Source organism: Spirosoma sp. KCTC 42546 (genome assembly GCF_006965485.1).
Classification (GTDB): Bacteria; Bacteroidota; Bacteroidia; order Cytophagales; family Spirosomataceae; genus Spirosoma.
On record NZ_CP041360.1, the window covers coordinates 8,532,501 to 8,590,171 of the forward strand.

Below are 57,671 nucleotides of genomic sequence, written 5' to 3' on the forward strand. Positions count from 1 at the left end.
AAAGTTAATCTCGATGTTTATAGCCTTAATAGTGCTAACCTATTAATGTCAATACGTCAAAGAACTGTCTCTCTTTCGAGATGGTGGCCAACCGTTGTTGGCCTTCCTTATATTTGGGAGTGCAAAGGTACAACACTCTATTTGCTTTGTCAAGAAAAAGTTGAAAAATAATTTAAACAACTTTTCACGTTCCCCTTGGTTAACTTATTGATAAAAAGACAATTACGTTATCACGTTCTGTTCTTTCTCCTGATTTGGGAGTGCAAAATTATACTTTTTTATTTCTTTACACAAGCCTTACCTCAAACTTTTTTTAAAAATTATTCAGCCTCCAGAAATGGGTATTCATAGCGTTTCGGTGAAACAAATGTTTCCTTGATGGTTCTAGCTGAAACCCAGCGATATAGGTTCAAAGCCGATCCTGCTTTATCATTTGTTCCAGAAGCACGTGCTCCCCCAAAAGGTTGTTGACCAACTACAGCTCCAGTAGGTTTATCATTAATATAAAAGTTACCAGCAGCGTTTTGAAGTTGTTTGGAAACTTGTTCAATTACATATCGGTCCTTTGCAAAAATGGATCCGGTGAGAGCATAAGGTGAGGTAGAATTGATGACTTCAACCATGGAGTCAAATTCCCCAGGCTCGTAAATATATACAGACAGCACTGGACCAAAGATTTCTTCGCACATGGTTCTGTACCTTGGATCATTGACTTTTAATACGGTTGGCTCAATAAAATACCCTTTTGAACTATCGTAATTTCCCCCAGCAATTAGTTGGACCTGGTCATTCAGTATAGCTTCAGCGATGTAAGCGGTTATTTTTTTAAAGGCTCGTTCGTCGATTACAGCATTAATGAAGTTAGAGAAATCCTCTGTTCCTCCCATTTTTAGTTCAGACAAAAACTGTTTCATCATTGCCTCAACTGCTGGCCAGAGGGTTGAAGGTATATAAGCCCTGGATGCAGCCGAACATTTTTGCCCTTGATATTCAAAAGCTCCTCTAACCAATCCAGTTGCTACTTCTTCCGCACTGGCAGATTCATGAACCAATACAAAGTCTTTTCCCCCTGTTTCTCCAACAATTCGTGGATAACTTTTGTATTTGTGGATATTCGCTCCTATTGTACCCCAAATTTGTTGAAATACCCCTGTACTACCAGTGAAGTGTATGCCTGCAAAATCTGAATGGTTAAAAATAATATCGCCCGCAACCGGTCCATCTACATAAATCAGGTTGATTACACCTGCCGGTAAACCCGCTTCATTTAACACATCCATGATCACTTTTGCCGAAAGCACTTGTGAATAGGCGGGTTTCCAAATTACGGTATTTCCCATTAGTGCAGCAGATGTAGGTAAGTTACCAGCAATAGCCGTGAAATTGAATGGTGTTAATGCAAAAACGAAACCTTCGAGCGGCCTATACTCTAATCGGTTCCAAACACCAGGCGATGAATTTGGCTGCTGTTGATAGATTTCGGTTGCATAATGAACATTAAATCGAAGGAAGTCGATAAGCTCGCAAGCGGAATCAATTTCAGCCTGATAGGCATTCTTTGATTGCCCAAGCATTGTAGCTGCATTTAGTATAGCTCGATACGGCCCGGCTATCAAATCTGCTGCTTTTAGAAAAATACTAGCCCGTTGCTCCCATGGCAGGTTTGCCCAAGCTTCTTTTGCTGCTAAACACGACTCAATGGCCTGTTCCACATGCTTTGCATCACCTTCATAAAAGTATCCGAGGGTATGATGATGATCATGAGGGGGAGCAACCCGAAATTTACGGTCTGTACGTATTTCTTTGCCCCCAATATACATGGGTATATCAGTTTCCTGGGCCCGAAATTCTGCTAATGCGTTTTTGAGCGACCCACGTTCAGGCGAGTTAGGTCGGTATTCTTTGACCGGCTCATTCGCCGGAGTGGGTGCATTGAATAATCCAAAGGACATAATGAAGTGTCAAGTTTTTACAAATTTACGTATTGCCCTACTTATCCACTAATCCACATTAGTTTTCCACATTTAAAGTCCTTTGTTTCGATTCATTGGTCTGATTTACCGTACTTTGTAGCCTTATTTTGACTTTTTGCTTATGCGTTTTTACAGCACGAATAATCCAGACTTAACTGTTTCAACTAAGGAAGCTCTTTTCCATAGTATGCCCGCTGATAAGGGTTTATATATGCCTATCCCCTTACCTCGGTTGGGCGCTCACTTTTTTGAGACTATCGCTGGCCAATCGTTAGCAGACATTGGTTTTGAAATCAGTAAGGCATTATTTAGTGAAGAAATTAGTAAGTCTGATCTGGAAGAGCTTACACATCGTGCCTTTCCATTCGATACGCCTGTAGTTAATCTTGAAGCGGGAAGAACATCTGTTCTGGAATTATTTCATGGGCCATCTCTTGCGTTTAAAGATGTTGGAGCCCGTTACATGGCTGCTCTGATGTCCTATTATTCGAAGAAAAGTGATCAGGAGATTAATATCCTAGTTGCTACATCGGGTGATACAGGTGGAGCTGTAGCAATGGGATTTCATAATGTCCCTGGTGTTCGAGTTTCGATTTTGTATCCTAGCGGGCGAGTAAGTGATTTGCAGGAAAAACAGCTAACCACTCTTGGCGGAAATGTACAGGCTTTTGAAGTTGATGGTTCTTTCGATGATTGCCAAGCAATTGTCAAACAGGCCTTTACGGATTCTGAACTGACTACCCATCTTTCTCTTTCTTCTGCTAATTCGATCAACATTTTCCGATTGATTCCACAGGGATTTTATTACGTCCGAGCTTATGGCCAAGTTCGTCATATCGGTAAACCCGTCGTTTTTTCTACGCCCAGCGGCAATTTCGGTAACCTAAGCGCGGGTGCTATGGTTCAGCAGATGGGTTTACCTGTTGCTCATTTTGTCGCTGCTACCAATCTTAATCACGTTGTTCCATCTTATCTGAAGACAGGTATTTATTCGCCAGCAGCTTCTGTCGCCACTATATCAAATGCCATGGATGTTGGTAGCCCAAGCAATTTTGTCCGATTAGCTCATTTGTATCGAGATGATTATGAAACGTTTAACGCAAATGTTTCTGGTTACTTCTTTGATGATACTGAAACAAGAGCTGGTATGCTAAAAATTTATGAGCAATTTGGTTACGTTGCTTGTCCTCACACGGCCATTGGTATACTGGGTCTACAATCGTATTTGGCTGATTCGAATAAAGACGTTGTTGGTGTGGCATTAGCGACTGCTCATCCTTCAAAGTTTAAACCGTTAGTTGAAGAAGTACTTAACCAGTCTATAGATGTTCCCGAGCGGTTAGCTGTAATGGCTAACCTAACTAAGCAAAGCATTCATATTCCAGCTCAATACGAAGTGTTTAAAGAATTATTGTTACAAACTGTATCTTAACCAGTTATCCACAAAAAAGCCCGAAATCTGTGGATTTCGGGCTTTTTTGTGGATAACTGGTTATTTATTAATTCAATGTATCTCCTCGTAAAGCGCGGAATCGTTTACGAGCTTCAGCTCCATAAATGCTTCCTGGATATTGAGTAAGCACTTTTTGGTATGCTTCCATAGCTGCAGCTTTATCTTTTAGTCGCTCATCATAGATTTTCCCCTGTGTAAACAGGGCATCATCTCCCAATATATCAGTTGGATACGCACTTACGATTTTTTTCAAGTCCTCCAGTGCTTCTGCATTCTTTCCTTGTTTCATATACGTATTAGCCCGAAGCCAGAGTACTTCATCAGCAATACTATGGTCACCATACTTTGCCAACATTTTATTCAGGTTATCCACAGCTTCATCGGTTTTGTTTTGTAACAGAAGTAATTCTGTATCAGCGTACCAGCGCATGGCTGCTTCTGTACTATCCATACCTGTGTTATCCACAATCAATAAACTTAATTGCTCTGCATCGTTGGCAATTTCACGGGAGGTCGCCAGTTTCAACACATCCAGCAAATCCTTTGCTACTGAAAAGTTGCCTTTATAATAATGTAGCTTGGCATTTTTCAATTTGGCTTCATACCCTAACAATTCTTCTTTTTGAGACTTCTCTACTTGGGAATATAATAAGGTAGATTCCCAGGGCTCACCTTTAAGAAGGTAGATATCCCCTTTGTCAAGCTTACAACGGTCAACGAAATTCTTGTCTGTTTTCCCAAGATCAATAGCCAAATCAAGGACGGTTAACGCTGTGTCTTTACTATCAAGGTAATTACCATACAGGTTAGCGGTACTCCGAAGAGCTTCTAATGTTTTGACATTTGTACCTATTTCCTGAAGCATACGCTGGTAATCAGCGATTAGTTTTCGAATTTCAAGTTTATCAATCGGATATGTATTTTTCACCTGCTCTTCACGAGCATTGATAACTAGTCGTCGAGCAAACGGGTATAGTTGACCCTGTGGATATGTTGTTGTCACATACTCAAAAGCATCGGCAGCTGCTTTGTACTCTTTATTATTTAACGCCAGCATGCCAAGGTCATATACCCGACTCCCATTTAGTTTCAGGCGTTTATCAGTTGCTTTTTCTTGAAGTAAAGCTCTGCTAAACTTTTGTTTTTGAACGAAATACCAGATCAATAATTCGTTATACGCTAGTTCGTTTGGCTCCTGTTGGATCTTTGTATATAGTGCTTTTTCCACAAGTGGCTCATCTTTTGTGTTGATAAATCCTTGTAAAGCTGCTAATACTGTTTCTTTCTTATCCGTTTGTTTGCCCGTTATAATGATTTCGTCAATAGCTTTCTCAGTCTGACCTGTTGACCGGTATAGAGCCATTAAATCCTCGCTGTATGAGGTTGGGTCTTTACTAACTTCTCTAGCGGTTTCGAGTGTTCGGACAGCCCAGCGAGCTTCTCCGACCTCATTGAAGGCTGTCGCTAATTTTTCAAGTTTTGCAATCGATGATTTGCTGGATTGTAATGCAGTTGTATACTGCGCTTGCGCCTGAATTGTGTCACCCTGTTGAGCTGCCAGCTGTCCACTCAGCAATTCATAGTAAGCTCGATTAGCATCATCGCTCCTTTGCTGCTTCTTAAGGTATTTTGCGGCTTCCTCTCCTTTATTACTTTTTTGGAGACTGGTTACATAACGCGACACCCTAACCCAGCTAACTTCGGTCTTTAACAGCTTGGCATACTCATTAGCTGCTTTTTCAAATTCGCCCGCTTTGTAGTATTCTTCAGCCAGCGTTGTTCCTCCCTGCCCATATACGAGGCCAGCCGACAACACACACGTTAGTGCAATAATGACTTTTAACCTTATTAACATTTTATAAAAAGGCTTTTTAAAAGAAACGTTATTATAACCATTAGTCATGTGGAAATGTGTATAAATAAGTTGTCCACTTTTATTTTTAAATGGTGTGGACAACGGTGATATGTTATCCACTTATCATTGTTTTGTTATCCACACTTAATTTACTCATATTTAAGTAAATAACATGTTATCCACATTCTGTTTGTTAAATATTTGTGGATTTGTGCATAAAATTTGTGCACAGTTTCAGGTGGGGAAAATTTGTGGAGTTACTTGTGATATGTAGGGCTTTCTCCACATATACCAGCCTTTTGATTTCGATTGTGGATTACTATCTCATCCTTCCACACTTGATTTAACCCTTATAAACAGGTTTTCCACGCATACTGTTTACTTATACACAGTGTTATTCACACAAAAATTTCACTTTTTTAATTTAGAATAGACCTTTGCCGAACAGGCCTTACAAGAGTGGGACTACTTGGACAGTTGCAATTATTATGCCTTAATGAATTGGTAGATTAGGCTTGATGAGTTTCCTGTTCGGCTGGCTTCTGTATTTGATGCTAAACCTATTCGGACACTTTTTAAATAGTCTGTTTTACCACCCTGATAACGTGTACTTAGCATGGCTATATAAAAAGCATCAAATACCATTGGCTTCTTTTCCACCAATTTAAACCCATGTTTTTCGAATAATGGTTTTATAGTTGTAGGTGTAAAATGATATAAATGGCGAGGTACATCATAGGCTGCCCAGAATTCTTTAAAATACTGTGCATCATAGGAGTCCGAATTTGGAACCGCAATTAATAGCGTTCCTTTACGCTCCAGTAATTGATGAAGCTGAGGAATAACTTCATTTAAGTTTGGAATGTGTTCAAGTACATGCCATAGGGTAATAATATCAACAGGTTTCGTACCTGTTAATGCATTCAGGTTTGGTTTTATTTCAGCCTCTAATTTCTTCTGGGCAATAGTACGTGCATCTCTATCTGGTTCCATACCAATTATCTGCCAGCCACCTTTCTTACAACTTTCCAGAAAAGCACCAGTACCACAACCTACATCCAGCACTCGGCCTTGTCTGCCATTTAACTTATTTATAAGTCTTAGTTTTGAGTCTAAGGTATAATTTCGAACGATTCGGTAAGCCATATTGATCACTCCCTTTCCCTCGTCATTGTGCGATACATAGTCTTCCGATTTATAGTACGAGCCAATTGAATTTGCATCAGGTCGTGGATTTGTTAGGCGAAATCCGCATGCCTGGCACTCCTGAATGGTGAAATTCTGCAGGCTTACTAAGTAATCTTTACAGACCAGAAATGGGTTAAAGTGGCTACTGCCACATACTGGGCATTCAGTTATTGTTTCCAAAACAGCTGTTTGAATTGTATAGACACAAAAAAGTTCTGACTTCAATCGCTTGAGATTTAGCCAGAACTTACTTATTAACGGCCCATATAGACCAGTAGAATCGAAACGTCGGATGGACTTACACCACTAATTCTTGATGCTTGACCAATAGTTGATGGCCGTAATCGTTTCAGTTTTTCTTTACCTTCGAAGGATAGGGCTTTAAGCCGATCATAGTCGAATGTAGGATTTATTGATAGGTTTTCCCATTTATCAAGCTTATCGGCATTTTGCTTTTCCCGATTCAAATAATCTTCGTACTTAATTTCTATCACTGTTTGTTCCAAGACCTCCTCCCCTACCCCAGGCATGTCAGGAATCATTTTTAATAGCTCTTTCACATCAGCTTGATCAATTTCTGGGCGTTTTAGTAATGTGTAAAAACTACTTTTTTCACGCAGAAGTGCACTTCCTTTACCTTCGAGCCAGGCATTGACCTCATCTGGTTTTAACTTAGTCCCTCGAATCGCTTCTGTTAGTTTGGCTACGCCATTTCGCTTCACTAGCATATTATCATAGCGTTCCTGGGAGGCTAGACCAATAGCATATCCTTTTTCAGTGAGTCGTAAATCCGCATTATCCTGTCGTAATAAGGTCCTGTATTCGGCCCTAGACGTAAACATTCTATATGGCTCCTCGGTACCTTTTGTTATCAGGTCATCAATTAGCACACCTATATATCCTTCCGATCTTTTTATTGTAAACTCGGCTTCCTCATTTACATTTCGGTGAGCATTTATACCGGCCATTAATCCTTGACATGCTGCTTCTTCATAGCCCGTTGTACCATTAATCTGGCCAGCGAAAAATAAATTTTGCACCAACTGTGTTTCTAAGGTTGGCTTTAATTGTGTTGGTGGGAAGAAATCATACTCTACAGCATAGCCTGGCCGGAACATTCGGACATTTTCGAAACCTTCAATTTTCCTTAAGGCATTGTATTGAACTGTTTCAGGCAATGAAGTGGAAAAGCCATTTACATACACTTCTACTGTGTCCCATCCCTCTGGTTCTACAAAAATCTGATGCCGATCTTTATCCGCAAAGCGGTTTATTTTGTCTTCCACTGACGGACAATAACGAGGTCCTAATCCTTTAATTCGACCCGTAAACATGGGTGATTTTTCAAAGCCAGTTTTTAGTTCATCATGCACTGCCTGATTCGTATATGTTATCCAGCAACTACGTTGTTTGTTCAGAACAGGTGTATTGGTGTAAGAAAATTTGCCAGGATTTTCGTCGCCTAGTTGCTCTTCCATACGGTCAAAATCCAGGCTGCGGCCATCTACTCGTGGAGGAGTGCCAGTTTTCATACGGCCTGCTTCAAAGCCCAAACTCATTAACTGCTCGGTTAAGCCTGTGGCAGAACGCTCGGCTGTTCGTCCACCACCAAACACTTTTTCGCCAATGAACATTTTGCCGTTTAAGAACGTACCGTTTGTTAGTACTACCGCTTTGGCTAAAAATTCTACACCCAAACTTGTTTTTACACCGGCCGTTCGTCCATTTTTTACAATGACTTCCGTAACTGTATCCTGCCAGAAATCAATATTTCTATTTTCTTCTAATGCCTTTCGCCACTCCCATGCAAACAAATTCCGGTCGCTTTGACAGCGAGGACTCCACATGGCAGGGCCTTTTGAGCGGTTTAGCATGCGGAATTGAATCATACTTTTATCGCTGATTATTCCCGATAGTCCGCCCAGCGCGTCAACTTCTCGCACAATTTGACCTTTTGCCACACCACCCATAGCTGGATTACAGGACATTTGTGCAATGGTTTGCATATTCATTGTAATTAATAAAACTTTTGAGCCCATTGTGGCGGCAGCGTTAGCTGCTTCACATCCTGCGTGGCCTGCACCAACTACAATGACATCGTAAGAAGAATACATTTTTAATGATTTTTGAAAAATGTTTCACGTGGAAACTTTTCACAAAATTGTTGAAAGTTGTTGAAAAGATGAAACGTGATAAAAATCTTGTGGTTGTGTAACAAAAAACCGCTCACCTTCGTGCCAAGTGAGCGGTTAAATAGAAAACGATTAAAACTACTTACTTACTTTCTGCAAATACTGATTTGCTTCTTTTTTGTAAAAAAGATTATAATTTGGTGTAACTGAACGAAGGACTTCAACTTGCTTTGTTTTCAGTTGCAAATTTGTCGAATCGAAAAAAGCAGGTGTGCTACGCTTCATTGATTTTGCTGCTTCTGCCTGACGCTTTGGATCTTCTTCCTGTTGTTTCAAGGCTTTCTCAGATTCCAGTAACCGGGTGAGAATCTCATTCTGACGATTGATAAGATTAGGGTTGACTCGCTTGTTCACTAAATCTGTCTCCGATTCATCCATCTTTTCAAGTAAGTCTTTTACTTGTTTTTCCTGTTGCTTTCCGGCCTCTGTTCCTTTCGCATTTTCCTCAAGCTTTTTCAGCATTTGCCGAATCATAGCTTGCTCAGCAGCCATCTGAGATAATTCTTCTGATAATCCCCTACCCGATTTACCGCCTTTCTGAAGCTGTTGCATCTTGGCATTAAGTTGTTTTTGCATCTCTCCCATACCACTGGGATTTTCGCCCTTTTTGCCGCCTTTTCCTTTACCAGGCATGGCCATAGCATTCATTTGCTGTTGCATATTCTTTAACACATCACTCAACATCAAAGCCAAATTATTAATAGATGTCATTGCAAACTGCTGTTTTGATGAAGCCATACTTAGCCGACGGTCACGCAATTGCTGTACACTTTCATCCATATAGGATTTCATATTAGTCAACTCACGTGTTACAAACGACTGAATTTGTACTACTCGGCTAGCTAGAGCATTTAAACTGTCTTCAATTATTTTAGCATCATCCTGTAGTTTTAATTGCTCTTGTGATAGCTTGGTAACCCTGGGGTCCTGAAGGCTCATACCCCGGAAATCTTTCATGACTTTTTCCTGTCCAAACGAGAGCGTAATGAGATTGTCGAGGATATTTCGTAAGTCATCAATGTTTTCCTGCATCTCTTCCATTTCAGCAGATTGCATGGATTCTTTCATGGCCTTACTCATGGCCTTCATAGATTTAGCCGACTTTTTCTGTTTTGAGGAGGCCTGTTTTCCTTGGTCACTCTTCATGTTTTTCGTGGCTTCCTCCATCTCTTTCTCAATTTCCTTTTGCTCTTCTTCGGAAGATTCAGGCTTATTTAGGTCGTCTTTTTCAGCTTGCTTTTCAATTTCCTTTAATTGCTCCTGCGTATTCTTGAAATCTTCCTGAGACTTCTCCTGTTGCTTCTGTTGCTCCTGAGAAGTCTCATTTTTCTTAGCATTCTCTTCAGCTTGCTTCTCAAGATTCTCAGCTTGCTTCTCAAGGTTTTCTGCAATATTATTAACCTTTTGCTCGAGCTGCATTTGTTTGAAAAGCTTCAAAGCACGGTCCAAGTCGCGCTCCATGTTCTTTTCTTTACGGCTGAGTTTATCAAGCATATCCGAGGCTTTTTCATCCTGCTTACGTTCCAATAGTTGTTTCAATTGCTCATACAACTGCTTTGATTCAGGATCAAGAAGTTCATTAAACAACTTCTTTAGCTGCTCCATCTTATCCTGCATAGCCTGATTTTTTTCGGCGAAGCGCTGTTGCGTATCATTCGTTTTCTGGAATTGCTCTTGGAGTTTTTGGATTTCCTTTAGTAACTCCTCTCGCTTTTGCAGGACATCCTGTAACTGTTTTTTATCCTGAAAATCGGAGGATTTTTTGGTTCGCATCCGATCTTCCATTTGATTTAATTCTTTCTTGATCGCTTGCGTTTTGCTTAGAGCATTATCAATTTGTTGCTCGGTTTTCTCGGCTGACTTATCAACCTGCTTCTGAATTTCAGCATTCGAAGGAACTACAAAATTCAACTGATTTGATCGACTTGACTTGGGACCGTTCACTCCATCGTTATCCCAAACCTGCACGAAGTACTCTAATTTGTCTTCTTGGCTTAGTTTTAAGCTATCAAGTGACCAGTTATAAACAAAGTTTTGTGACGTAGTAGAGCGATTTACTGGAATGTCTATAACGTGTGAAGGAGACCCCTTTCCATTACGGTTTATCTTATAATTTAACCGAAGCTTCGAGAACCCATAGTCATCAGAAACTAAACCTGATAGTGCTATATAATTATAGGTAACTGTGTCCTGAATTCGATCTACGGAAATTTGAGGATACCGGTCTGGAATCACCTGAACATTATACTGGATGACCGATGGTGCAGCAATCTGACCATTCTTCAATGACACAGAATAGGTTGCGTTTTGCATTAGCCTTCTATTCAGAGCAAACGTGTTATTATCTATCAAATGGGCTACCACTGGCTTTGCATCTGAATTAAACCGTAGAAGAAGGGAGTCTGTATGATCAGCCGCAAATTCCCAGTTAACCACTGTGCCTTGTGGAACAAGAAGATTCCCAACATTTGAAAGCTGCTCGGTTGGCTTATTTAAATAAGCCGGATAATCCAGTTTAACGTTAAACGAGAGTACTGCAGGTCGGTCAATTAGTGAAACTTTATATTCTGTTGAATTGAAACCAGCAGCCTCTAGATGGAAATCTAAGTCGCGCTGAAGATTATCAAAGTTATAACTAAACTGGTCGCCCAATTGCTCAAGTTTGAAGCGAGTCCCATTCGCAACTACGTACACGGCTTGTGGTAGTGCATCACCAGTAAGCTTCACTTTTAATGGGAAATCTTCGTTCCGAAACGCCTTCAGTGACTTGTTTTGCACCACAAATCGAAAGGGAGCCTCTTCAACAAACTCTTTATTGTAATTCACAAGCCGTGTTGACGACTTTGTGAAAAATGTTGGATTCACGATTAGAATTACAAGGATAAGTGCAAGCGGAGGAATGGCATATTTAAGAAATTCTCGGTTGCGGCTAATCTGAATTGCGTTAGAGAAACGATTTATAAGTAATTGCTGTGACCGCTGATTTAGACTAGCCTGGAGCAAATCGCTCTGATCAGATGTTATACGTTGGAGTTGAAGTGTATTTAACAACTTATCCCCTACCTCTGGAAAAAAGGTTCCTATCTGTCGAGCAGCTTCATCATTTGACAATGGTTTATTTAGCCCATATAAACTCATCAAAGGGCGTATTATAAACAGATACAACCCGACTAAGGTAGTAAGCAAAAAACCGAAAAATAAGGCTCCACGACCAACAGAATTAAATTGGCCAATGAACTCGGCTGTGTTTATGAAGAGATAACCACTTCCAAGGAGAGCTATAAAAAAAAGACTTCCTTTCACAAGTTGATTTTGAAAGTAGCGTTTTTTATACTCGTCTATGCGTTGTAATAGTGTTGTGTAAGCTGTTGAAGATTGCATAGGAATTCAGGTTGAGTAGTTAAACTGAAAGAGTCTCGAAATACTGAATAACGTGTTGTTTTAAAAAGGTTTCCTGCGCCAGCAGGTCGCCATGCGGAATTGGCTTAGCTAGCAACCACCGTGGCCAACCATCTTTATCAAGCCCATCTAATTCATAATAGCCTGACTGACTCAGCACACGACAAACAGCTATATGCATTAGGTCTTGTTTTGCTTCTTTAGAAAAGCGTTTAGGCCCCGTACCTAATTCCTGAACGCCAATTAAAAATAGAACGGCGTTAAGATCGGCAGGACGCTTACCAACCAAAGATTGAATTTGGTCAAGTAACTCTTCCCAGGATTTATCTATACTTTTTTCTTCCACAGTGCTTCCCCGATTATTCTTCTCCCTAAATTACAACGTTTTATACTACAAACGAATACGAACTATGTTTCGGTTTATTCATCTATTAATAGACGATTTTGTCAATCTACTTTTTCCTACTTTGTGCCTAGGTTGTAAACAGTCTTTAATAGCTAATGAGCGTGTTTTGTGTTCAGCTTGTAGAATCAATCTTCCGGAGACAAATCAACATCAGGAACCTTACGATCAAAATCTCCTCAATAAGTTTGCCGGAAAAGTACCTGTGCGCTTTTTAGCTTCTTACCTGCATTTTACAAAGGGTGGTGTTGTACAAAATCTAATACACAGCTTTAAATACAGAGGCCAAAAAGAAGCAGCTAAAGAACTGGCAAGCTGGTACGGAAGTCAACTCAAAATAGAAAGTAAACAGCTTCAGGAAATAGACGTAATTCTAGGTGTTCCGTTGCATTTGAGCCGCTACAAGCAACGAGGGTATAATCAGGCAGATTGGATAGCTCAAGGACTGGCTGAAGCACTTAACATGCCAATGGTAATAGATGTGTTAAATAGAAATGCCTTTAATGAATCGCAAACACACAAGAATCGACTTGAACGATGGGAAAACGTAAATAAAGTATTTAGCATTGTGAAGCCAGATCTCGTTAAGAATAAAAACGTACTCATCGTTGATGATGTGCTGACTACTGGTGCCACAATTGAAGCCTGCGCTATTGAATTAGTTAGAGCTGGCTGCAAGTCTATCAGCGTAATAACTCTAGCTGTTGCTGATCGATAGCCGTTCGGTTTGTTTTTCGAATTCCATAAAAAAAGAGGTCACCCAAATTCGGATGACCTCTTTTTTAGGAAAGGATAGTGCTTGACTTATTTGTTCCGGCCCACTCCAATCATAGCGCAACGGAAACCAATCATTGCTGTAGCCGAATCCTGGTCTAAGAATCGACGTGTACCTGGTGATAGCCAGTAAGCAACGTCGTTCCAGGAGCCGCCTTTGTATACACGAAGTTTATCGTCAATTAATGATTGTTTGTTTTTGCTATCATAATTCTTCGCATCATCAACATATCCATTACGACGTACTGGATTTAAATCGTTAACGTCCTGATAGGAAAGAGGCCGATAAACGTCCATTACCCACTCGTTTACGTTACCAGCCATGTTATACAGACCAAAATCATTTGCTGGATAAGCATAGATTTCAGCCGTTATAATAGCACCATCATTCGAACGGCCAGCAATACCGGCATAGTCACCACGACCACGTTTGAAGTTTGCTAACATCTGACCTTGTTTGCGACCTTTCTTGGGGTTCCGGACTGATGAACCATCCCAAGGGTAGATTCGCTGATTGATTTGATTCTCGTCCATGTATTGAGTCCCAATCAATGCTTTAGCAGCATATTCCCATTCGGCTTCAGTTGGCAGACGATAATCTGGCAGAATTGTACCACTCTCAAGGCTCGGTTTGGCAGGTGCAGCTGTAGTTGCTTCAGCCAAAGCTGCATCATCCGCTTTTTTAGACTTCCGCTTTAGAGAGAAACCTCCCCCCTTCTTTTTCGGTCCCCCTCCTTTTGCCAGCTCATTATTGACAGCATTTGATCGCCAGGTTGCATAATCGGTAGCTTGGACCCACGAAACACCTACAACAGGATAATATCGAAAGGCAGGATAACGAAGATACTGTGTAACGTAAGAGTCGTTAAATGATAATGGATTTGACCAAACGGTTGTATCTGGCAAGGCTGCTTTTACAACTTCCTCCGATGAATCACGCTGAATTGCATTCAGGTATTCCAGATAGTGGACGTTTGCCATTTCGGTTTCATCCATATAAAACGATTGGATCGAGACAGTTCGTTCGCGGTTATCACGCGTATTCATAACGTCCTCTTCCAGGGCGCCCATGGTGAATCGGCCTCCTTCAATGAAAACGAGGTTTGGGCCTGCCTTCTGCCCAGCAAATTTCTTTACCTGAAAACCTTCTTTCTGGTTGTAAGCAATACCCGTCGCCGTACTTTTCTTACCGGGCTGCACACTGGTCGGGTGCTTGGACTTACAGGATGCCAGGGCCGTCATTGCCAGTAGCACATAAGCCGCTCGTTGCAGGTGAAACTTTTGAATCATTGCTCTATTTTGTGTAAAACGTAGGTACAAAAATCGTAATTAATTCGTCAATGCGCCCAATATTTCATCCAATTGCTCAACGGAATACACATTGACATGGGTGATAATTGGTCGTCCCTTCGATTCTTTCAACGAACATTTGGTTGGGTTTCGCTTGAGGTACTCAATTACCTTGCCAAATTGATCGGATTTAAAGAAGTCGTCGTTCCCGTTAGAAACGAAGTATCCTTTCAGGATATTATTCTTAAGCGTCAGTTTTTCAAGGTATAACTGTTCGGCTTTCCAGCGAACGTTGACCATTTTTATCAGGTTTTCGACTTCTTCGGGCATCGGTCCGAAACGATCGAGCACTTCCTGTCTGAATGCCTGTAGCTCTTCGTTATTCTGAAGACTATCCAGGCGTGTATATAACGCTAGTCGTTCCGATATATTTGAGACGTATCGTTCTGGGATAACAACCTGCAAATCAGTCTCGATAACAGTATCAGGTAATGTTAGTTTTAGGTCACCAGGTTTTGTCTCAAATAGTTCTTTAAATTCATTTTCGCGTAATTCCTGGACTGCTTCGTCAAGCACTTTATGGTACATTTCAAAGCCAAGGTCATTAACAAACCCACTCTGTTCTGCACCTAGTAAATTTCCAGCACCTCGAATATCAAGATCACGCATCGCGATCTTAAAACCTTCGCCTAAGTCAGAAAAGTCCTCTAGTGTTTGTAGACGTTTGCGGGCATCGGCCGTCATGACTGAAGGGGGGGGCGTCAATAAATAACAAAATGCTTTCCGGTTCGAACGACCCACGCGACCCCGCATCTGATGAAGATCAGAAAGCCCGAAATAGTGGGCATTGTTAATTAGAATCGTGTTCGCATTTGGAATATCAAGTCCTGATTCGATGATATTTGTAGAGATCAAGACATCATAATCACCCTCGATAAATCGAGTCATAATTCGCTCTAATCTATCCCCTTCCATTTGTCCATGGGCTACACCAACTCGGGCCTCTGGTACAAGTCGCATGATTAGATTACCAATAGATTCGATATCATTCACTCGGTTATGAACGAAAAATACCTGACCACCTCGTCTGATTTCATAGCTCACCGCATCCCGAATCGTTGCTTCGTTGTAGGGATGAACTTCTGTCGTGACGGGTTGCCGATTGGGTGGGGGCGTTGCGATTACGGAGAGGTCACGAGCACCCATCAGTGAGAAATGTAGTGTTCGGGGAATTGGCGTAGCTGTAAGTGTTAATACGTCGACCTCCACACGCATTTCCTTGAGTCTGTCTTTGGTTTTTACGCCAAACTTCTGCTCCTCATCTATCACAAGAAGTCCTAAATCTTTGAATTTTATGTCTTTATTAACTATTCGGTGAGTACCGATCAAAATACCGATTTCACCTGAGGCTACACCTTTTAGAATTTCTTTCGTTTGAGCCGCAGACCGAAATCGGTTGATGTATTCAATCTTGACAGGGAAATCGGCCATGCGCTCGCTAAACGTCTTGAAATGCTGCATGGCCAGGATTGTTGTTGGTACCAGCACGGCAACCTGCTTATTGTCCGTCACTGCCTTAAAGGCCGCCCGAATAGCAATCTCCGTTTTACCGAAACCTACATCTCCACACACCAGCCGGTCCATCGGGTGAGGCCTTTCCATATCATCCTTTACATCATTGGTTGCTTTGGCCTGATCTGGTGTATCCTCATAAATAAATGACGACTCTAGCTCGACCTGAAGGAAACTATCGCGACTGTACGCATATCCTGGTGCTGTTCTACGCTTGGCATACAGCGCAATCAATTCACGGGCAATATCCTTTACCTGCTTGCGAATCCGGGATTTTTTCTGCTCCCATTCCTGAGAACCAAGCTTGCTCATGGTGGGTGGCCCGCCTTCCCTACCACTGTATTTAGCAATCTTATGTAAGCTGTGAATACTAACTAACAGAATATCATTATCGCGATAAATGAGCCTGATTGCTTCTTGTTCATTTCCCGCATGGTCTACTTTTTCTAAACCTGCAAACCGGCCAATACCGTAATCTATGTGCGTAACATAATCGCCAGGCTGTAGTGTTTTTAGTTCACGCAGTGTAAGTGCTTTCGATTTCGAAAACTTGTCCTGAACACGATATTTATAGTAGCGATCAAAAATCTGGTGATCAGTATAACAGGCTATTTTTAATGCTTCATCCACGAAGCCTTCCCGTAAACCGATATTTATCGGCTGAAACTTCACAAATGGGTCAAGTTCCTCAAAAATTGTTCGAAGCCGGTCCAGTTGCTTAAAGGATTCAGCCGAGATAATGTTGGTAAATCCTTTCGATTGATTATCCCCTAGTGTATCAACCAGCCGTTTGAAATCTTTGTTAAACGACGGTTGAGGCTTTGAATTATACTGCTGTTTGCCTTCTGTTTTGAAGTAAAACTTACGTCCGAACTCAACTGTTCTATACCGCTTTAGTTCATTCAGAAATGATCGTCGGGTTTCGAACAAACTTCCGGGATCTGAAACCACTTGGATTCCTCCACTGCCAGCGACCACTGATTCGAAGCTTTGTTCTGCTTTCTCGTAACACTTCTCGATGATTTCTAGTGTAAACTCAATGTCTTTTGCCCAGATAGTTGTTGCTTCAGGTAGAAAGCTGAAAAATGGTTCGCGGGTTTCCTCAACGAGTTTTGTCTGAATGTTCGGAATAATGTTAATAAACGCTACCGAGTCTGTTGATAACTGGGTTTCGGGATTGAATTTGCGAATACTCTCAACTTCGTCATCAAACAAATCAATCCGAAATGGAAACTCACTGGCAAATGAGAAAACGTCGATGATTCCCCCTCGAACAGAAAACTGACCAGCTTCGTAAACGAAATCTGTTTTCTCAAATTCATAGGTTTGAAGTAGTTCTGCTACGAAATGGGTATCTAACTTCTCTCCTACCCGTATGGTCAGTGTATTGGCCTGTAAGGATCGTTTATTAATGACCTTCTCCGATAATGCTTCGGGGTAGGTTACCATTAATAAACCATCTTTTGGAGCTGGGTTAAGTTTATTCAGCACCTCTGCCCGCATCAATATGTTTGCATTTTCTACTTCTTCATATTGATAGGGCTTTTTAAAGGACATTGGAAATAGTAATACTTCCTGGCTAAGCAGATTTTGCAAGTCATTGAAGAAGTAAGCTGCCTCATCGCGGTCGGTCAGAATATAAAGGTGATTTCCACCGACCGATTTAAATATGGAAGAAGCCAACACAGCATCAAGACTCCCAGCTAAACCTTTAATCTGTAGTCGTTGAGGATCGCTTGTAGATACTTTCCGACTGAAAGGCTCAGTCAGTAATTTTATAAAACTATCTTCGGCATATAGGCCGAGCAATTCATCTGGTTTCAAGCTTAGTCAGGTTGTATGTCAAACACGAAAAGCCGCTGGAAGGACATTCCGGCGGCACAATAGGGTAACAGCAGGTTTTGAAAATTTGTTGCGTCAGGCAATTATTTTAAAGCTGATAATAGCGAATACTCAATGGTTTCATTCTCTAATAATTTCCGAATACGTGTGCTATCTTCAAATACCAGGATAATCTCTTTCTTATCGATCTCCTCTTCTTCATCGACCCATTTCCAATCCTCAGCCGTTGCATCCAAAACACTTAATATACTTCCCATTTTAGCTGGATCCCGTTCCTTGCCAACTAGCTCATTTGTATTTGTAAAATAGAGTATGATCCTATCATCTTCAAGCCACTGTAAGTCATTAAGTGAATCGTTCAGCGCTTCCAGTGTAAAACCAAAGTTTGGGATTTCAAGTAAGTCGGCAATGTCTTCATAAAACTGGCGCAATGTTTGTGTATGCTTACCATCGATATGAGCAATGAAATCATTGGCAAAATGAGCTTCAAGTTCGCGCTCCGACTGGCAGATTAGAATGTTGGGCGTCATATGTTTTTTCTAAATTTTGGAGCAAAGTTGGTGATGAGTTAAGTTTCACGTGAAACTTGATTATCAGCTAGTTGTAAGCGTATGTAACCAGTTAAACCCTGGTTACTTAAGTGTTTTTGGTTTTGAAACGCCTGCAAAAGTACAATTTGTATTTATGAAAAAACCCTCCGAGTAAGAGGGTTTTTCGTTTAATTCAGTTCAATGAAAAGAGAGGAATTCGAGCGGCCACCATATTATGAAACATCAACTCAGTAATCAATGGTGTCATATATTTGATGAGGGGAAATTCCGAAATCGACTCCATTACTTCCAACTCCGAATCGGCTTTGAAGATGCACCAGAGTTTCTGACGATCGACCGAAAGAGAATAAGATAACAAAAACCCCTTTTCCATTAATTCCTCCACTTTGAGCCGTTGGGCTGGGATCCGGTTCTCGAAACCTTCATCCATTACAGCTGGAAGGTCAAATTCAACCATGTATTGGCTCATAGGCATTGCTGTTAAGTAAAGACCTGAGTTTATTGGGCTCCGGCTATCAGCAAATTAACAACGTTTAGCTCATCTTCGTTAATCGAATGCGGAAAATTTGGATACAATTTCGCAGTCACGTTCGCACCCATTGTTCGAAATATGCTTTCTGATTCTAAGACGCGTTCTTTGGGAATGTGCGGATCGCGATCACTGCATCCCATAAAAATTGGTGTATTGTCCAAAGAGCCTTCGTAATTACGAACTAAATCAGGTGGGCCAATGAGTCCACCGCTTAAGCCAAATACGCCACCATACTCAACTGCATTTCGGGCAACGAACTCAAGCGTTAAACACGCACCTTGAGAGAAACCCAACCAATAAATCTGAGGTAATTTGAAATTAAAATCAGATTGTAGCCTGGCGCGCAGACTTGCCAGAACTTCTAATGCCGAAGACAAATAAGGTTCGTTCTCGTTAAGTGGCCGGAGAAACGAATAGGGATACCACGTATTTCCTTCGGCTTCAGGGGCAATAAAGGCGAACTCTTTATCCTCAATGTATTTCGATAAGGAAAGAATATCGCTAGCCGATCCTCCCCGTCCATGAACCATTATCATTACTTTGGAGGCTTCTTCCAAAGGCTTTCCAGCTGTGCGAATATTGTTAGGGTTATGTATCATAGTATAAGAGTAAACACAAAGAGAACAAAGGTTGATACAGAGAAAACAGAGTTTTTTGATTCTCAGTTATCCCAGTAAACACTCAGTTCTCTCTGTGTTAAAAAAAATTATTTCAATTCGATTGCTGGTAATTCAGCTTCAATTTTAGTTCGGCGGGATTCGTATTGAGGAGGCAGTTTAAGAGCTGTACCTAATTCAGAAACGGGCTCGTCAACGGCAAAGCCTGGCGGATTAGTAGCCACTTCAAACAGGATTCCACCAGGTTCGCGGAAGTAAATGCTGTTGAAGTAATTACGATCCTGAACGGGTGTAACATGATAGCCTGACTCCGCCAGTTGCTGTTGGATTACCAATTGGGTTTCATCCGTATCCGTTGAAAAGGCAACGTGGTGAACAGAACCTGCTCCCTGCAAGGCATGAACATCTTTTGGTGAATATAAAACATCGACAAAATTTCCGGACCCGCCTTTTCCCGCCTTAAAACGGAAACGGCCTTCCTCCTCCCCTACTAGGGTGTGTTGCATGATATCAGTCAGGAGTTTAATCGTCTTGTCTGGATTAACCTCATTCAGGGTTACTGTATGGAAACCACGCACAGCAAACTCTGCCGGGATTCGGTTGTTATCCCAACCCGTGCGCCGGTCGTCGTCTGTAAAAACGAGTTCAATGCCCATGCCATCAAAATCTTCGAACCGTACAAATGTTTCTGAGAAGCGTTTGTATGGACCAGCATATGGAATGTTTCGTTCATGCAACCGATCCATCCAGAAACGGAGCGACGCTGTTGGAACAGAAAACGCTGTATAGGTTAACTGACCAACACCTTTCCGTCCACGTGGTATACCACCATATGGAAAGAATGTGAGGATCGTACCAGGATCTCCGGTTTCATTACCATAGTATAAGTGATAGACATCCGGCGCATCGAAGTTGACCGTTTTCTTTACTAATCGAAGACCTAGAATATCGGTATAATAATCAACATTACGTTGGGTATCGCCTGCCAGAGTTGTAACGTGATGAAGGCCATTGATGAGGGTTTCCATACAATTGAAACGAGTTAATGGGTGAAAAATCGAGTTACTAAAATTATAATGTTATTACATTTAATGTATATACATTTAAAATAATTAGAAAGTTCAAACAAAAAGGTCCGAGATATTACCTCGGACCTTTTTGTTAATGCAATGGATCATCTGAAACATAGCATATGAAATTAGAAAAGAATTATTCCATCAGGAATGGATAATCCTGTTGCATATAAACATCTTTGAAGGCTTCCTCGGCAGGTGGGTAAGGAGACTCCTCTGCAAACTGAACGGCTGCATCGACAGTGGCTTTTATTTTCTGGTCAATGGCGGCTAATTCTTCTTCTGTAGCAAACTTTTTTTCCAGGATGGCTGCCTTTACCTGCTCGATAGGGTCGCGCATCTTGTATTCTTCTACTTCTTCCTTCTTACGATATTTCTGTGGATCAGACATGGAGTGGCCCCGATAGCGATAAGTGCGGAATTCCAGAAAAGTTGGACCCTCACCAGCACGGGCGCGATCAGCTGCCCGACTAACGGCTTCGTGAACAGCTTCAACACTCATTGCGTCAACAGGTTCAGAAGGCATGTCATAGGCCTCGGCTAAAGTGTACAGGTCAGTTACATTAGATGTACGGGCTACAGAGGTTCCCATAGCATAGCCGTTATTTTCAACGACGAAGATGACAGGGATTTTCCAGAGCATTGCCATGTTAAAGGCTTCGTGCAGGGCACCCTGACGGACGGCTCCATCGCCCATAAACGTGATACAGAGATTTCCGGTCTTGTTATATTTCTCCGAGAACGCAATGCCAGCCCCCATTGGAATCTGTGCACCAACGATACCATGTCCACCTACGAAATTGACTGACTTATCGAAGATGTGCATAGAACCACCTTTGCCTTTTGATGAACCGGTTTGTTTCGCGAACAATTCAGCCATGATCGCTTTAGGATCTGAACCCAGGGCAAGTGGAATGCCATGATCGCGGTAAGCAGTAATCCACTTGTCGTCTTTGGTTAGGGCAGAATAGGAACCTGAGGAGCAAGCTTCCTGACCTATATAAAGATGGCAGAAACCCCGGATTTTTTGTTGACCATACAATTGACCGGCTTTCTCTTCGAACTTCCGCTGCAACTGCATGGATTCATACCAGTACATATACCGCTCTTTGGGATGCTGCGTTTTCGCGGCTGCCGGAGCCTTACCATTTTGTTTGGATTTCTCTTTGACGCTTGCCATGAGGAATGAAGTTCGATAAAATCAATAATCGCTGCCTGGCAACCGGCCACCGAAGCGCTGAGCTGTCAGAGTGGTTCCAACTATATACAGAGGCTGTTTCTACTAACAAACCGACCGTATCTTTGTTGCCAATATCAATTGTTCATTCAAATTGGTAATTGATTGTTGCAATTGACTGCCGCGAAATTACGCATTATCGCGTTACACGCTATACCTATGCACCTCGAAAAACTGAGCCTGACCAATTTTAAAAATTACGAAGATAGCCGGTATGTGTTCGGGCAGCAGGTAAACGTGATTCTTGGGCCGAATGGAAGCGGAAAAACCAATCTTTTGGATGCCATTTATTTTTTGGCTCTCAGCAAAAGCGCTTTCCAAAGTCAGGATGCTCTTAGTATTCAGCATGATGCCGACTATTTCATCATCGACGGGGTTTTTGAAGAAAATGATCGTGCTACTACAACAGGCCGTTTGGTACAGATTACAATAAGCTTACAGCGGGGCCAACGGAAGGTGCTCATGGCTGATAAAAAACCGTACGATCGACTCAGCGACCATATTGGCCGATTCCCGGTCGTTCTAATGGCGCCTAACGATACCGATCTGGTACGAGAGCATAGTGAGGATCGGCGACATTTTTTCGATGGTGTACTTTCTCAACTTGATTCTGATTATTTACGAAATTACCTGATGTACCAGCAGGTTCTAAAGCAGCGGAATAGTTTGCTCAAACTTTTTGCAGAGCGGAGCCAGGTGGATAATGACTTATTGGATACCTACGATGAGCCCCTACTCGACCTTGGTCAGAAAATCCACGATCGACGAAAGCAATTCGTCGAGGAGTTTTTGCCCGATTTTCGCAGCCACTACGCCTACTTGAGCGATGAGCGTGAACGTGTTACAATTGTGTATGAATCAGAAGTGAGCAACCCGAACTTTGCGGATGAGTTTCGGCATTTTCGTCGACGCGACACAGTATTGCAACGAACCACAATGGGTATCCATAAGGATGATTATGCATTTCTGATTGGTGAACGAGAGGCCAGGCCAGATGGCCCCGCACCCGTACTACTGAAGAAATTTGGCTCACAAGGACAGCAAAAAACATTTGTAATAGCCTTAAAGCTGGCACAGTTCGATCAATTGCAGGCCGAAAAAGGAATCAAGCCGATTCTTCTATTAGACGATATTTTTGACAAACTAGATGACCGACGTATTGGTAAGCTCATTCAGCGAATGGATGAGGGCGCATTTGGTCAACTTTTTATCACAGATGCGCGGCCAGAACGCACGCGTGAGTTGCTCGAAAAAGTACAGGCTGATGTGAAATTTTTTGAGATTATCCGTGATTAGATTGACTCTCTAAGCGACTTAACTGCTTATGAGAAAGATCGTACATATAGTTGCACTCTTGCTGGAGGTGTTAAGTGTTTTTGCACAGAGTTCCTTCAAAAATGGGCCTCTGAAGGTTTCAGATAATCACCGTTACCTGGTCCATCAGGATGGAGCCCCGTTCTTTTACATGGGTGATACGGCCTGGGAGTTGTTTCACCGGCTAAATCGCGAAGAAGCGGATCGATACCTCAAACGAAGGGCTGAACAAGGATTTACCGTTATTCAGACGGTAGCCCTGGCTGAATTTGATGGCCTGAATACTCCCAACGCGCTTGGCGACAAACCATTATTGAACAATGACCCAACCACGCCCAACGAAGCGTATTTCAAACACGTCGATTATATCGTAGATAAAGCTGCCGAGAATAATCTTGTTATTGGTTTCCTCCCGACTTGGGGCGATAAACTTTTTAAGAGTTCATGGGGTAATGGCCCTGAAATATTTAACCCAAAAAATGCACGTACCTATGGCCAATGGCTGGGTAACCGCTACAAAAATCGGCAAAATATAATCTGGATTCTGGGCGGAGACCGTACTCCACGCGACGGCTCTGAAGATGTAGCCACCTGGCGAGCAATGGCCGAGGGTATCGAAGCGGGTGTAGGCGGAGCAGATAAAGCACTGATGACATTTCACCCGCAACCCAACTCGATTCAGGATGGTGGTTCGTCAAAGTGGTTTCATCAGGATTCGTGGCTTGATTTCAATATGCACCAGAATGGCCACTGCCGGGATACACCGGTTTATGACAAAATTACAGTCAGCTATAATCGTACCCCTACCAAGCCGACCATGGATGCTGAACCCATTTATGAAGACCATCCGGTTTGCTTTAATGTACTTGTTATTGGTTTCCTCCCGACTTGGGGCGATAAACTTTTTAAGAGTTCATGGGGTAATGGCCCTGAAATATTTAACCCAAAAAATGCACGTACCTATGGCCAATGGCTGGGTAACCGCTACAAAAATCGGCAAAATATAATCTGGATTCTGGGCGGAGACCGTACTCCACGCGACGGCTCTGAAGATGTAGCCACCTGGCGAGCAATGGCCGAGGGTATCGAAGCGGGTGTAGGCGGAGCAGATAAAGCACTGATGACATTTCACCCGCAACCCAACTCGATTCAGGATGGTGGTTCGTCAAAGTGGTTTCATCAGGATTCGTGGCTTGATTTCAATATGCACCAGAATGGCCACTGCCGGGATACACCGGTTTATGACAAAATTACAGTCAGCTATAATCGTACCCCTACCAAGCCGACCATGGATGCTGAACCCATTTATGAAGACCATCCGGTTTGCTTTAATGTAAAAGACCTCGGAACATCCAATGCCTACGACGTTCGACTATATGCGTATCTAGATTTGTTTGCCGGAGCACATGGACATACGTACGGTTGTCATGATATCTGGCAGATGTATAGTGCCAACCGTCCTGCTGTTAATGGTCCACATATATACTGGCAGGAAGCATTGGAACTGCCAGGTGCCAACCAGATGAAGATTGTTCGTCGGCTGATAGAATCCCGCCCGTTGCTTGATCGTGTCCCCGATCAGTCCCTGATTATTGAGAATAACTATGCGCCCGCAGAGCGTATCCAGGCTACTCGGGGTACCGATTATGCGTTTGTGTATAGCGCGGCAGGAAAGCCTTTTACGGTTAACCTGGGTAAGATTTCAGGTCAATCGGTAAAGACACACTGGCTCAATCCCCGAACGGGCGAAGCAAAAGACAGCGGCACCATTCCTAACAAAGGCCAGCAGAAATTTACTCCCCCATCAAGTGGCTATGGCCAGGATTGGGTACTTGTACTGGATGATCTGGCTAAAAATTACCCAGTTCCTTAACGCCTGAATTGTATTCAATCGCTAAACGCTGATAAACTCTGTTTGTAGCGCATAAGCAGGCTAGCCTATCATCAAAAGCCCGACAAACTAGCTAGTTCGTCGGGCTTTTTGGTTGTTTTACTCCGCTATTTAGGCCGTTCATCATATTATCAAAAATTAACAGGAAACTCAGAACTATATTTGAGTTTCCGTAGTTCACCTAGAAAAAGTTCTATTATTAAATGAAAGAACGGATTCTAGCAGAGGCTGAACGCTTGTTTTGGAAGTATGGGGTACGATCCGTAACGATGGAGGATATAGCCCGCCAGCTTGGTATTTCGAAGAAGACAATTTATCAGCATTTTACGGACAAAGAGCAGATTCTATACCAGGTAATACAGGATAAAACCGGTCGAAATCAGTCAGAAATGGACTGTATGGCAATAGAGACCGATAATCCAGTTGAAGAAATTCTAGGCGTCCTAAATATGATGCGAAATCATGCAGATCAGGTAAGTCCGAATCTGATGAACGACATAAAACGGTATTACCCTCAGGCATTTGCGCTGTTCAGACAGTATAAAGAGGGACATATTATGCGGTCAATTCTTGAAAATATCCAAAAAGGTATTTCTCAAGGTATATATCGCCCAGACATAAATCCAACCATTTTAGCCCGGTTACGGGTCGAACAAATCGAGTTAGCATTCAACCATGAACTCTTTCCATCAGACCAGTATTCGATGCACGAAGTGCAGGCTGAACTGATGCACCACTTCGTGCGGGGAATGCTGACAGACAAAGGCTTTACCATTTACAACCAGTACGTTAATCAATACAACCATGAGGTTAAGTAATACCCAAAAAACAGTACTTATCTGGCTTTTCACACTACTGAGTAGCACAGGACCGATACTGGCTCAAACCAAACAGGAATTCTCGCTAAATGAAGCGATTAAGTTTGCTGTCGAGAACAATATTAACGTGAAAAATTCGGGGCTGGATGCACTAAGTGCAGAAGGTCGGATTCAGGAATTACGGGGAGTAGCCCTACCACAAGTAAGTGTAGCCGCATCAGTTACGGATAACCTGATTATTCAACGGGCTTTTTTACCTGCTAAGTTTTTTAACGTGAACGCGGCCGACAGTGATCCTCCAATTGCTGTTCAATTTGGCGTTGCTTATGCAGGCAGTGCAACCGGTACGCTAAATCAACTTTTGTTCGATGCTTCGTATCGGCTGGGGCTACGTGCCGCTGATACCTACCGACAACTGGCTCAAAAAAATGTAACAGCCTCAAAAATTAGTGTAGCTGAGCAGGTTGCAAAGGCGTATTATGGTGTACTGGTAAATGAGCAACAGATCAAATTACTTGACCTAAATATTGCCAGGGTAGATACACTGTTTAGAAACACACAAGCGCTTAATAAGCAGGGGTTTGCCGAAAAGATCGATGTAAGTCGTCTTGAAGTGCAGGTTAATAACTTAAAGGCTGAGCGTCAGAACGTAAAAAACCTGGTTGAGCTAAGCTATTATCTGCTTAAGTTCCAGATGGGCTTGGGAATAAACGATAATATTACGCTGACAGAACAGATTCAGGACATTGACCTTGATGCCGTTGAACGAACGAATATGCAGGCAGCCACTGAGTTTGATTACAATCAACGAATTGAGTTCTCGACCTTACAATCGCAGATTCAACTGGCTGATCTGGATGTTCAGAGTGTTGCAAAACAATATTATCCGAGACTCACCGCGTTTGCCAACTATGGCTACAATACAGGTCGTAATAAATTCAGTGAAGTAATTGGTTCACCCTGGTTTAATTCGTCTGTGATAGGAATTAACCTGTCAGCTCCAATTTTCGATGGTTTTCAGAAGAAATACCAGGCGCAGCAGAAGCGGTTTACATTGCAGAAAGCGCAGAATAATAGTCAGTTGCTGAAAAATTCGATTGATCTGCAAATTCGCCAGTCAACCATTACACTTGGTAATAGCCTGCAAACCTTACGCACTCAAAAACGGAATGTTGAACTAGCACAGGAAGTTGCCCGTGTAACCAAGATCAAATATCAGGAAGGCGTTGGTTCAAACATTGAAGTTTTGGATGCCGAGAATTCATATCGGCAGGCCCAAACAAACTACTTCGCATCCTTATATAACTTCCTGCAAACCAAAGTTGATGCCGACAAAGCGAATGGAAAGCTTTATATAGGGAATTGAAAATAATTCGCTTTTTCGAGCTATACACTATTGATAGTGAGTATTAAAGGAGTTGTCATGTTTGAGTACAACCTGAATTTTAAAATTAAAATCGTAATCAGTTAAGATGAAACCATACTACGCCATTGCCCTCGTGAGCTTATTAGCTGCCTGCTCACAGGAGAAAAAACCGAATGACCTGCAAGGGAAACGAGAGGAACTTGCCCAGTTGAAGTCGCAGCAAACGGAATTGACCACAAAAATCAAAACGCTCGAAGCAGAGGTTGGTAAGCTTGATCCAAAGAAAGAAGAGAATGTCCGGGTTAAAGACGTAACGGTAGCTCCACTGGCAGCCAGTACATTCCGGCATTTTGTGGAATTACAGGGGTCTATCGATGCGAAAAACAACGTGCTGGTCTCGCCAAAATCGGGTGGAGTTGTTACAGCCGTTTACGTAAAAGAAGGTGATCAGGTGCGGGCTGGACAGCCTATTGCCAAAGTAGACGACCAGCTTTTGCGCGAATCGGTGGCTGAACTTAAAACACAGCTTTCGCTTGTAAATACGGTTTATGAAAAACAGGCTTCTTTATGGAAACAGCAAATCGGGACCGAGATACAGTATCTGCAAGCGAAAAATAACAAAGAGTCGCTCGAACGCCGATTATCTACCCTTAATGCACAGTTGAGCCAGTTAACAGTAACGGCTCCTATCTCGGGCGTGGTCGATCAGGTTATTGTAAAGGTTGGCCAATCTGCTGCTCCAGGTATGGGGCTGGTCCGGGTTGTGAACCTGTCGCAACTGAAGGTAGTTGCTAAAGTAGCCGACTCGTATTCAGGAAGTGTTCGAAAAGGTGATCCGTTAACCATTGAGTTTCCAGATTTGAATAAAACGCTGAACTCACGTGTATCGTTTGTGGCAACCATGGTCGATCCTGCCACCCGGACGTTTACAATCGAGGCTCCCCTACCCTCCGATAATGCCCTGAAACCGAATATGCTGGCTCGGATTAAAATTAACGATGCAACGCAGGCAAATGCCATTGTGATTAATCAAAACCTGATCCAAAGTACAGAAAATGGACAACTGGTTTACGTTGCTGTGAATGAAGGAGGCAAAAAGATAGCGAAGGCTAAAACCGTAAAAACGGGTCAGTCGTACGGTGGTAAAATTGCCGTTACGCAAGGATTGAGCGCGGGTGACCAGATTGTTACGGCTGGTTATCAGGATTTAGTTGACGGACAACAAATTAATTATTAGCCCGTAGAGACGCATCCTTGCGTCTTCTTCTAACCGGATGGTCGTTTAACCGGATGGTTCTGACTGATTAGTAGAAACTAAATAAGGCTGACGCATAGGAGACGCAAGGATGCGTCTCTACAAACTACTTCAACATGAAATTTGAACAGTATAAAACCCTCGGATTCACCAACTGGTGCGTTGAGAACCGGACGGCGATTTACATATTCACCTTCCTGATTACGCTTGGCGGGCTGTTCGTGTACAATAACCTGCCCAAGGAGCAGTTTCCCGATATTAAGATACCACAGGTGTACATTAACACTGTGTACGTTGGTACAGCTCCTGCCGATATCGAGAATACGATTAACAAGCAGATCGAGAAGCAGCTAAAGTCTGTTTCTGGCGTTAAACGCATCAAATCTAATGCGTTACAGGACGTATCAGTTATTCTGGTTGAGTTTAACCCAGATGTACAATCTGCCGAAGCCTTGCAACGGGTTCGTGATGCAATTGACAAAGCCAAGCCCGATCTGCCACAAAAGCTAGATGCGGGTCCAACAGCTCAGGATGTTGACTTCTCGGAAATGCCGATCATGAACATCAACATGGCCGGTAACTTCTCACTGAAACAACTGAAAGAATACGCCGAGGATTTACAGGACGTAATTGAAGGTATGCCTGAAATTAGGCGTGTCGACATCATTGGTGCACTGGAACGCGAAATTCAGATCAATGTCAATTTGCCTCGGATGCAATCGGCTGGTCTGGCTTTTTCAGATATTCAGCAGGCCATTCAGGGTGAAAATATCAACGTTTCGGGTGGTGAATTACCAATTGATGGGGTTCGTCGGACGGTACGGGTAAAAGGTGAATTTACCGATGTTACGCAACTTCAGAATTTACAGATTCGGACAGCAACTGGTGCTACCGTTCGGCTCGGCGATATTGCGGAAGTACGTGATAACTTCGAAGAGCAACAGAACTTTGCTCGTTTGAACAATAAGTCGGTTGTAACGCTAAACGTTATTAAACGTGCTGGTGCAAACCTAATTTCAGCCGCCGACCGTATCGAGAAAACGATCGACGAATATAAGGAGTCGCGTTTCCCTGAAGGCTTGGACGTAAAAATTACGGCCGACCAGTCGGAGCGTACTCGCGAAAACGTGAATGACCTGATCAATACCGTTGTACTAGGCTTCATTTTCGTGGTATTGGTGCTTATGTTCTTTATGGGCGTTCGCGATGCCATTTTCGTGGGTTTATCGGTGCCTTTATCTGCGCTGGTTGCTTTTGTTCTGATGCCGGTCCTAGGACCTATGGTAGGCGCAACCTTCACCTTGAATACAATGGTGCTGTTTGCCTTCCTGCTTGGTTTAGGGCTTGTGGTTGATGATGCCATTGTGGTGATTGAAAACTCACACCGACTCTTCAACGAAAACAAAAACTGGAATATCCGGCAGGCTGTGAAGGCTGCTGCGGGCGAGGTATTCGTACCCGTATTGTCGGGAACGCTGACGACTATTGCACCTTTCTTCCCGCTTTTGTTCTGGCCGGGTATTGTGGGTGAGTTTATGAAGTTTCTCCCACTGACGCTTATTCTAACGCTGTTTGCGTCCCTGTTTGTGGCCTACGTGATCAACCCGGTTTTTGCGGTTACGTTCATGAAGCGGCATGAAGACGATAACCATGAAGACAAACAGACATTCGCTGAGATTAAACGGCCACTCATTATTATGACTGTGCTGGCGGGTATTGGCTACGTGATTGATCGGGGTATTGGCAACCTGTTTGTGCTGTTCATTGCGCTGTACGTGTTCAACCACTACGTACTGACACCAAAACTGATTGTGCCTTTTCAGGAACGTATTTTGCCCGCGGTTAAGAATGGCTATCGCCGGTTAATTTCCTGGATATTAACAGGATGGCGCCCAGTTTTTGCAATCGTAGGCGCATTTGGTCTGCTAATTCTGACCTTCTTCATTGTTGGGATTGCAAAACCTAAAGTCCTTTTCTTCCCAAGTGGTGAGCCCGATTACATTTACGTCTATAACGTAATGCCCGTTGGTACCGATGCTCGCGTAACAGATTCTGTGACACGGGTAATTGAGAAGCGTGTGTTTAACGTTCTGGAAGCCAATAAAGCTACCGATATCGTTAACTCCGTGATTTCCAACATTGGTAAAAACGCAGGTGATCCTATGAACCCGGATCGGTCGGCAACTCCACAGAAGTCGAAAGTGACGATTGCGTTCAAACCTAATGAAGAACGGCATGGTATCTCGACGGATTCGCTGTTGAACAAAGTTCGGTTAGCCGTAAGTGGGTTACCGGGTAGCGAAATTTCGGTAGAGCGTGAATCCAATGGTCCACCAACGGGTAAACCAATTGCTATTGAAATTGCGGGTGAGGAATTTGGTGAACTCCAGAAACTGGAAAAACAGGTTCGGCAGAAAATTGCTCAAGCTGGTATTCAGGGCATTGACCAACTAAAGTCGGATCTGATTACTAACAAGCCCGAAATTGTCATTGACATCGACCGCGACAAAGCAGAACGGGAAGGTATTTCGTCGGGACAGGTTGCGCTGGCCATTCGGACAGCCTTGTTCGGTTTGGAAGTATCAAAATTCCGCGATGCCAAAGACGAGTATCCGATTATGGTTCGTTTACAGCAAGATGACCGTAGTCAGATTGACAAGTTGTTGAGTCTGAATGTAGTATATCGCGATATGGTGATGGGCGGCCAATTGCGCCAGGTTCCCATTACATCGGTAGCCAACATTAGTTACTCGACGACGTTCAGCCAGATTAACCGCAAGAATCAGGAACGGATTGTTACATTAAGCTCCGATGTGGTACCGGGCTACAATGCCAACGAGATTGTTGCTCAGATTCAGGAGGTTATAAAGGACATGGATGTGCCAAATGGGTATAAACTCAAAATGGGTGGTGAGCAGGAAGACCAACAGGAGTCGATGAACTTCCTGGTGTCGGCCTTTGGGATTGCCATGTTGCTGATCTATCTAATTATGGCTACGCAATTTAACTCGGTCGTAAAACCACTGATTATTTTTGTAACCATCCTGTTCTCGCTGATTGGCGTACTCCTTGGATTCGTTATTTTCAATAAAGACTTCTCGGTTATCATGTCGGGGGTTGGTATCATCTCGCTGGCGGGTATTGTGGTGAAAAACGGGATTCTGCTGATTGAATTTATTGAAGAGCTACGCGGTCGGGGTGTTCCGTTGCGAAAAGCTATCATTGAAGCAGGCGGCATTCGTCTGACTCCGGTATTGTTGACGGCTTCGGCTGCCGTACTGGGTTTGATTCCGCTGGCATTGGGTATTACTGTTGACTTCGTGGGCCTGTTCCGTGATTTCGATCCACACATAATTGTTGGTGGCGATAGTTCCGTATTCTGGAATATCCTGGCCTGGACAATCATTTTCGGACTGACGTTTTCCACAATCCTGACTCTTGTAATTGTTCCGTGTATGTACTGGATCAATGAACGGATTCGGATGAAATGGTTCGGAAAGAAAGATCCTGCGCTTGAGCCTGTTGAGGAACTGGAAGAGGAAATGGCTTAGTAAGTAAGCTTAAAAATGGAAAAGCCGACAACACAATGCTGTCGGCTTTTCCATTTTTTAAGCTTTTAAGAATGATGTTTAGCCGTCTTCTAGAGATGGATTAGTACTAATCGAAAAAGCGGCTCAACAAGGTTAGGCCGCTTTCTGTATTCCTATCTAATACTTTTATGCCCTAAAGGTAAGATGGCATTCATATGTATAAGAAGCCAATAGACAACTAGGTGCCAAACATAGATAATCAACCTGTTTTAGTCGATAAATGGATTAAACATATCTCATGTTTTATGACAGGATGGGGCAAGCGTTGCTAGCACTCGAATATAATTTGGCTCCACCGACTGGGCTGATGCGTATCATAAATGCCATGTGGACTCATAACCATAGCCGGGTGTGGTTGAACTTCAATGCCAGACACCGTCAATTTCTGAAATCGGCCCAGAAACATTCGCCATTCATCGCCGGGTTGGGGAGGCAGATGTCGACCATTTGCCAGCCAGGTCAGGCTATTCCAGGGAATGGCTATCTCCAGAGTCCAGCCGGAATCAATATCGCTATTGTCATTCAACGTACCATCAACATGAACGGCAGTTTCTAAACCAGGCATATCGTAATTTAGAAAAGCCCAGCGTAAGCCACGCGGGTGGGTACCATGCCAGAATGAGGGCCCTGTACGGTCGGCATCTCCGCCAAAGGTCATTGCCTGTGGATGGTGAACATCAAAGAGTGGTACATCAAACCGGCTACCTCGTTGATACGCATCCTTCCAAATGAAAAATACTTCATAGATTGTATTTCGCGCATTTACCTCCAGCTCATAGTAGCAGTCACCCCCATCTATAAACAGTTCAAGATCGTTTTCGAGAAAAATAATTGAATCACGCTCTGTCAAATGCGCTTCAATAAATGGCTCTTCGGCCTGAAAGGCTACGTATAAATGTGTGTCATTCCACAGAATTGCCGATTTAGTGCCATACATACCCGGCTCTCCCGTTACCATATCCACAAACCGATGGCTCCAGGTGGCATTCTGCCAAACGGATTTTGTTAGGTTTCCATCGATCAAAATAGAGTCTATAATTTTTTTTGCAGTGTACGAATGCATGGTGATCTCTTTCGTTAGCGCTGTAAACCTAAGTGGTAATGAACGATATACGAAAAAATAATTTGGGCTTGACGCCCACCCGGTTGTAGGATTCTTAGCTTAAAGTAAAGTTGATATCTGTCTAGCTTTAACGACTACCATGAAGACAACAAAACTTATCGTAACTAGACTGATTTTAGGGGTCTTAACCTGTTCGCTCCTTGTTGCCTGTTCGGGTAATAGCGAAACCGATACTACTACGCCCAGCTACAAATTAATTCCAGCTAAAAAAGTCCTGTTCAACTCCTTTGTTGACTGTAATATGGCCGAGGCCTGGGTGGGTGATACGTTCCGAATTTTTCCGGGTAAGTACGGTGAAGATCCGTTGTGGGGAAACGCGCGCGATCTCAAATATGCCGATGGTCGACATGCTGAGGAGGCTTTTGCCAGCAAAGCCAGTGATTTTACGGAGCCGAATATGCCAGCAAATGTATCCGTCAACACACCAGGCCTGCATGGAGCCGTCTGGTTCGAAACGGTGTATCAGGATCCTGCTGATAAATCGGGTAAGACGCTGTACGCCGTTTATCATAACGAAAATTATCCGGCTACCCTTCCATACGATGCTGCTACAGAAGAAGGTTACAAAAATGAAAAGTGGCCGCAGGGAATAACGGGTCCAACATCGCCTGCAGCCGTTTGCCGCATTGGTATCATGAAGTCGGTGAATGGGGGAAAATCCTGGGAAAACAAAGGTATTTTTATTGAAGATTTACAGCCCCGAATGATTTTGAAGCCTCATAACACCTCAAAAACATTTGCGGGGGGCGTCGGCGATCCGTCGGCAGTGGCAAGCGGGGCTTATCTATACTTGTTTTATGGCGAATATGGCTATCCTGGTCAATACAGTGAAAAGGAATATAACCCACAAAAAGAGTGGAGTGGCCAATGCATCAGCGTAGCGCGTATCCCCCTGGCCGACCTCGATAATCCGGTTGGCAAAGCCCAGCGCTGGAATGGTAAGGGCTTCAATGCACCGTACAATGGTGTGGGCGCACCCATCACATCCCTGCAAATTCAGCCTGAAGCGGGCGGTGGACCAGCTTCATCGCCAACAGGTAATTTTCATTGGGGGCCATCCGTTAGCTGGAACACTTATCTGAACTGTTGGGTCATGCTAATGGGCAAAGCAACAGGGCCATCCTGGGCAGGTAGCAGTATCCATATATCGTTCAATACCAACCCGGATTTGGGCGAGGCCATGCAATCGCAGGCATGGACTAAACCAAAGTTGTTGCTTGATAAACCTGGCTATTTCCTCTGGTACCCATCACTGCAACCCATGAACACACCCGACGACCTTGCGAACAAACATACGTGTCTGCGGCTGGGTCAACGGGCAAGATTGTTTGTTAAGAATATCCAACCCAAAAAGAGTGAGTACATGTCGGAGTATATGATTGAGTTTGTGAAGCCTAACTAGGAAAATCAGGTTGCTCATCATCAAACTTTACGGATGCTCATTCCGTTAGGCAACTATGTCCTTCATTTGCTAATTCATGAACCGTACTGCCTTATTTTTTATTCTTCCCGCTATTCTACTTCTGATCGACTGGTATGTTTTTCAGGCTGTTAAAACACTCAGCAGATCGGCCTCAGAAAGCACGCAACGAATCATTGCTATTGCCTTTTGGGGCTTTACAGCACTATCGTTACTGTTGTATATAATTATGCAACTGTTGCCACCTGATTCTATTAGCCGCAACACACGTACCTTTCTCTGGGCTGCTATTGCCATCCCCTATTTCTCAAAGATTTTTGCCGTTCTAATTATCCTCATTGATGATATTGGACGGTTCTTTCGCTGGATTGTTTCTCTGTTCTATAAGCCCGAAGTGCGTGAAGCGGTTGAAGATTCAACCCGACAGACAATACCATCATCAACCGATACCATCACCCGTTCGGATTTTCTGATGAAGACCGCGTTGGTGGTTGGTACTGTTCCATTAGTTGGGTTTACATGGGGTATACTCTCTGGCGCACATGATTATCGAATTCGTCGGATTAAACTCCCCCTTAAAAACCTGCCATCTGGCTTTCATGGCATGACCATCGCCCAGATTTCGGATATTCATTCAGGGAGTTTTTTTAATAAAACTGCTGTAAAGGGGGGCGTTGAGATGCTGCTTGGCCAAAAGCCTGATATCGTCTTTTTTACGGGTGATCTGGTGAACAGCCATGCCGAAGAAGTGAACAGCTATATTGATGTATTTGATAAAGTGAAGGCACCTCTGGGGGTCTACTCAACCCTGGGAAATCATGATTACGGTAAGTATGTGCAGTGGCCCAGTGTCCAGGCCGAACGACAGAACGTGATGAATGTGGTAGCCGCTCACAAACAAATGGGCTGGAACATCATGATGGATGAAAACAAGATACTGGAACAGAATGGCGATAAAATTGCGCTCATTGGCGTTCAAAACCTTGGTTTTGGACCGGCGGCTCTTCGGGCTGGTAATCTGGCAAAAGCATATAAAGGAACAGAAGAATACCCGGTTAAACTCCTCCTTTCTCACGATCCTACCCACTGGGATGCTGAAGTCAATAAGCACTATAAAGATATTGATGTGCAGTTTAGCGGCCATACGCACGGTGCCCAATTTGGCGTCGATCTCGGCGATGTAAAATGGAGCCCAGCGCAGTATTTCTATAAACAATGGGCTGGGTTATACCAGCAAGGCGACCAGCGACTCTACGTAAACCGCGGTTATGGTTATATAGGCTACCCTGGGCGGGTGGGTATTTTACCTGAGATTACGATTTTTGAGTTGATAAAAGCTTGATAGGTTAATCAATTGTGTGTATTTACATCAATAGTAGGTAAGTTGTATGTCAATTGACAATAATTCCTCCTTTCGCACTTAACTAATTCCATTTACAAGCAGTTACCCTAATCAATTAACCATCACATACCCTATGAAAATTGTATTCATTACTGGATTATCCTTTTTTATGTCGCTGTTTTCGTATCTGAAACCAGCACAACCTCAGGAAACGGCTATACCCATCTGCCATGCACCTGCTACCGATTCGCCAGGTAACGACATGTCGGCAATGGCTGCTGATCCTGCTTTCCAGCGATTACACGAAGCTCCCCTACCCTTTACGTACACGGGCGTTGGCGAAATGATTAAGTTTTCAACACCCGACGGCCAATCGGCAAACGGGTTTTTGTTGAAAGCTAAAAAGCCATCGAACAAATGGCTTCTGGTGTATCAGGAATGGTGGGGCCTGAATGACAACATCAAACAGCAGTCGGAAACGTTCTATAATGACTTGAAGGACGTTAACGTGCTGGCGGTTGATATGTATGATGGCAAAGTAGCTACCGAACCAGCCGAAGCAGGAAAACTAATGCAAGGGGCTAACAAAGAACGGCTCACTAGTATTCAGAAAGGCGCCATTGCGTACGCTGGTCCTAAAGCTGAATTTGCCAGTGTTGGCTGGTGTTTCGGCGGTATGCTATCCCTTCAATCTGCTATGCTGGAAGGTAAACAGGCAAAAGGTTGCATCATGTACTACGGTCGGCCGGAGCAGGATGTTGAGAAACTTAAAACGCTGGACACGGACGTATTGGGCTTTTTTGGTAGTCAGGATAAAGGGATTACACCCGAATCTGTAAAGGCATTCGAAGAGAATATGGCGAAAGCAGGTGAAAAGGTGACGGTAAAAATGTATGACGCCGGACACGGCTTTGCTAACCCAAGTAATCCGGTCTATAATAAAGAAGCGGCAGCCGATGCTTATAAGCTGGCTTTAGCGTACCTAAAAGATAAATTGAAAGCGTAAATAATAGCGTGTTTCATTCGGTAAAAGGCTGGCTACTGTTTAGTGGTCAGCCTTTTAATTAAACTTTAACCGCTTTCTTCTCGTTTTCATTAAACGCAATGGTATATCGTTTGTCTAACCTACAAATTGAGCAAAAACTCATTAAGGCGATGAAAACGATAAAATGGAGTGGCGTTCTAGCTGGCCTGTTATTAGGGGTGGCTACTGTTAGTTTTGGACAGTACGGACCAGGTAATGGCTATGGTCAGGTTTATCCAAATGGAAGTGGCTGCAATCCATCCTACCCCAATGGGAATGGTTATGGCCAGAATTACCCAAATCAGGGGTATCCAAATGGATATAACAATGGCTACGGTCAGGCCTACCCGAACGGGTATGGTCAGGCTTATCCCAACAACGGTTATAACCAGTACGGGCAAGCCTATCCTGTTCAACCACAGGTTGTAATTGTACCACCACGAGTAGTTATTGCTCCTCCGGTTGTATATGCTCCTCCAGTTGTTGTTCGTCCATATGCAAATTATGGCTATGGTTACGGCGGTGGCCGTGGTGGATACGGCGGAGGTTATGGTGGTCATGGCCGCGGTGGCCATCGCTGGTAAATAAATTGAGTTAGAATAAACGTTTGGATTAACCAGCTCTCAATCAGCTTCGGTTAATCCAAATGGCAGTTAAATGGTTCAACAGTTAATCCTTAAACGAAAAGTCATGAAAACGATAAAACTCATGCCTTTACTAGCGGCTGGCTTACTAGTCGTTATGATGGCAAGTTGTGGACCGGCTTATGTAAATACCGGTGTTGGTTACGGTCCAAGACCTTATTATGGGTATGGTAATCCATATGGGTATGGTTACGCTCGCCCTTACGGCTATTATAGGCCACCTGTAGTGGTTCGGCCCGCTCCTCGTTATTATGCCCCTGCACCTCGTTATTATGGCGGTAGCCCTAACGCCCGCCGTGGGTATGGCGGTGGCGGTTATAGTGGTGGCGGTCGTTCTCGCGGACCACGTTAAGTTATTGAAATAGAAGCCTATAAAAAAATCATCGACTTAGATTAGTCGATGATTTTTTTATGATCAATAAAACTTTATCAGGCAGGCGATTTATAGGGGTCGCCCATGTGTTTCGAATAATCGCCGGATTCGATTAGTGGTTTATCGTCGGTTGAAAGATTGTATAAATAAACCCAGCAGTCGGTTGTCGCATCATTAAACTGAACAGGAACAATTGCCCGGATAAATTCGGTGGGTTGTTCAAAATCCTCACCTACCCCTTCGTAATAATCGAGATAGGTCAGAATTGCTGATTTCTGGTTGCTAATATTGAAAACTGTGCCATGCACCTGGGTAATGCTGGCCTCATTGTAAATCGCACCTGGGTAGCTGCCCATATCGAAAGCCTGCCCTTTAAATAGGCCTTCGCCAACATTACGACCCCGCTGTCGCAGGTATTGGGCAAACGTATTATCGAAAGGAGGGCGAAGTGTGCCGTAAACAATCAGAAAATCAGGGTTGTTCGTCATTAAATAAATATCGCTGGCAGGTGGACGAAAGTAGTTAAATTTGCCGTTAATAGATAAAACAGGGTTCAACAATGAAAAAGACGCAAGTATTTCTGATGATAGTCGCATCGCTGATGCTGATTGATGTGCCCGTCCAAACCCTGGCATCTACTAGTACTGCTAAGACGAACGTTTCGGCTATTGGTCGTAAACGAAAAGGTTATAAACCCCGGCGCGGTGGCCTGTTCAATACCGGTCTCTTCCGAAAGAAAAATCCTTGCGGTTGCCCGAATCATTAAGCAACCAGTAAGAAATTGTATTTATATCAGAGTCAGGCCCTTAGATGGGCCTTTTTTCGTTTAAATAGTTGTAAAAATCTGTGTTTCAGCGTAATTTTTCGTACCTTTGCAGAAAAATTGACCAGGATTTAAGGGATTGATGGATTTAACAGATTTCGTGTTTTACGAAGCCAATAAACAAAATCCAGTATATCCTTTAATCAGCTAAATCCCGGTTCAGAACCTGTATGCAATCAATTCGCAATATAGCAATCATCGCCCACGTTGACCACGGCAAAACGACTCTGGTTGACAAAATTATTCACGCGTCAAAGCTCTTTCGGGATAATCAGGAATTCGGCGACCTGATTTTGGATAACAATGACCTGGAGCGTGAGCGGGGCATTACCATCGTATCGAAAAACGTATCGGTACGTTACAAAGATGTTAAAATCAACATCATTGATACACCAGGCCACAGTGATTTCGGTGGTGAGGTTGAGCGTGTGCTGAAAATGGCCGATGGCGTTTGTTTATTGGTCGATGCCTTTGAAGGCGCAATGCCCCAAACGCGTTTTGTACTAGGCAAAGCACTTCAATTAGGGCTAAAGCCTATTGTAATCGTAAACAAGGTCGATAAAGAAAACTGCCGTCCCGATGAGGTGCATGAGCAGGTTTTCGATCTTATGTTCAACCTGGGCGCTACCGAAGACCAACTGGATTTCCCGACCGTGTATGGCTCGTCGAAACAAGGATGGATGGGACCAGATTGGAAAACTCCAACCGACAATATTACCTACCTTCTCGATACAATCGTTGAGCATATTCAGCCAGCTGCAATGAACGAAGGTATGCCGCAAATGCAGATTACCTCGCTCGACTATTCAACTTTTGTTGGTCGGATTGCCATCGGCCGTGTACACCGGGGAACGCTGAAAGAAGGCGCGAATATGGCACTTATCAAGGCAGATGGTTCGGTGAAAAAAGTGAAAATCAAAGAACTTCAATCGTTTGAAGGTCTTGGTAAAGTGAAAGTAGCCGAAGTTGCCTGTGGTGATATTTGTGCGGTTACAGGTCTGGAAGAGTTTGAAATTGGCGATACGCTGACTGACATTGAAAACCCGGAAGCACTCCCCCGTATTTCGGTGGATGAGCCAACGATGAACATGTTGTTCACGATCAACAACTCGCCGTTTTTTGGCAAAGAAGGTAAGTTCGTAACCTCACGTCACTTACGTGACCGGTTATACAAAGAAATTGAGAAGAACTTGGCTCTCCGTGTTGAAAACACAGATAGCGAAGACCGCTTCCTCGTATATGGCCGTGGTATTCTTCACTTGTCGGTTCTGATTGAAACGATGCGCCGGGAAGGTTATGAATTGCAGGTTGGCCAGCCTCAGGTTCTTTACAAAGAAGATGAGAATGGTCGCAAATTAGAGCCAATCGAAACCCTCGTTGTAGATGTACCGGAAGAGACTGCCGGAAAGGTTATCGAATTAGCGACGCAACGGAAAGGCGAACTGCTGATTATGGAACCTAAAGGTGATTTACAACACCTTGAGTTCGATATCCCTTCGCGTGGATTGATTGGTCTGCGGTCAAATGTTCTGACGGCTACGTTCGGAGAGGCTGTTATGAGCCACCGATTCAAAGAGTATCAAGAGTTTAAAGGCGCAATTCCAGAACGGATTAACGGTTCATTGATCTCGATGACCAGCGGTTCGGCTACGGCTTATTCGATCGATAAACTTCAGGATCGGGGATCGTTCTTTATAGAACCGGGTGATGAAATTTATACGGGCCAGGTAATAGGTGAGCATAACCGTCAGAACGACATTGTTGTCAACGTGATAACAGCGAAGCAGTTGACGAACATGCGGGCTTCTGGTTCAGATAATAACGTGAAGATTGCCCCTAAAATCTCATTCTCTCTCGAAGAGAATATGGAATATATTCAGAAGGATGAGTATCTGGAGGTGACACCAAAGTCGATGCGAATTCGTAAAATCTACCTGGACGAGAACGAGCGCAAGCGGAATCAGAACAAGTTCGTGATGGCTTAATTATCAAGCGCACGAAATATCATAACGTTTCGATACAAAAAATCCCCACTGAGCACTCAGTGGGGATTTTTTGTATCGAGAAATAGAGACGTCATTTACTACTAAGAAGTGAACCATCTAAGCGAAAGGCATAAACCGATTGTGTTTTAAGCGAAAGGGTCATTGGTTTAGCTAAAGAAGCCGGGTTCACCAACGTGGATTTTGACGTCATATATTCTGTTTGTCTACGTGCCTGGTAATATCCAGCAATAAACAGTGTGCCACCTATGACAGCTACAGTGATCTTTTTCATAACTATTGTTTCTCGCCTATCAAGGCTAATTCTGTATTAATGCGGTAGGAGATCGCTAACTTGTTGAAACCTCCTGCCAATTTATGGGTTATATGACCAGTTTCTACTTACCTTTTATTGTGCGGTTCAGTTACATATACACGCACTAGTATTAAGACTATAAAAGGCTACCTCAGGTTACAGGTGTTCACTAATTATTTATGAATCTTAACTAGTGAAGGACGCATAAAGTAAAAGCCTATCAGTGTTTTTAAGCGTAGTGGAGTCAGAAGTCTGATGATGTTTTTCATGTGTTGACGTTGTTAGTTGATTCGATTAAAAACTAAATCCCATTCTAAAAAATAGCCTGTTATACGACCGGGTTTCTATTTGCGATAAAACTTGAACACCGTCAACCGCAGCTACTTGCTTTGCTTCCTGATGTTTGTACCCTGCACTGATCAGAAATCCAGTTCCGTTGCCCTTGTTTATTCGAAGGCCAAGGCCCGGACTCCATAACCAACCTCCTTTCAGCTCACTGCCATGTGGATTGGGACCCGCAATAGCGTAACCGCTTTCTAGAGAATAAAAAGGTGTTAATCGTTTCGTTCTCCCAAAAAGATCACCCTGGATAGCAGCAGCTATTGGCAGAAAAGCTGAGTTGTTATAGTAATCAACACCCAAAGACAATCCCGTAACAAGCTGAGGCCGCAGTGTATAACCCATGAACGCATGAATTGTTAGACCTATACGGTTGCCTTCGCCCCGAATTGGGGAATAATTATAGTAGTTCGGAGAATATATATAATCTCCATAATAAGGGTAAACGTTGGGCTGGTCGGGACGCACCCGGCCTGCCTGAATACCCATCTGTACCGTTGTTCGCCAGGGGCTTGTTTTTGTTGGTTCTGTTTGCGCATGTGCAAACGCAGCGAGCAGACAAAAAAATAGGCAAGTAATTGTTTTCATGGTGATGGAAAGGTTAGTTAGGCCGACTGGCATCAATTTTACTCAATAACCGAAGGTTGGTGGGGTTGGAGTAGTCATACTGATACAGTCCATCTTTGCCAATCGTTAACAATGTTTTCGACATTGGAATGACATCGAACGCATTGACATTGGCAAAGGTTTGCCGGACTTTTAAATCAAGTGGATTCGATGCATCAAAGACACTTAATCCTTTATTCCCTTGGCAGACAAATAGCGTTGGGTAGTCGATACCAAGCCCGTAAGGTGTTTCAATAGGATAAGTTTTAGCAACTCGAGGAGCTGTCAGATTGCTAATGTCAATTACATCGAGTACGTCCTGCGTACCAGCTACTCCACAAGTACTGGTACCTCGTAATGTAACATAGGCATAATTTTCATGCACGACAACCGGATCACAGGAACGAACATGCGAAAATGCCGATAGTTGTTTAGGCTCAGCAGGATTAACGATATCGTAGATATACATGCCCGTAGTCGTGCCGATAAACAGATTAGTCCGGTACGGAAAAATCGTTTCAACATTCCAGTTTAGCGTAACTGTTTTGCCCTTTGCTGGTTTTGCTGGTTCTGTGATATCGAATAATTGTAGTGATGAGTTATTGACTACGTAAAGCTGATTGTTTGTAATGGCAAACCGGGCCATGGAACCACCTGTACCTGTTGTTGGAGCTGTGGGCGCATTTGCACCCTTGTTACTACTGTAAGCTACATCTGCAAACGCAAAGCTTTCATAATATCTCCCAAACCAGGCAATTGGCACTAAATAAGGTAGTACGTTGAATGATCCCTCGCAATCGGTTTTGACCGTTTCGGTTGCTATTTCCTCGCGCTGATCATAAATCTTCATGTTTTGTTTGTCGTACGACCAGTACGTACGGCCTACTGTGCCATTTACAAAGCCCGTTTCGGTTCGGTTGACCTCTTTAATCGCTGTTGGGTTGCTGATGTCCAGGGCAACCAGATCAATGTAACTGTCGGCGTAGAGAATATTGTCCCGAACCGCGATGTCCACATTTCCCGGAATGGTAAGGAATGAAATGGCTCTTGGATTAGCTGGATTGCTGTTGTCAAAAACGTGAATTCCCTTTTTGACTTCCACAATAAATAAATACTGGTCTTTGATGTAGAGCTTTCCGGGTTCGACCAGCGATTGGGGGGTGCCTGATGAAACCGCCTGTCGCAAATCGGAAAGGGGCAGTTGCACGGACGTGTATTTTCGATAGGTTCTTGTCTGTTCGCAGTTGTCGGTGCAACTGGTCAGGTAGAGCAAGGATAGAACAAGGGCTAATAAATTTGCTTTCATATAAGCTCATAGTTATAGGATAAAACAATGAGCCTAAAGCGCTTAGAAACGTTGGAACGGGGCAAAAATAAAATTGCCCGGCTGTCTTCTTACGGCCGGGCAATCCTGATCTTACACAAAAAGGGGCAATTTATTGTCGTTTATATGCATATGTTGACCCGTCGGCAATGACGGCTCCCTGTGGAATGCGTTCCGATAAATAGAGTGTCGTTTCTGCCATCCGAAATGATTGCTGAGTAGTGTCTTTGTGAAAGTAAATAATGCCTTCAGTACTGCCACCGTTTGGAAATGACAATCCATATTGACTGTCCAGAATAGGTAGCCCATTGCGAACCTGCCGGAAATTTCCTCCTTCTACCGCGCCATTAAACGATACCGTTTCCGAATAACCTGCTTCGGCAGCAGTAACCGTCTTCTGCGACAGGCCGTAGGTAATCGTCGTTAACGTCCAGTCGCCAACCAGAGGTGATGGCGGGAAAACACAGCCACAAATCCGTTTTTCGCAGCTGAACACAAGTAAAATCAGAAAAACCGTAAAGGGAATGAGCCGTAAGCCTTTCATGATCAATTAATTCTTTTGAATGTTAGTAAATGAGGTAGGCTGCCTCCATGGTATATAAGAAGCTGGTTTGCAGTCGGCAATTCATAGCGGACAGTGGCTTTCAAGTTTGTGAAGTAGGTTTGCTCAAATTGCATCGCAGTGGGCGATCCTGCTAGTTTCGTACTTCCCAACTGATCCGCCAGCATCATGCCGTCGATAGCGGCAAACAAATTCAGATTGTATTCATTGACAGCTGATTTACCACTCGCTTTAAATGAGGTGATATCGTGCGGTGGATTATCGGTATCCAGGGCAAAAGTTAAGGTCACTGCGTAGGTTGAATCGGGGCCAACGAGCTGCCATGTCCCGATCAGCTGCGCTATTTTGGGCGCTAGTTCGGGTTCAGATTGGCGGCATTGACTCAGTACAAACAGCAGGCAGATGAACACGAAACCTCTCATGAATTACTTGTTTTGGTGGGGTCGGCAATTTTGCCTACAAATAGAATAGTGCCTGTTGTTTTTTCGTGAATGACGAACACAAAAGGACGGTTGCAGAGCGTTGGTATCGGCATCGACGTTACTGAAATACCGCCCGTCGTTACAGCAGCAGCTTCGGTTCCTGTTTCATCCACTGCTACAAAGGTATTTTGTTTTACAAAGCTAAGCGTTAAACCACCTTGCTTGTTGATATTAGTGAAATCTGCGGCATCCGTAAAAGCGGTGGGCATACCAAGAACACTCAGTGCCTTGTTTAGCTTGATATCATAATTCAGCGTAAACTTTGGCAGGCCAATGTCAATCGTACCGGCAGTCATTGCCTGTTGTAACTGTGTCCACTCAGTACTGGTTAAATTATTGATTAAGGCTTCTGTAGTTGAGTTCTCGGCTGGTAGCAGAACCGTCATCGCAAATTTATCAGAGCCATACGGCAGTTCAAAAGCTGTATAGGTTGGTCGGAAAGCACGGTTTAATTCGGTATTGAGCCGCATCATACGCACGGTTGTGGTTGCACCTGATGCCAGTTTGAAGGGAGAATCAATCGTCTGTTCTGCTTTGAACTGGGTTTTCCAATCGCCCTTGAAATACAGAGCGTTCATTAGAAACATGACATTATCGGGCTGAATCTGATCAAGCACTTTCGGAATCTTACCATTGGTTTTCTGGCTGGCCCAACCATTAATTTTGCCCACAGTAGCCGGGTCATTGAAGTCCTGGGCAGATACGTCCGCTTTGAACGACTGTTTTAGTAAATCCTGAAAGGGAGTTTCGACAGAGAACGTGTTTCGATACCAAACGGAGTTAGCCAATGTCAGTGTCACTTCGGGATCTACGCCGGGTAGGTTCTCCATTAGATTCTGATACGTTTTATTCGCTTCTGTCAGTGTTTGGGCATCTAACTTCAGTGTTTTCTGAATCTCCTGAGCTGTTTGCCCATTCGCTCCGTTCAGAATCATGCCTAGTGCGATATGCAGGCTCAGCGGTGAAATAAAGACGTTTTTTGCCTGACCTTCCTCGGCAATTACTTGTTTTGAGATATCAAACGCGAACTGAGATGTTTTATCCGCAAAAGGGGATGATACCCGCAATTCGCTGGCCGTGCTCGGTGGGGTTACCGTTGCATTTTGACAGCTAATCGCCGTGAGGCCAACACCCGTAACAACGGCTAATAAGGTTGAAAAAAGGGTCGTTTTCATAACACAATTCATTAGGAAAGCTAAATGAATTAGATAAACGCCAACTCATTTAGAAAATCACTTACATTCACTAAAAGCGTTTCGTTGGTTGCGCAAACCAGTTACCAGCGACTCGAATCCGGGAATGGTCTCGCCAACTGGAAATGTAACCCGGTGCTTTTGCTCCCCTACCTGTAGTTCTATAAACTCGGCCCCACCATCCGCACAATCTGGGCAGCCCAGTACAGCAGGCTGTTGATTGAACGAGGCCAGATTCACACTTGCTTTCAATGCGATCCAGTCAGCCGCGCTTATAGTTGATTGACAACTTTGGGCCGCAGCTTGTGATCGAGCACCCTTGTGCGTGAGTGTTACATAGGTACCATTGAATACGTACTCACGTATGCAGTACTCACCGGCACACATCCCAAAAACTGTTCCCGTACGAATGGTCAACGTATCGGTAAGATCATCTGCGGTTTGGGGCGTTAGCCGGGTTTGACAGTGGCCAAAACCAATGATAAGCAATATGATAACCGCAATTGACTTCATATCGGAAAGATCAAAAATGATAGTCAACGCCAAAACTCATACCTGCCGAAGTGGGACGGCTAAGTACCTGTGAATCAGATTGAGTGCCTAATCCTAACGATGGCTGATACATACCCGCTAACGAAGCAGACCATTGAGGGGAAGGCCGATAGCGGAACCTTGCCCCCATGGTAGCGGCTAACGACAGAGGCCGATAGACACCATCCTTTGCGGTAACCACCACCTCATTGCCAACCGTATTACGGACGAAAATATTAGTAATCAGTCCACCTAATAAGGCCAAACTGAGCCGTTTACGAGGCCGAAGCTGATACCCAACCTGTAAGGGCACCTGCATATACTGATAATCGTTTGTCAGCACTTGTCGGGTCGATGTATAGGATTGTTGATAGGCGCTGTTGGCAACATTAGTATAGCTTGGCTGAGCAGCAAGCATATCTCCACTGTGCATACTGCTCCGTAACGCATCTCCATAGACAGTGCCCGACGTTGTGCTTCGGGCAACGATGGCCACTAACGAAGCGTTCGGTAAGAGGGCGGGCGTTTCAACCGTAGAACGACCTGACAAATACCCAATACCCGACTCTACTGACCAGTGTTCGGTTAGTTGAACCCCCGCTCCTGCCTGATAGGCCACCGAAAAATTGGCGTGGCTACTAACCGCTGAATTAGTCTGAGTGTTTTTTAGGGCATCCATACTTGCATAACTATTACCAGAAACCGACGTAGTTTGTACGGATACCATTGGATTGAAGGCACCGGGCATCACACTCGCCGACGCCCAGACATCGCGGGGCTGGTGTTTCGATTTAAGTGCTTCTGGTTTCAGAGGTAACTCTTCTGGACGAAACCAGACGATCCGATGAATCTGGCCTAACTTTCGAAAATGCAACGATTTTCCTGTAAGTGGCTCAAATCTAACCGGTTGGATGACCTGAGCGGAGGCTACTGTTGATTCTACTGAACGAGCATAAGAAAACGAACTAGCCGGGATAGAGCTAGTAGCCGAGGTTGACGGCCGAAATTCATTGGTAGTGACTGTTGTTACGGATGCGCGCCCGATGGTCATTGCGGCAAGCTGGTCGCTCAATTCCGTTGGTTTTTGACCGGGCTTCCCTAGTTGCTCTGCCAATGTCTCATCCGTTTGGGTAACTATAGAAGGCGTTAGTGCTAGGTTGCCTGTAGCGGGCTGAGACTTCGCCGAAAGCCCACTCAACTTCTGGGAAGATGCAACCATTGGTGACGATTGGGACTGTGATTTACTTATCTCCGAAGTTACCGGGTTAAGAGATTTTATTCCTCCATCCGTTGCTTGCGGTGGTAACGGTTTTGCCTGTTGTACTACAGAACGTGATAAGTTATGGGTTGCCTGTTGAGTGCCAGCCCACCAGCCAATCAATAACAACGTTACCGCGGCCGCTACACCCATCCCCCAGGCAAGCGGTCGTGACGAAATCAGGCCCATTCCCCAGAGCGGAATTATTTTCGTGTCATTAGACTGATCTAACCGACGCTCAATAGAATCCCACACCCGGAGTGGAGGTGTCTCGGCGGCCTCATCGAATGCCTTCCGCCAAAAATCGTCCGGTCTATTTTTATCTAATTCGTCCATCTTCGTTATCATTCATCATAGGTGGCCTTCGGCAGGATACCCATTGGCAACTCGTTTATCGGCTTGTAGTTTTTGTTGCAACAGACCCCTTGCACGGGCGTATTGTGATTTAGACGTTCCTTCTGCAATGTCAAGCAGTTCGGCAATTTCTGGATGGTTATACCCTTCTATCGCGTATAAGTTAAACACGGTACGGCAACCGGGTGGTAGCTCCTGAATCAGTTGCAGCAAATATTTATAATTGAGTGCTGGCAAACTTTCGTCGGCCTGCGGTAATATCGGAGCCAATTCCTGTACGTCGCTGGTATGCTCCCAGGGCTTTTGTTTTCGTAACGACTTCAGGGCCGTATTGATCACCACGCGCTTTAGCCAGGCCTCTAACGGGCATTCAAATCGGAATGAGTCGATATGCTGATAGATCTTCACAAATGCGTCCTGCAACACGTCTTCGGCCTCGTCTGGGTCTTTTATATACCGTTTGCAAACGACAAAGAGCTTCCCGGCAAACCGCTCATAGAGCTGTCGCTGCACAATTCGGTCCTGCCGTCGGCAACCTTCGACTAATTCGTATTCATCCTGCATAGCAACGTTGACAACCCTATGACCTCAATCACGAACAAACCGTTGGAAGCTCGCGCAAAAATTTCTGTATTCTTACTGCAATTATATACCTTCTACGATTATTAATGCCGTATAATAGAACGCTGATTATTATGATACCGGGTAGCTGGTGCGATTAAGATGAGTAGGATTGCCTTTTCTCTGTCGTAAAGTCATGATCTTATCGTTATATTTTTTCATAATAAAATATGGTTTATGTTGTCAAAACCTGCGTAAATCATAACAATCATAAAAATCCGCGTTCTATTGATAGATACGTACCTTTGATAAAATCCCTTTCCTGATAAAAACGTATGAATCGTCGGAATGCGTTACGGTACTCGCTGGGCGTTGGGCTATCTACTTTAGTGTATCCGGCCTTTGCTCGTTCATTGACTGCTAAAAGTCGGTTCCACATTGGAGCCTGTGATTGGTCCATTGGCCCGGCTGGTGACATAAATTCATTTAAGGTTGCCAAACAGATCGGGTTGGATGGTGTACAGCTTAGCTTAAATACCAAAGCAGACCATGAACTACTTCGCCGAGCCGAAACGCAACGTGCGTTTAAGGAAGCAGCTAAACAGGCAGGAGTGGCCATAGGAGGTCTGGCAATTGGTTTGCTAAATGAAATTCCTTACAAATCCGATGCGCGAACAGAGCAGTGGGTGCAGGATAGTGTTGATGTAGCACATGCGTTGGGGGTAAAAAATGTACTCCTGGCGTTTTTCAGTAATAACGATCTTCGCAATGATCCTAAAGGGACTCAGGTTGTTATTGACCGATTAAAGGCTGTTGCCCCCAAAGCGGAGAAAGCAGGCGTGGTGTTAGGTATCGAATCGTGGCTATCGGCATCTGAGCATATTGCTATTCTAGATGCGGTGGGTTCTTCGGCAGTGCAGGTTTATTACGATGTCTGCAACTCATCTGTGATGGGTTATCCTATTTTTGACGAAATTCGAACGCTGGGCAAATCCCGTATCTGCGAAATTCACCTGAAAGAAAACGATCATTTGCTGGGCCAGGGGATTGTTGATTTACAGAAAGTGCGGCAGGTACTGGATGAAATTGGCTATACGGGCTGGCTACAGATTGAAGGGGCTATTCCTAAAGGCAAGCCAATGCTGGAAAGTTATATCGAAAATAATAAGACTGTTCGATCACTGTTTGGTTGACTATGTATTGCTTGGAGGCCGAAATTGTTGTTTCGGCATCAGAACCTATTGAATCAGGAATCTTGACATAACGAATGAAAACGATTTTTTCGCTGAATCCCTTCGCACTCACAACCGTTGGTTTTCTCTATCTGGCAGGGCAAACGTTCCAACCCAGTTCCCAACTGGGCTTGCTGTCGGGTGTTGATCCAACTCAGCAACACCGTGCTGTGTCCATCGCTGATTCGAATACGCTTTACCTGCCCCAGGATCTTGAAGCCACCCTCTGGGCGGAGGCTCCGATGTTCTACAATCCAACGAATATGGACATCGATGCCAGAGGCCGGGTTTGGATTACGGAAGCCGTTAATTATCGCAAATTCAACAACAAGCCAGAAAGCCGACTCGACCATCCGGAAGGCGAGCGCATCATGATTCTGGAAGATACCAATGGGGATGGTAAAGCCGACGATAGTAAAGTCTTTGTCACAGATCCCGATCTGGTATCGCCACTTGGTATTGCCGTTATTGGCAACCGAGTCATTGTGTCCTGTTCGCCCAATCTGGTCATCTATACCGACGAAAATGGGGATGATAAAGCGGATAAAAAAGAAATTATGCTAACCGGTTTTGGTGGTTTAGACCATGACCATGCGCTTCACGCCGTGGTGGCTGGCCCCGATGGCAAATATTACTTCAATACCGGGAATGCTGGCCCGCATGTAGTAAGCGACACGGATGGCTGGACGCTTCGGTCAGGCAGTTTATACGTAGGCGGAACCCCTTACAATAAAGCGAATCATGGTAGTCAGGTCAGTGATGATGGTCGGATCTGGACAGGTGGTATGGCGTTACGGGTTAATCCTGATGGATCGGGATTGAAAGTAATGGCCCATAATTTTCGGAATAACTACGAAGTTGCGCTGGATTCGTACGGCAATATGTGGCAGAACGATAATGACGATCAGGTAGTTGCGTGCCGGACGAGTTGGTTAATGGAAGGTGCTAATGCGGGTTATTTCAGCGGAGATGGTACTCGATACTGGCAGGCCGATCAACGGCCCGGGCAGACGATTCCGGTAGCACACTGGCATCAGGAAGATCCCGGCGTTATGCCTGTTGGTGATATCTCGGGTGCTGGTTCACCCACAGGGATGGTCGTGTACGAAGGCGATGAACTTGGGCCACAATACCGGGGAATGGTGTTGAGTGCCGAAGCCGGCCGGAATGTAATTTTTGGCTACAAACCAGAGGTTTCCGGAGCCGGCTATCGTATGCCACGCACCGATTTTATTAGCTCTTTCCCCGAAGTAGATCCTAACTACAAATGGGATGCAGTGAGCAACGATAGCCGAAAATGGTTCAGGCCAAGTGATGTTGCTGTTGGGCCAGAGGGAGCCCTGTATATTGCCGATTGGTATGATCCCGTGGTGGGTGGACACCAAATGCAGGATCATAAAGGGTATGGGCGAATTTATCGGATCACGCCCAAAGGTAAAAACCTGAAAATTCCGAGAATAGACCTGCGCTCAACACAGGGACAAATTGCTGCCCTTCTGAATCCAGCGGTTAATGTCAGAATGCTGGGGTTTGAGGCCTTGCGTGAACAGGGTGAAAAGGTTATTGAGCCGGTCATGGCTTTACTCACATCAGCCAATCAATTTCATCGGGCGAGGGCTATCTTTTTGCTGGCTCAACTTGGGGCCGAAGGCCAATTTGAGGTCGAGCGACTCTTAAAAGCGGTTGATGCTCCCGTTCGTATAACTGCCTTGCGAGCGCTACGCAGCATTACTCCCGAAAACTCCAAATCGATTCCTGCGCTTACCGCTTCCCAAAAAGCCTTATTGCCGTTACTTGGTAATCTGGCAACGGATCGGAGTGCGGCTGTTCGGCGGGAGGTGGCGGTTGCCCTCCGTGACGTTCCGTATGAGGACTGCCGATTCATGTTGCTGAATTTAGTAAAAGGGTACGATGGACAGGATCGCTGGTATCTGAACGCACTAGGTGAGGCTGCCGATGGCAAAGAAGAAGCCCTGTTTTTCGACATTCGCCAAACCTTGCCCGAGAACCCCGCCGACTGGGACGCTCGAACGGCCAATCTTATCTGGGAACTGCACCCACCGTCGGCGGTACCGATGCTAAAGAAACGGGCTGAAGCAGCATCCCTTACAGCCGATGCCCGGAAACAGGCTATTGTAGCCTTAGGATTTATCAAAAGTACTCCTGCTGCAAAGGCCATGGTCGAGCTGTCCAGGTCCACAAATAAAGAAGTGGCCGATCAGGCAACATATTGGCTGGGTTTCCGCAGAGGTAACGATTGGGCCAAGCTCCTGAACTGGGAGGAGGTGATGCCTACTAAAGTTTCGGAAGAAGAGCAGAAGATGCTGGCTAGCCGACAAGTGCTGTTGGATGAATACAAAACTGATGCTGAAAAACGGAAAGTTGCCTTAGAAATGGCCCGCGACCCCGAAGGTGGCAAAATTCTGATTGGGTTGGCCGCCGATAAAAAACTGTCGGATAAATTGATAAAAGCCGTAACGCCAACGATTCTGAAAAACCCTGATCAGACGGTTCGGACTATGGCGAAAGAATATTTTTCGACAAAACCAGAGGCTGCCGTCGTAAAAGAAGTTGCTGCTACTGAACCTACGCCAATACAAGCAGCCACATCGACACAAGCTCCTGTTGCTCCGGTTACCCTGGCTACAGCAAACAGTTCAGATCCTGCCATTGCTGAGGTTGCTATGTTAACGGGCAATGAGCAAACAGGCCTGACTGTTTTCAAAACCAACTGTGCTACCTGCCATCGCCATGGGCAACTGGGTGCCGATATTGGGCCGGACCTGAGTCAAATTCATCAAAAATTCGATAAAAACGGCTTGCTGGATGCCATCATTCACCCTAGTGCGGGTATTACGTTCGGCTATGAACCCTGGCTGATTACGACGAAAAAAGGGAACACCTACTATGGCTTCTTAGTGAGTGATAACGATCAGGCTGTGGTTATTAAGGGGATAAAAGGTCCTAAACATACAATTCCAGCGGATGCCGTTTTCTCGCGAAGACAGTATAAAACCAGCCTCATGCCCGACCCCACAGCGATGGGCTTAAACAATCAGCAACTGGCCGATCTAACAGCTTTTTTACTGAAACAGTGATTTTTCAACACAGCGGTACAGAGAATATAGCGTTTTGCCGAGATGTCGGTTATGAGTAACCGACATCTCGAAAACTCTGTGCTGAAACATTATTCCTTAGCTGAATAGCCCAACTTTTTTAGTTCGGTTGCTGTCAGGTTGAGCACATTTACGTCGATCTTGATAGGCGACAGGGGTGTATCGGTAGAATCGGTTTTAACGGCAACGATCGCGTCGACGGCGTCCATACCTTTAAACACCTGTCCAAAGACCGTAAACTTATCGTCCAGACGATGTTCACCTTTCTTGTTTTGCACAATATAGAACTGGCAACCCGCCGACAGTTTTTCCGGGTTATCATCCCGACCTGCACCAACTGCTCCATAAATATGCCGGATGGTTGGTCGGAATTCGGGTTTTAGTAGATAAGGTGAATCCGCAAAGCCAGCGGGTGTATCAGGACAACCACCCTGAGCCACAAAGTTGTTAATAACCCGATTGAACGTTAATGTGTCCCAATAGCCAGCTTTTGCCAGCCTGATAAAGCTCGCTTTGTGAGTCGGCGTTTCATCATATAGCCAGAAAAGTATGTCGCCTTTATCGGTTTTTATCTGACCTATCGGATAAGTTTTCTCCGGCTTTAAAGGTGCACCTAGTGAAAATAAATAGGCTAAAATCAATAGAAAGTTTGGCATCGTGTTGATGTGCAGTATAAAAAGTTAGGACGCCATATGCTCTGTAAAAAATAAGCTCAGGCTTAAATGCAGTTCTTTCAGTAGTTGCGTTCGACGGTTCTCATATTGCTTGAGCGATAAAGCCAATAATGCGTCTGACGGATGTTTTTCCTGCATCTGGCGATGTTTGTCAAGCAAACTATTTAACTCGCTGAGTTCAGCTACTAACGTATCAGGTTGACGAGGTTCTTGCATCTTAGTCAGCATCAATCAGTTCAATAATACCACGAGGATTATCTTGCCTATCCTTCATTAGAAAAGCTTGCCAATAGTTTATTGAGGGCAGTGTAATTGCTTCGTATCGCTCATCAGTTGGTGGATAAATGGCAATCAAATGCCCATCAACATAATACGTATCGCGGGAGCCACCAATTAATAAGTAAGGTATCAACGAGTCAATAGATTCTTCCAGGCTTTCGTTAAATACAATCAAATTTACACAATCTATATCATTGGGGTTTATTTTGGCACTAATAAAACTACCTCCAAGCCATTGATGAATTGATTGATTCAAAAGATGCGTTAAATCGTTAACATAGGATAAGTAATGGTTATGAAGAATTGGCCGTGCTGTTGACTCAGGAAAAGGGGCTACAAAGTATGTGAAAATATCAGATGGATTTAGACTGATGAGCGCATATGGGATTAGATTCCCGTTGTGGTCGAATGAGATCATAACCAAATATATAGTGAAAAGTATACTTAGCCATTCCTGAATTAAACCCTTTCTACCAAATCAGAGTCATAGTGACAAACGTTGTGGAAAAACAGCACTCCATCCATCTATCCCAACGATTGCTTTCTAATATAAACTATGCATTCATTCCTGACACTTTTTATTACGCTATTTACCTTGGCCGCACCCAAACAAACTAAGCCACCGACCGACTATGCCCGCGATTGGAAACGTGCTGACTCATTAGCTGCCAAAGGCTTACCAAAATCGGCCTTAGAAATCGCCAATCGGCTATACAAAGAGGCAAAAGCTCAGAAAAATTATCCTCAAGTGGCTAAAGCCGCTATGGCGCGAATGATTTTCCGGAGCTATTCGGACGAGAATGCCTATGTTGAACTAATTCGATCTTTACAGGACGACATTCGCGAAACACCCGAACCGGCGAAGTCGGTGCTGCAGTCGGTGCTGGGCGATGTGTATTGGCAGTATTTTCAGCAAAACCGCTACAAATTTTATAATCGCGCCACCGTAGGCATAACAAGCCCTGGAAATGCCTCACCCGAGAAGCCAACGTCTTCTTCTGGTTCGACAAACGATTTCACAACCTGGGATGCCCAGCACTTGATGGAAGCAGTCACGTCGGCCTATCTGGCATCTGTTCAGTCGAAAGAGCTATTGCAGAAAATCCCTATAGCGGCCTATGATGCCCTCCTGGAAAAGGGTGATCCTGATGCCCGTTTGCTTCGCCCTACGCTGTATGACCTGCTGGCGCATCGCGCTATCAGTTTCTTTCAGAATACAGAGCCTGATTTGCTGAAGCCGGTTTTTCGGTTCGAGCTGAATCAGCCCGCCTACTTTGCTGGGCCAGATGTATTTACTAAACTGACGATTCAGAGCCGAGATTCGCTATCGGGGCGATATCAGGCCTTGAAACTTTATCAACAACTATTGGCATTTCATCTGCCAGATGCTACCCCAGATGCACTTGTTGACGACGACGTGTTGCGGTTGGCCTTTGTGCATCGATATAGTAGTTTACCTAAGCGCGATTCGCTCTATCGAAAAGCCCTTGAAACACAAATTGCCCGGTTTAAAAATCAGCCCGCCGAAGCGGTCTATACCTATCAATTAGCTGAATTTTTGACTAATTATGGTGTTCCGGTTCGACCATTGGACGATAGCGAAGAGCCAATGTTGGAGCCTGCTAAGCCAAATCCATCCCGCTGGAACCACAAGCAAGCCGCCGATATTTGTCGCGATTTGATCAAACGATTTCCGAAAACAAGGTCCGGCAAGCAAGCTGCCCAACTGCTAAATCGCCTGTTGCTGCCTACTTATTCCGTGCAAGTAGAACAGGTCAATGCCCCTGAGCAGCCGTTCCGAGCGTTGGTGAATTACCAGAATGTTGGAAAGCTAACGTATCGACTAGTTCGGGTGACTGCTTCTGAAGTCCAAACATACCGAGACAACTACCCCAATGATGATCAGAAGAAAAAGTTATTCAGCGTCTGGATAAAGCGCCCTGTTGTGGCAGAAAAGACTGTTACATTGCCTGATGACGGCGATCTGAATAACCATTCGGTTGAGATGCCACTCATGGGTTTACCCATCGGGCATTACCTGCTTCTGGCAACATCGGATGATAAATTTCAGGAAAAAACGGAGTCGGTTCAATACGCGATCTTCACTGTATCGTCGCTTAGCTATCTAATCGCTCCACTTAGTACAGCGCAATCAAGACAGCTTACCACGCTATCCGTGACTAATCGGGTAACGGGAGAACCGGTCAAAACGGCCTCCGTACTCATCGTTGGAAACACCAAACTGTCGTCTATTAATGGAAAGCGGTTTATAACAGATGCTGACGGATGGGCGAAGATCCTGCCAGGAGATATGCCTTCTCAGGCGAACTTTCAGTATCTGATTGCGAAGGGTAATGATACGCTCTTGTCGGATCGGCAATATTTTTACCGATACGACAACGGACAACAGGATGAACAGGAGCAGACGTATGCCAAACTGTTCACCGATCGGGCAATCTACCGCCCTGGCCAGCCCGTTTATGTGAAGGGGCTTTTATATGGAGGTAAGGAGAATGTATTTGCTGCTCGGCCTAATCAAGATGTAACCCTCGATTTTCTGGATCAAAACGGCGAACGGATTGCTACGCAAACCGGTAAGACAAATGAGTTTGGTACGTTTAATGCCAGCTTTACGGCACCCGTTGGTCGACTAACGGGCATGATGACCGTACAGACTCCCTATGGCAGCACCAACATTCGAGTAGAAGAATACAAGCGCCCGACCTTTGAGGTGAAAACGCAGCCGATAAAACAATCATTTAAACTGGGACAAACGGTTTCTTTTTCCGCTGAAGTCAAAACCTTCTCAGGCGCGGTTGTCGATGGAGCAGACGTACGGTATCGGGTTGTTCGAAAGCTTCAATTACGGTGGGATTGGTGGTATCGACCGCGCAACACCAACCAGGCTGAAATTGCCAATGGAACAACTCAAACGGATGCACAAGGTAACGCAAGTGTTTCATTCACAGCTATTCCCGACCTTGATCAGGCGCGAGAAAACAATCCCATTTTTGATTTTGAGGTAACGATCGACGTCACTGACAAAGCGGGCGAAACGCGTAGTACGACCAAAACGTTACGCATCGGCTATTCGGCCCTACAAGTTAGTTTGGCCATTCCGGCGCAGGTAGAAAGCGATACCCCAGAAAGCTTTCCGGTTGGTATTACAAACCAATCGGGTGAGAAAGTATCGGCAACGGGTCAGTTGAAAATATACCGGCTTCAACCACCAACCAGACCGTTGCGGAATCGTTTGTGGAGCCGCCCCGATCGTCAGTTGTTGAGCAAAGCCGAGTTCGAAAAGTTGTTCCCAAACGACTTATACGCTAACGAAAACGACCCACGTTCCTGGCCAAAGGGTGAAGTTGTGCAACAGCAAACGATCTCTAGCCCAGCCGATTCACTCATTAAGCCCGACTTAAGTCGCTACACTCCCGGCGAATATGTAGCCGAGCTAGTCATTACGGATGCAAATGGCGAAACCACAAAAGAACGAGCCTTTTTTGCGGTTGTAAATGATAAACAGCCAACGGCTTCGGCACGTATTGATAACTGGGTGCAGGTTCGGAAAGCTATAGCTGAACCTGGACAGGAAGCCATCTTCTGGGTCGGAAATAGTCAGCCGGGTTGGGTGCTGATGACGGTGGAAGAAAATCAGAAAGTTACCCGGCAGGAGTGGCTGAAAACCGACGGTCGTCCACGGCGAGTGACCTTACCCGTTACCGAAAAGCAACGGGGTGGTTTTGCCGTGCAATTTGCTATGGTGCAAAACGGGCGACTTTACCAGAAATCGCAGGTCATTACGGTGCCATTTACCAACAAAGAACTCAAGATTGAAACGGAAACCTTTCGCAGCAAACTTAAACCCGGTGAGCGTGAAGAGTGGACGTTAAAAATCAGCGGGTTAGATAAAACACCTGCCGAACTA

At 44.3% G+C, this 57,671-nt stretch carries 44 protein-coding genes and 2 pseudogenes (1 of these 46 only partly in view); 19 read left to right on the forward strand and 27 right to left on the reverse strand.

Features of this window, described 5'->3' with window-relative positions:
• Window positions 1-320 precede the first annotated feature (320 nt).
• Window positions 321-1,952 (reverse strand): L-glutamate gamma-semialdehyde dehydrogenase, encoded by a 1,632-nt coding sequence (gene pruA, locus EXU85_RS34715; protein WP_142776465.1) that lies wholly within the window; start codon window positions 1,950-1,952, stop codon window positions 321-323.
• Between the two features lie 142 nt (window positions 1,953-2,094).
• Between pruA and thrC the strand changes: the two genes are divergently transcribed.
• Window positions 2,095-3,405: a threonine synthase gene (gene thrC / locus EXU85_RS34720; protein WP_142776466.1), complete on the forward strand. Its 1,311-nt coding sequence runs from the start codon at window positions 2,095-2,097 to the stop codon at window positions 3,403-3,405.
• Between the two features lie 67 nt (window positions 3,406-3,472).
• Here thrC and EXU85_RS34725 read toward each other — a convergent pair whose 3' ends face one another.
• The 5 genes from EXU85_RS34725 to EXU85_RS34745 all read right to left on the reverse strand — a co-directional run bounded on the left by EXU85_RS34725 (window position 3,473) and on the right by EXU85_RS34745 (window position 12,406).
• Complete coding sequence (locus EXU85_RS34725) at window positions 3,473-5,392, reverse strand: tetratricopeptide repeat protein (RefSeq protein WP_371732057.1); 1,920 nt, start codon at window positions 5,390-5,392, stop codon at window positions 3,473-3,475.
• Window positions 5,393-5,767: 375 nt separating this feature from the next.
• Window positions 5,768-6,694: a class I SAM-dependent methyltransferase gene (locus EXU85_RS34730; RefSeq protein WP_246859371.1), complete on the reverse strand. Its 927-nt coding sequence runs from the start codon at window positions 6,692-6,694 to the stop codon at window positions 5,768-5,770.
• Window positions 6,695-6,723: 29 nt separating this feature from the next.
• Window positions 6,724-8,583, reverse strand: a complete 1,860-nt coding sequence (mnmG, locus tag EXU85_RS34735; RefSeq protein ID WP_142776467.1) for a tRNA uridine-5-carboxymethylaminomethyl(34) synthesis enzyme MnmG — start codon at window positions 8,581-8,583, stop codon at window positions 6,724-6,726.
• Between the two features lie 156 nt (window positions 8,584-8,739).
• Window positions 8,740-12,042 carry a DUF4175 family protein gene (locus EXU85_RS34740; RefSeq protein WP_142776468.1) on the reverse strand — a complete coding sequence of 1,101 codons (3,303 nt, stop codon included), beginning with the start codon at window positions 12,040-12,042 and terminating at the stop codon, window positions 8,740-8,742.
• Window positions 12,043-12,061: 19 nt separating this feature from the next.
• Window positions 12,062-12,406: a hypothetical protein gene (locus EXU85_RS34745; RefSeq protein ID WP_142776469.1), complete on the reverse strand. Its 345-nt coding sequence runs from the start codon at window positions 12,404-12,406 to the stop codon at window positions 12,062-12,064.
• A 64-nt stretch (window positions 12,407-12,470) separates the two neighbouring features.
• Between EXU85_RS34745 and EXU85_RS34750 the strand changes: the two genes are divergently transcribed.
• A complete protein-coding gene (locus EXU85_RS34750; RefSeq protein ID WP_142776470.1) occupies window positions 12,471-13,181 on the forward strand; it encodes a ComF family protein in 711 nt (236 codons plus the stop codon).
• Window positions 13,182-13,267: 86 nt separating this feature from the next.
• On the opposite strand, the gene EXU85_RS34755 is transcribed toward EXU85_RS34750, so the two are convergent.
• The 7 genes from EXU85_RS34755 to pdhA form a co-directional block, all read right to left on the reverse strand.
• On the reverse strand, window positions 13,268-14,527 hold the full coding sequence (locus tag EXU85_RS34755; RefSeq protein WP_142776471.1) for an SUMF1/EgtB/PvdO family nonheme iron enzyme: 1,260 nt from the start codon (window positions 14,525-14,527) through the stop codon (window positions 13,268-13,270).
• 39 nt (window positions 14,528-14,566) lie between these two features.
• Window positions 14,567-17,923, reverse strand: a complete 3,357-nt coding sequence (gene mfd / locus EXU85_RS34760) for a transcription-repair coupling factor (RefSeq protein ID WP_142776472.1) — start codon at window positions 17,921-17,923, stop codon at window positions 14,567-14,569.
• Between the two features lie 101 nt (window positions 17,924-18,024).
• Complete coding sequence (locus EXU85_RS34765) at window positions 18,025-18,471, reverse strand: barstar family protein (RefSeq protein WP_142776473.1); 447 nt, start codon at window positions 18,469-18,471, stop codon at window positions 18,025-18,027.
• A gap of 193 nt (window positions 18,472-18,664) precedes the next feature.
• Window positions 18,665-18,961: a muconolactone Delta-isomerase family protein gene (locus tag EXU85_RS34770; RefSeq protein WP_142776474.1), complete on the reverse strand. Its 297-nt coding sequence runs from the start codon at window positions 18,959-18,961 to the stop codon at window positions 18,665-18,667.
• 29 nt (window positions 18,962-18,990) lie between these two features.
• Entirely contained in the window at window positions 18,991-19,623 is a 633-nt protein-coding gene (locus EXU85_RS34775) for an alpha/beta hydrolase (RefSeq protein WP_142776475.1), read from the reverse strand.
• Between the two features lie 107 nt (window positions 19,624-19,730).
• Window positions 19,731-20,669, reverse strand: coding sequence for a ring-cleaving dioxygenase (locus EXU85_RS34780; RefSeq protein WP_142776476.1), 939 nt, complete (start codon window positions 20,667-20,669; stop codon window positions 19,731-19,733).
• A gap of 181 nt (window positions 20,670-20,850) precedes the next feature.
• Window positions 20,851-21,894 (reverse strand): pyruvate dehydrogenase (acetyl-transferring) E1 component subunit alpha, encoded by a 1,044-nt coding sequence (gene pdhA / locus EXU85_RS34785; RefSeq protein WP_142776477.1) that lies wholly within the window; start codon window positions 21,892-21,894, stop codon window positions 20,851-20,853.
• A 216-nt stretch (window positions 21,895-22,110) separates the two neighbouring features.
• Between pdhA and EXU85_RS34790 the strand changes: the two genes are divergently transcribed.
• The 7 genes and pseudogenes from EXU85_RS34790 (at window position 22,111) to EXU85_RS34815 (ending at window position 32,146) form a co-directional block, all read left to right on the forward strand.
• Window positions 22,111-23,247: a DNA replication/repair protein RecF gene (locus tag EXU85_RS34790; RefSeq protein WP_142776478.1), complete on the forward strand. Its 1,137-nt coding sequence runs from the start codon at window positions 22,111-22,113 to the stop codon at window positions 23,245-23,247.
• 169 nt (window positions 23,248-23,416) lie between these two features.
• A pseudogene (locus EXU85_RS35925) lies at window positions 23,417-23,620 on the forward strand (DUF4038 domain-containing protein); the annotation flags it as partial.
• Window positions 23,621-24,130: 510 nt separating this feature from the next.
• A pseudogene (locus EXU85_RS34795) lies at window positions 24,131-25,138 on the forward strand (glycoside hydrolase family 140 protein); the annotation flags it as partial.
• A gap of 221 nt (window positions 25,139-25,359) precedes the next feature.
• Entirely contained in the window at window positions 25,360-25,974 is a 615-nt protein-coding gene (locus EXU85_RS34800; protein WP_142776480.1) for a TetR/AcrR family transcriptional regulator, read from the forward strand.
• Window positions 25,961-27,340, forward strand: a complete 1,380-nt coding sequence (locus EXU85_RS34805; protein ID WP_142776481.1) for a TolC family protein — start codon at window positions 25,961-25,963, stop codon at window positions 27,338-27,340. Before EXU85_RS34800 ends, EXU85_RS34805 begins: the two co-directional genes overlap by 14 nt.
• Window positions 27,341-27,446: 106 nt before the next feature.
• Window positions 27,447-28,577: an efflux RND transporter periplasmic adaptor subunit gene (locus EXU85_RS34810; protein ID WP_142776482.1), complete on the forward strand. Its 1,131-nt coding sequence runs from the start codon at window positions 27,447-27,449 to the stop codon at window positions 28,575-28,577.
• Window positions 28,578-28,711: 134 nt separating this feature from the next.
• Window positions 28,712-32,146 carry an efflux RND transporter permease subunit gene (locus tag EXU85_RS34815; RefSeq protein ID WP_142776483.1) on the forward strand — a complete coding sequence of 1,145 codons (3,435 nt, stop codon included), beginning with the start codon at window positions 28,712-28,714 and terminating at the stop codon, window positions 32,144-32,146.
• Window positions 32,147-32,453: 307 nt separating this feature from the next.
• Here the strand turns inward: EXU85_RS34815 and EXU85_RS34820 are convergent, their stop codons facing one another.
• Window positions 32,454-33,248: a carbohydrate-binding family 9-like protein gene (locus tag EXU85_RS34820; RefSeq protein WP_142776484.1), complete on the reverse strand. Its 795-nt coding sequence runs from the start codon at window positions 33,246-33,248 to the stop codon at window positions 32,454-32,456.
• Window positions 33,249-33,387: 139 nt separating this feature from the next.
• Between EXU85_RS34820 and EXU85_RS34825 the strand changes: the two genes are divergently transcribed.
• The 5 genes from EXU85_RS34825 (at window position 33,388) to EXU85_RS34845 (ending at window position 38,090) form a co-directional block, all read left to right on the forward strand.
• Window positions 33,388-34,710 (forward strand): hypothetical protein, encoded by a 1,323-nt coding sequence (locus tag EXU85_RS34825; RefSeq protein WP_142776485.1) that lies wholly within the window; start codon window positions 33,388-33,390, stop codon window positions 34,708-34,710.
• 76 nt (window positions 34,711-34,786) lie between these two features.
• A complete protein-coding gene (locus tag EXU85_RS34830; RefSeq protein ID WP_142776486.1) occupies window positions 34,787-36,070 on the forward strand; it encodes a metallophosphoesterase in 1,284 nt (427 codons plus the stop codon).
• A 133-nt stretch (window positions 36,071-36,203) separates the two neighbouring features.
• Window positions 36,204-37,076 (forward strand): dienelactone hydrolase family protein, encoded by an 873-nt coding sequence (locus tag EXU85_RS34835; RefSeq protein ID WP_142776487.1) that lies wholly within the window; start codon window positions 36,204-36,206, stop codon window positions 37,074-37,076.
• A gap of 149 nt (window positions 37,077-37,225) precedes the next feature.
• Entirely contained in the window at window positions 37,226-37,678 is a 453-nt protein-coding gene (locus tag EXU85_RS34840; protein WP_142776488.1) for a hypothetical protein, read from the forward strand.
• Between the two features lie 106 nt (window positions 37,679-37,784).
• Window positions 37,785-38,090: a hypothetical protein gene (locus EXU85_RS34845; RefSeq protein WP_142776489.1), complete on the forward strand. Its 306-nt coding sequence runs from the start codon at window positions 37,785-37,787 to the stop codon at window positions 38,088-38,090.
• Window positions 38,091-38,167: 77 nt separating this feature from the next.
• Here EXU85_RS34845 and EXU85_RS34850 read toward each other — a convergent pair whose 3' ends face one another.
• Entirely contained in the window at window positions 38,168-38,599 is a 432-nt protein-coding gene (locus EXU85_RS34850) for a gamma-glutamylcyclotransferase (protein WP_142776490.1), read from the reverse strand.
• Window positions 38,600-38,670: 71 nt separating this feature from the next.
• Between EXU85_RS34850 and EXU85_RS34855 the strand changes: the two genes are divergently transcribed.
• Window positions 38,671-38,877, forward strand: coding sequence for a hypothetical protein (locus EXU85_RS34855; protein ID WP_142776491.1), 207 nt, complete (start codon window positions 38,671-38,673; stop codon window positions 38,875-38,877).
• A 227-nt stretch (window positions 38,878-39,104) separates the two neighbouring features.
• Complete coding sequence (gene typA / locus EXU85_RS34860; RefSeq protein WP_142776492.1) at window positions 39,105-40,919, forward strand: translational GTPase TypA; 1,815 nt, start codon at window positions 39,105-39,107, stop codon at window positions 40,917-40,919.
• Window positions 40,920-41,010: 91 nt separating this feature from the next.
• On the opposite strand, the gene EXU85_RS34865 is transcribed toward typA, so the two are convergent.
• The 9 genes from EXU85_RS34865 to EXU85_RS34905 form a co-directional block, all read right to left on the reverse strand.
• Window positions 41,011-41,211 carry a hypothetical protein gene (locus tag EXU85_RS34865; RefSeq protein WP_142776493.1) on the reverse strand — a complete coding sequence of 67 codons (201 nt, stop codon included), beginning with the start codon at window positions 41,209-41,211 and terminating at the stop codon, window positions 41,011-41,013.
• Window positions 41,212-41,526: 315 nt separating this feature from the next.
• Window positions 41,527-42,159, reverse strand: a complete 633-nt coding sequence (locus EXU85_RS34870) for a hypothetical protein (protein ID WP_142776494.1) — start codon at window positions 42,157-42,159, stop codon at window positions 41,527-41,529.
• Window positions 42,160-42,172: 13 nt separating this feature from the next.
• Entirely contained in the window at window positions 42,173-43,483 is a 1,311-nt protein-coding gene (locus EXU85_RS34875; RefSeq protein WP_142776495.1) for an LVIVD repeat-containing protein, read from the reverse strand.
• A 130-nt stretch (window positions 43,484-43,613) separates the two neighbouring features.
• Complete coding sequence (locus tag EXU85_RS34880) at window positions 43,614-44,045, reverse strand: hypothetical protein (protein ID WP_142776496.1); 432 nt, start codon at window positions 44,043-44,045, stop codon at window positions 43,614-43,616.
• A gap of 2 nt (window positions 44,046-44,047) precedes the next feature.
• Complete coding sequence (locus tag EXU85_RS34885; RefSeq protein ID WP_142776497.1) at window positions 44,048-44,485, reverse strand: META domain-containing protein; 438 nt, start codon at window positions 44,483-44,485, stop codon at window positions 44,048-44,050.
• Complete coding sequence (locus EXU85_RS34890; RefSeq protein ID WP_142776498.1) at window positions 44,482-45,720, reverse strand: serpin family protein; 1,239 nt, start codon at window positions 45,718-45,720, stop codon at window positions 44,482-44,484. The genes EXU85_RS34885 and EXU85_RS34890 overlap by 4 nt, the downstream gene beginning before the upstream one ends.
• 57 nt (window positions 45,721-45,777) lie before the next feature.
• A complete protein-coding gene (locus tag EXU85_RS34895; protein ID WP_142776499.1) occupies window positions 45,778-46,251 on the reverse strand; it encodes a hypothetical protein in 474 nt (157 codons plus the stop codon).
• A 10-nt stretch (window positions 46,252-46,261) separates the two neighbouring features.
• Complete coding sequence (locus EXU85_RS34900; protein WP_246859372.1) at window positions 46,262-47,875, reverse strand: hypothetical protein; 1,614 nt, start codon at window positions 47,873-47,875, stop codon at window positions 46,262-46,264.
• A gap of 3 nt (window positions 47,876-47,878) precedes the next feature.
• Complete coding sequence (locus EXU85_RS34905; RefSeq protein WP_142776501.1) at window positions 47,879-48,445, reverse strand: RNA polymerase sigma factor; 567 nt, start codon at window positions 48,443-48,445, stop codon at window positions 47,879-47,881.
• A 332-nt stretch (window positions 48,446-48,777) separates the two neighbouring features.
• On the opposite strand from EXU85_RS34905, the gene EXU85_RS34910 reads away from it, so the two are divergent.
• Both EXU85_RS34910 and EXU85_RS34915 read left to right on the forward strand, forming a co-directional pair.
• The gene (locus EXU85_RS34910; RefSeq protein WP_142776502.1) at window positions 48,778-49,635 is read left to right on the forward strand and encodes a sugar phosphate isomerase/epimerase; all 858 of its coding nucleotides are present in this window, start codon (window positions 48,778-48,780) and stop codon (window positions 49,633-49,635) included.
• Window positions 49,636-49,709: 74 nt separating this feature from the next.
• Window positions 49,710-52,772, forward strand: a complete 3,063-nt coding sequence (locus EXU85_RS34915; protein ID WP_142776503.1) for a PVC-type heme-binding CxxCH protein — start codon at window positions 49,710-49,712, stop codon at window positions 52,770-52,772.
• 89 nt (window positions 52,773-52,861) lie between these two features.
• On the opposite strand, the gene EXU85_RS34920 is transcribed toward EXU85_RS34915, so the two are convergent.
• Genes EXU85_RS34920 through EXU85_RS34930 form a run of 3 tightly spaced genes read right to left on the reverse strand, consistent with a single transcriptional unit; the run spans window position 52,862 to window position 54,161 of the window.
• The gene (locus EXU85_RS34920; protein ID WP_142776504.1) at window positions 52,862-53,446 is read right to left on the reverse strand and encodes a peptidylprolyl isomerase; all 585 of its coding nucleotides are present in this window, start codon (window positions 53,444-53,446) and stop codon (window positions 52,862-52,864) included.
• Window positions 53,447-53,470: 24 nt separating this feature from the next.
• Entirely contained in the window at window positions 53,471-53,680 is a 210-nt protein-coding gene (locus EXU85_RS34925; RefSeq protein ID WP_142776505.1) for a hypothetical protein, read from the reverse strand.
• A 1-nt stretch (window position 53,681) separates the two neighbouring features.
• Complete coding sequence (locus tag EXU85_RS34930) at window positions 53,682-54,161, reverse strand: hypothetical protein (RefSeq protein ID WP_371731977.1); 480 nt, start codon at window positions 54,159-54,161, stop codon at window positions 53,682-53,684.
• 138 nt (window positions 54,162-54,299) lie between these two features.
• Here EXU85_RS34930 and EXU85_RS34935 point away from each other — a divergent pair, with 138 nt between their 5' ends.
• On the forward strand, window positions 54,300-57,671 hold the 5' portion of the coding sequence (locus tag EXU85_RS34935; RefSeq protein WP_142776507.1) for an alpha-2-macroglobulin. Its footprint extends 2,724 nt past the window's final position; the window shows 3,372 of its 6,096 coding nt (coding positions 1-3,372); it begins with the start codon at window positions 54,300-54,302; its stop codon lies beyond the right edge, outside the window.

Bases quoted from the DNA above. Each gene is read 5' to 3' on its own strand.
- pruA (WP_142776465.1), bottom strand. From the start codon at position 1,952: ATGTCCTTTGGATTATTCAATGCACCCACTCCGGCGAATGAGCCGGTC.
- thrC (WP_142776466.1), top strand. From the start codon at position 2,095: ATGCGTTTTTACAGCACGAATAATCCAGACTTAACTGTTTCAACTAAG.
- mnmG (WP_142776467.1), bottom strand. From the start codon at position 8,583: ATGTATTCTTCTTACGATGTCATTGTAGTTGGTGCAGGCCACGCAGGA.
- EXU85_RS34740 (WP_142776468.1), bottom strand. From the start codon at position 12,042: ATGCAATCTTCAACAGCTTACACAACACTATTACAACGCATAGACGAG.
- EXU85_RS34750 (WP_142776470.1), top strand. From the start codon at position 12,471: ATGTTTCGGTTTATTCATCTATTAATAGACGATTTTGTCAATCTACTT.
- EXU85_RS34755 (WP_142776471.1), bottom strand. From the start codon at position 14,527: ATGATTCAAAAGTTTCACCTGCAACGAGCGGCTTATGTGCTACTGGCA.
- EXU85_RS34765 (WP_142776473.1), bottom strand. From the start codon at position 18,471: ATGACGCCCAACATTCTAATCTGCCAGTCGGAGCGCGAACTTGAAGCT.
- EXU85_RS34770 (WP_142776474.1), bottom strand. From the start codon at position 18,961: ATGAGCCAATACATGGTTGAATTTGACCTTCCAGCTGTAATGGATGAA.
- EXU85_RS34775 (WP_142776475.1), bottom strand. From the start codon at position 19,623: ATGATACATAACCCTAACAATATTCGCACAGCTGGAAAGCCTTTGGAA.
- EXU85_RS34780 (WP_142776476.1), bottom strand. From the start codon at position 20,669: ATGGAAACCCTCATCAATGGCCTTCATCACGTTACAACTCTGGCAGGC.
- pdhA (WP_142776477.1), bottom strand. From the start codon at position 21,894: ATGGCAAGCGTCAAAGAGAAATCCAAACAAAATGGTAAGGCTCCGGCA.
- EXU85_RS34790 (WP_142776478.1), top strand. From the start codon at position 22,111: ATGCACCTCGAAAAACTGAGCCTGACCAATTTTAAAAATTACGAAGAT.
- EXU85_RS34800 (WP_142776480.1), top strand. From the start codon at position 25,360: ATGAAAGAACGGATTCTAGCAGAGGCTGAACGCTTGTTTTGGAAGTAT.
- EXU85_RS34805 (WP_142776481.1), top strand. From the start codon at position 25,961: ATGAGGTTAAGTAATACCCAAAAAACAGTACTTATCTGGCTTTTCACA.
- EXU85_RS34810 (WP_142776482.1), top strand. From the start codon at position 27,447: ATGAAACCATACTACGCCATTGCCCTCGTGAGCTTATTAGCTGCCTGC.
- EXU85_RS34815 (WP_142776483.1), top strand. From the start codon at position 28,712: ATGAAATTTGAACAGTATAAAACCCTCGGATTCACCAACTGGTGCGTT.
- EXU85_RS34820 (WP_142776484.1), bottom strand. From the start codon at position 33,248: ATGCATTCGTACACTGCAAAAAAAATTATAGACTCTATTTTGATCGAT.
- EXU85_RS34825 (WP_142776485.1), top strand. From the start codon at position 33,388: ATGAAGACAACAAAACTTATCGTAACTAGACTGATTTTAGGGGTCTTA.
- EXU85_RS34830 (WP_142776486.1), top strand. From the start codon at position 34,787: ATGAACCGTACTGCCTTATTTTTTATTCTTCCCGCTATTCTACTTCTG.
- EXU85_RS34835 (WP_142776487.1), top strand. From the start codon at position 36,204: ATGAAAATTGTATTCATTACTGGATTATCCTTTTTTATGTCGCTGTTT.
- EXU85_RS34840 (WP_142776488.1), top strand. From the start codon at position 37,226: ATGAAAACGATAAAATGGAGTGGCGTTCTAGCTGGCCTGTTATTAGGG.
- EXU85_RS34845 (WP_142776489.1), top strand. From the start codon at position 37,785: ATGAAAACGATAAAACTCATGCCTTTACTAGCGGCTGGCTTACTAGTC.
- EXU85_RS34850 (WP_142776490.1), bottom strand. From the start codon at position 38,599: ATGACGAACAACCCTGATTTTCTGATTGTTTACGGCACACTTCGCCCT.
- EXU85_RS34855 (WP_142776491.1), top strand. From the start codon at position 38,671: ATGAAAAAGACGCAAGTATTTCTGATGATAGTCGCATCGCTGATGCTG.
- typA (WP_142776492.1), top strand. From the start codon at position 39,105: ATGCAATCAATTCGCAATATAGCAATCATCGCCCACGTTGACCACGGC.
- EXU85_RS34865 (WP_142776493.1), bottom strand. From the start codon at position 41,211: ATGAAAAAGATCACTGTAGCTGTCATAGGTGGCACACTGTTTATTGCT.
- EXU85_RS34870 (WP_142776494.1), bottom strand. From the start codon at position 42,159: ATGAAAACAATTACTTGCCTATTTTTTTGTCTGCTCGCTGCGTTTGCA.
- EXU85_RS34875 (WP_142776495.1), bottom strand. From the start codon at position 43,483: ATGAAAGCAAATTTATTAGCCCTTGTTCTATCCTTGCTCTACCTGACC.
- EXU85_RS34880 (WP_142776496.1), bottom strand. From the start codon at position 44,045: ATGAAAGGCTTACGGCTCATTCCCTTTACGGTTTTTCTGATTTTACTT.
- EXU85_RS34885 (WP_142776497.1), bottom strand. From the start codon at position 44,485: ATGAGAGGTTTCGTGTTCATCTGCCTGCTGTTTGTACTGAGTCAATGC.
- EXU85_RS34890 (WP_142776498.1), bottom strand. From the start codon at position 45,720: ATGAAAACGACCCTTTTTTCAACCTTATTAGCCGTTGTTACGGGTGTT.
- EXU85_RS34895 (WP_142776499.1), bottom strand. From the start codon at position 46,251: ATGAAGTCAATTGCGGTTATCATATTGCTTATCATTGGTTTTGGCCAC.
- EXU85_RS34900 (WP_246859372.1), bottom strand. From the start codon at position 47,875: ATGATAACGAAGATGGACGAATTAGATAAAAATAGACCGGACGATTTT.
- EXU85_RS34905 (WP_142776501.1), bottom strand. From the start codon at position 48,445: ATGCAGGATGAATACGAATTAGTCGAAGGTTGCCGACGGCAGGACCGA.
- EXU85_RS34910 (WP_142776502.1), top strand. From the start codon at position 48,778: ATGAATCGTCGGAATGCGTTACGGTACTCGCTGGGCGTTGGGCTATCT.
- EXU85_RS34915 (WP_142776503.1), top strand. From the start codon at position 49,710: ATGAAAACGATTTTTTCGCTGAATCCCTTCGCACTCACAACCGTTGGT.
- EXU85_RS34920 (WP_142776504.1), bottom strand. From the start codon at position 53,446: ATGCCAAACTTTCTATTGATTTTAGCCTATTTATTTTCACTAGGTGCA.
- EXU85_RS34925 (WP_142776505.1), bottom strand. From the start codon at position 53,680: ATGCAAGAACCTCGTCAACCTGATACGTTAGTAGCTGAACTCAGCGAG.
- EXU85_RS34930 (WP_371731977.1), bottom strand. From the start codon at position 54,161: ATGATCTCATTCGACCACAACGGGAATCTAATCCCATATGCGCTCATC.